Annotated in this window: 38 protein-coding genes (1 of these 38 running past the window's edge); 22 read left to right on the top strand and 16 right to left on the bottom strand. The window is 69.2% G+C overall.

Annotation, left to right across the window (positions count from 1 at the left end; translation table 11 throughout):
• The 4 genes from ABZS80_RS24530 to ABZS80_RS24515 all read left to right on the top strand — a co-directional run.
• Positions 1-67, top strand: the 3' portion of a protein-coding gene (locus ABZS80_RS24530) for a hypothetical protein (RefSeq protein ID WP_355059338.1). The gene continues 320 nt to the left of window position 1, outside the view; the window shows 67 of its 387 coding nt (coding positions 321-387); its start codon lies off the left edge, out of view; the stop codon is at positions 65-67.
• Positions 68-327: 260 nt separating this feature from the next.
• A complete protein-coding gene (locus ABZS80_RS24525; protein ID WP_355059336.1) occupies positions 328-3,567 on the top strand; it encodes a hypothetical protein in 3,240 nt (1,079 codons plus the stop codon).
• Positions 3,564-8,492 carry a DEAD/DEAH box helicase gene (locus ABZS80_RS24520; RefSeq protein WP_355059334.1) on the top strand — a complete coding sequence of 1,643 codons (4,929 nt, stop codon included), beginning with the start codon at positions 3,564-3,566 and terminating at the stop codon, positions 8,490-8,492. The genes ABZS80_RS24525 and ABZS80_RS24520 overlap by 4 nt, the downstream gene beginning before the upstream one ends.
• Positions 8,493-8,617: 125 nt before the next feature.
• The gene (locus ABZS80_RS24515; RefSeq protein ID WP_355059332.1) at positions 8,618-10,438 is read left to right on the top strand and encodes a hypothetical protein; all 1,821 of its coding nucleotides are present in this window, start codon (positions 8,618-8,620) and stop codon (positions 10,436-10,438) included.
• Positions 10,439-10,636: 198 nt separating this feature from the next.
• On the opposite strand, the gene ABZS80_RS24510 is transcribed toward ABZS80_RS24515, so the two are convergent.
• The 4 genes from ABZS80_RS24510 to ABZS80_RS24495 all read right to left on the bottom strand — a co-directional run bounded on the left by ABZS80_RS24510 (position 10,637) and on the right by ABZS80_RS24495 (position 17,825).
• Positions 10,637-13,249, bottom strand: coding sequence for a helicase-related protein (locus ABZS80_RS24510; protein WP_355059330.1), 2,613 nt, complete (start codon positions 13,247-13,249; stop codon positions 10,637-10,639).
• A 107-nt stretch (positions 13,250-13,356) separates the two neighbouring features.
• Entirely contained in the window at positions 13,357-15,348 is a 1,992-nt protein-coding gene (locus ABZS80_RS24505; RefSeq protein ID WP_355059328.1) for a hypothetical protein, read from the bottom strand.
• 8 nt (positions 15,349-15,356) lie between these two features.
• The gene (locus ABZS80_RS24500; RefSeq protein ID WP_355059326.1) at positions 15,357-16,523 is read right to left on the bottom strand and encodes a hypothetical protein; all 1,167 of its coding nucleotides are present in this window, start codon (positions 16,521-16,523) and stop codon (positions 15,357-15,359) included.
• Positions 16,524-16,892: 369 nt separating this feature from the next.
• A complete protein-coding gene (locus ABZS80_RS24495) occupies positions 16,893-17,825 on the bottom strand; it encodes a hypothetical protein (RefSeq protein WP_355059324.1) in 933 nt (310 codons plus the stop codon).
• Positions 17,826-18,164: 339 nt separating this feature from the next.
• Here ABZS80_RS24495 and ABZS80_RS24490 point away from each other — a divergent pair, with 339 nt between their 5' ends.
• Complete coding sequence (locus ABZS80_RS24490) at positions 18,165-20,483, top strand: AAA family ATPase (protein WP_355059322.1); 2,319 nt, start codon at positions 18,165-18,167, stop codon at positions 20,481-20,483.
• Between the two features lie 478 nt (positions 20,484-20,961).
• Positions 20,962-21,585 carry a CBS domain-containing protein gene (locus tag ABZS80_RS24485; protein WP_355059321.1) on the top strand — a complete coding sequence of 208 codons (624 nt, stop codon included), beginning with the start codon at positions 20,962-20,964 and terminating at the stop codon, positions 21,583-21,585.
• Between the two features lie 88 nt (positions 21,586-21,673).
• Here ABZS80_RS24485 and ABZS80_RS24480 read toward each other — a convergent pair whose 3' ends face one another.
• Positions 21,674-22,174: a hypothetical protein gene (locus tag ABZS80_RS24480; RefSeq protein ID WP_355059319.1), complete on the bottom strand. Its 501-nt coding sequence runs from the start codon at positions 22,172-22,174 to the stop codon at positions 21,674-21,676.
• Positions 22,175-22,489: 315 nt separating this feature from the next.
• On the opposite strand from ABZS80_RS24480, the gene ABZS80_RS24475 reads away from it, so the two are divergent.
• From ABZS80_RS24475 to ABZS80_RS24435, 9 genes are all read left to right on the top strand, one after another.
• Positions 22,490-22,723, top strand: coding sequence for a hypothetical protein (locus ABZS80_RS24475; RefSeq protein ID WP_355059317.1), 234 nt, complete (start codon positions 22,490-22,492; stop codon positions 22,721-22,723).
• A gap of 97 nt (positions 22,724-22,820) precedes the next feature.
• Entirely contained in the window at positions 22,821-24,515 is a 1,695-nt protein-coding gene (locus ABZS80_RS24470) for a TIGR02677 family protein (RefSeq protein ID WP_355059315.1), read from the top strand.
• Positions 24,512-25,735 (top strand): TIGR02678 family protein, encoded by a 1,224-nt coding sequence (locus ABZS80_RS24465; RefSeq protein WP_355059313.1) that lies wholly within the window; start codon positions 24,512-24,514, stop codon positions 25,733-25,735. Before ABZS80_RS24470 ends, ABZS80_RS24465 begins: the two co-directional genes overlap by 4 nt.
• On the top strand, positions 25,732-29,772 hold the full coding sequence (locus tag ABZS80_RS24460) for a TIGR02680 family protein (RefSeq protein ID WP_355059311.1): 4,041 nt from the start codon (positions 25,732-25,734) through the stop codon (positions 29,770-29,772). The genes ABZS80_RS24465 and ABZS80_RS24460 overlap by 4 nt, the downstream gene beginning before the upstream one ends.
• Positions 29,769-31,052, top strand: coding sequence for a TIGR02679 family protein (locus tag ABZS80_RS24455; protein WP_355059309.1), 1,284 nt, complete (start codon positions 29,769-29,771; stop codon positions 31,050-31,052). Before ABZS80_RS24460 ends, ABZS80_RS24455 begins: the two co-directional genes overlap by 4 nt.
• A 33-nt stretch (positions 31,053-31,085) precedes the next feature.
• Positions 31,086-32,357, top strand: a complete 1,272-nt coding sequence (locus ABZS80_RS24450; RefSeq protein WP_355059307.1) for a hypothetical protein — start codon at positions 31,086-31,088, stop codon at positions 32,355-32,357.
• Between the two features lie 24 nt (positions 32,358-32,381).
• Complete coding sequence (locus ABZS80_RS24445; protein ID WP_355059305.1) at positions 32,382-33,614, top strand: transposase; 1,233 nt, start codon at positions 32,382-32,384, stop codon at positions 33,612-33,614.
• A 330-nt stretch (positions 33,615-33,944) separates the two neighbouring features.
• Positions 33,945-34,655: a hypothetical protein gene (locus tag ABZS80_RS24440; protein WP_355059303.1), complete on the top strand. Its 711-nt coding sequence runs from the start codon at positions 33,945-33,947 to the stop codon at positions 34,653-34,655.
• 101 nt (positions 34,656-34,756) lie between these two features.
• Complete coding sequence (locus ABZS80_RS24435; protein ID WP_355059301.1) at positions 34,757-35,410, top strand: hypothetical protein; 654 nt, start codon at positions 34,757-34,759, stop codon at positions 35,408-35,410.
• A 117-nt stretch (positions 35,411-35,527) separates the two neighbouring features.
• Here ABZS80_RS24435 and ABZS80_RS24430 read toward each other — a convergent pair whose 3' ends face one another.
• From ABZS80_RS24430 to ABZS80_RS24420, 3 genes are all read right to left on the bottom strand, one after another.
• Entirely contained in the window at positions 35,528-36,094 is a 567-nt protein-coding gene (locus ABZS80_RS24430) for a helix-turn-helix domain-containing protein (protein ID WP_355059299.1), read from the bottom strand.
• Between the two features lie 397 nt (positions 36,095-36,491).
• Positions 36,492-37,013: a topology modulation protein gene (locus ABZS80_RS24425; protein ID WP_355059297.1), complete on the bottom strand. Its 522-nt coding sequence runs from the start codon at positions 37,011-37,013 to the stop codon at positions 36,492-36,494.
• A 391-nt stretch (positions 37,014-37,404) separates the two neighbouring features.
• The gene (locus ABZS80_RS24420; protein ID WP_355059295.1) at positions 37,405-37,743 is read right to left on the bottom strand and encodes a hypothetical protein; all 339 of its coding nucleotides are present in this window, start codon (positions 37,741-37,743) and stop codon (positions 37,405-37,407) included.
• A 572-nt stretch (positions 37,744-38,315) separates the two neighbouring features.
• On the opposite strand from ABZS80_RS24420, the gene ABZS80_RS24415 reads away from it, so the two are divergent.
• Positions 38,316-39,797, top strand: a complete 1,482-nt coding sequence (locus ABZS80_RS24415; RefSeq protein WP_355059293.1) for an ADP-ribosylglycohydrolase family protein — start codon at positions 38,316-38,318, stop codon at positions 39,795-39,797.
• Positions 39,798-40,377: 580 nt separating this feature from the next.
• On the opposite strand, the gene ABZS80_RS24410 is transcribed toward ABZS80_RS24415, so the two are convergent.
• From ABZS80_RS24410 to ABZS80_RS24380, 7 genes are all read right to left on the bottom strand, one after another.
• On the bottom strand, positions 40,378-41,169 hold the full coding sequence (locus tag ABZS80_RS24410) for a phosphotransferase (RefSeq protein ID WP_355059291.1): 792 nt from the start codon (positions 41,167-41,169) through the stop codon (positions 40,378-40,380).
• 15 nt (positions 41,170-41,184) lie between these two features.
• Positions 41,185-41,316 (bottom strand): hypothetical protein, encoded by a 132-nt coding sequence (locus ABZS80_RS24405; protein ID WP_355059290.1) that lies wholly within the window; start codon positions 41,314-41,316, stop codon positions 41,185-41,187.
• 70 nt (positions 41,317-41,386) lie between these two features.
• Positions 41,387-42,517 (bottom strand): hypothetical protein, encoded by a 1,131-nt coding sequence (locus ABZS80_RS24400; RefSeq protein WP_355059288.1) that lies wholly within the window; start codon positions 42,515-42,517, stop codon positions 41,387-41,389.
• Positions 42,514-44,595: a methyltransferase, FxLD system gene (fxlM, locus tag ABZS80_RS24395; protein WP_355059286.1), complete on the bottom strand. Its 2,082-nt coding sequence runs from the start codon at positions 44,593-44,595 to the stop codon at positions 42,514-42,516. The genes ABZS80_RS24400 and fxlM overlap by 4 nt, the downstream gene beginning before the upstream one ends.
• 16 nt (positions 44,596-44,611) lie before the next feature.
• Positions 44,612-45,904 carry a lanthionine synthetase C family protein gene (locus ABZS80_RS24390; protein ID WP_355059284.1) on the bottom strand — a complete coding sequence of 431 codons (1,293 nt, stop codon included), beginning with the start codon at positions 45,902-45,904 and terminating at the stop codon, positions 44,612-44,614.
• A complete protein-coding gene (locus ABZS80_RS24385; RefSeq protein WP_355059282.1) occupies positions 45,901-49,008 on the bottom strand; it encodes a lantibiotic dehydratase in 3,108 nt (1,035 codons plus the stop codon). Before ABZS80_RS24385 ends, ABZS80_RS24390 begins: the two co-directional genes overlap by 4 nt.
• 96 nt (positions 49,009-49,104) lie before the next feature.
• Positions 49,105-49,263, bottom strand: coding sequence for an FxLD family lanthipeptide (locus ABZS80_RS24380; RefSeq protein ID WP_355059280.1), 159 nt, complete (start codon positions 49,261-49,263; stop codon positions 49,105-49,107).
• Positions 49,264-50,027: 764 nt separating this feature from the next.
• On the opposite strand from ABZS80_RS24380, the gene ABZS80_RS24375 reads away from it, so the two are divergent.
• From ABZS80_RS24375 to ABZS80_RS24350, 6 genes are all read left to right on the top strand, one after another.
• Complete coding sequence (locus ABZS80_RS24375) at positions 50,028-51,176, top strand: hypothetical protein (protein WP_355059278.1); 1,149 nt, start codon at positions 50,028-50,030, stop codon at positions 51,174-51,176.
• The gene (locus ABZS80_RS24370; protein ID WP_355059276.1) at positions 51,176-52,051 is read left to right on the top strand and encodes a bifunctional diaminohydroxyphosphoribosylaminopyrimidine deaminase/5-amino-6-(5-phosphoribosylamino)uracil reductase RibD; all 876 of its coding nucleotides are present in this window, start codon (positions 51,176-51,178) and stop codon (positions 52,049-52,051) included. The genes ABZS80_RS24375 and ABZS80_RS24370 overlap by 1 nt, the downstream gene beginning before the upstream one ends.
• 717 nt (positions 52,052-52,768) lie before the next feature.
• Positions 52,769-53,506 carry a GPP34 family phosphoprotein gene (locus ABZS80_RS24365; RefSeq protein ID WP_355059275.1) on the top strand — a complete coding sequence of 246 codons (738 nt, stop codon included), beginning with the start codon at positions 52,769-52,771 and terminating at the stop codon, positions 53,504-53,506.
• A gap of 63 nt (positions 53,507-53,569) precedes the next feature.
• Positions 53,570-55,066, top strand: a complete 1,497-nt coding sequence (locus ABZS80_RS24360) for an APC family permease (protein ID WP_355059273.1) — start codon at positions 53,570-53,572, stop codon at positions 55,064-55,066.
• Between the two features lie 11 nt (positions 55,067-55,077).
• Positions 55,078-55,734: a GNAT family N-acetyltransferase gene (locus ABZS80_RS24355; RefSeq protein WP_355059271.1), complete on the top strand. Its 657-nt coding sequence runs from the start codon at positions 55,078-55,080 to the stop codon at positions 55,732-55,734.
• A complete protein-coding gene (locus ABZS80_RS24350; RefSeq protein ID WP_355059269.1) occupies positions 55,731-56,345 on the top strand; it encodes a hypothetical protein in 615 nt (204 codons plus the stop codon). Before ABZS80_RS24355 ends, ABZS80_RS24350 begins: the two co-directional genes overlap by 4 nt.
• 165 nt (positions 56,346-56,510) lie before the next feature.
• On the opposite strand, the gene ABZS80_RS24345 is transcribed toward ABZS80_RS24350, so the two are convergent.
• On the bottom strand, positions 56,511-57,671 hold a 1,161-nt coding region (locus tag ABZS80_RS24345), incomplete at its 5' end, for a tetratricopeptide repeat protein (protein WP_355059267.1).

Below are 57,671 nucleotides of genomic sequence, written 5' to 3'. Positions count from 1 at the left end.
CGTCACCTGTCTCCTACCGCAACTCCATGCCGTGAGTTCCGCGAATAACACCACCGGCTCTGATTAAGCCGCTGCAGGCAACCCTTGGCACAGCGAAAACGACTTGTCGTTCCCCCGACCGGGGCGACGGCACGAACGATCTTGGTGGCACCGGTGGGCCGATCGGGCAGGGCACGGGCTGTGACCTGCTGCTCGTCTTGTGCTGACCACGGCTCACTTGCATAGTCGCTCTACGGCTGCGGCCGCGTTCTAGAGGGGAAGAACGTGTCACAAGCATCTGAGTTCCTCCGCGACCGGGAACGCGCCTGGGCACCAGCCCTGTCCGCCGTGTCGCTCGTCTCCGAAGTCGGCGCCCTGGAAGAGGATGTCAAAGAGGTCATCCGCCTACTCGGCAGGGTCTGCGGAGACTCCGGCCTGTACGACCGCCGGCTGCTCGCCTATCGGTACCCCGCGTGCCTGGTCACCGGACTCGCCGGCATCGGCGCCGTCGGCTACGAACACGGCAACTACTGGGGCGCCGTACACCAGCTGGCGCCGGGCAGGATCGACCAGAGTCTGTGGGGCGAGCTGTTCCGCGCCAACCTCGACCGCTTCAAGCTGGCCCGATTCCCGGGGCTTCCGCAGGTCAACGTCGGCGAGATTCTCATGCACGCCGGCGTCCCCGCGTACTGCATCGGCGACCTGTTGAACCTCCTGCTGCAGCGGCTGGCCCGCGATCCGGGCATGTCCGCGGAGCACTTCCTGGCCTGGGCACTGACCCCCGGCCGCGAATCCCGCCTGTTCGAGCTCGACAAGCCCGTGCAGCGCTTCATCCAGTACGGCGGCGACTACGCCGAGGATCTCATCGACCGCTGCATCGACCTGCTGGAGCGACTCCGCCAGCCGGTGTTCCACGCCGACGGCCTCGGACTGCCTCCACATCTGATCGCCAAGGCGCAGCACCTTGCCGAGTCGGGCCAGCTCGACTGGACCGGTGCGACCGGCCGGGCCCAGATGGGGACCCGGATCACGCAGGCCCGCCCCCACCTGGAACTTGAGCCCTTCGGTCGGGGACTCCTGCTGTGGCTGCCCTCGGTGCCCGACGCGGCGGACGGCCATGTGGTGTGGCAGGTGCGCATCGACGGTGAGGCGCAGACCGTGGTCAGCCGGTCGATGTGGCCGGGCGTGCGGGAAACCGTACCCGCGACGGCACTGCCCATCGCACGCCCCGCGCGACAACTCACCGTCGAACTCGCCGCCTACGACCAGGAACACGAGATCGAGGTGGTCGACCCGCGGGATCCGCTCCTGGTGTTCACCGACGACGGTCGACGCGTACCGGCCACTGCCAGCCTGCCGCCGGAACCCGCCTGGCTGCTCTACCCCCACGAGAGTGACGCCGGTGAATCGCTCGAGCTTCACATCACCGGCGACCTGCACGATCTCGGCGACGTCCCCGCCCCCTACGGCTGGCTCGGCTGGAGCCTGCGGCGTGTCGACCTTCGCCAAGTGGCCGAGCTGCGTCTCGGCGGCGGCACGCCCCGACGAGTCAAGGGCGCCCGACGGGCTCAGCTGCACCTCGACCCGCCACTCCCCGGCGTGTGCAGCCTCACCGGCGCCCCGGTCGTCACGGCCGCGCCGAAGCTGACCCTGCCCACTGAGCCGGGCGTCACGACCGAGTGGTCCATCCGGATCCGCAAACCCGGATCCGATCAGCTGATCACCGAAGTCATCACCATCATCCGCGATACCACCATCGACCCCTGGCATCGGTTGCCCCGACCCCTTGTCGGCACGTACGAGATAACCGTCCGCGGCCCCCTCGGCCGCGGCCTGTCCCGCACCCTCGAACTCGTCGAGGGCCTGAACGCCCGCTCCAACCCCTCGTGGCGGGAGATCCGCGCCGACGGTCTGGAACCAGCGACCGTGCGGGCCAGCGCCAGCCTGCACGGCCTGACCGTCACACCGACGACGGTGCAGCTGGGTCCGAAGGACACCGCCGCTGAGGTGCAGATCGACAGCACTGCCGGATCAGCGACCGTGCGGGTGACACCAGCGCACATGGCGGTGCAGCGGCTCGGCGGCAACGGCCGCGGTGACTGGTCCTTGCAGCCGCTGCGCCTGGACACCGAGACGGTCGGCGAGGGGGAGCTGCTGGTCCGGCTTCACGAGGTGGCAGACGCCCAACTCGTCGTCAAGGCCGCCGGTCGTGAGCTGCAAACCGTCGCCTCTGGATTCACATATGGGCAGCCCTTGGCGCGGTTCCCTCTGGCCGCCATCGCCGACACCGTCGGCGTCCACGGCATCGCACAGCTCGATGTCCGCGTCGACGGCCAGGACTTCCCGGTGGCCCGCTGCACCCCGAGGCGCCTCGCCAGCTCCGTCCACCTCGACAGAGACCGGCTGGTCCTCGTCGACGGCGTGCATGCAGAGGGCCTGGTTGCCGGTTTCTACCGGATATACGCGCCGTGGCAACCTCCCCACGTGGTGACCTTCAACCAGGACCTGGTCAGTGATCCGCTTCCCGAGGAGGTCACCACCGCCGGGCCTCTGGTGGCGCTGCTGCGCATCGAGGATCCGTGGGTGCCGGCAGAGTGGCCCGATTGGCCCGCGGCCGACAACGTTTTCGACATCGCCGGCCGTGAGTGGAAGCCCAGCGGAGAGGACAGCGCCGACGACGCCGTGTCGGGTTACCTGGCGGGAGCCGGCGACCTGCCCGACCACCCGGACATCGCACCGCTGCTGATCGACCTGTATCACCGGGCGGACGGCCTGCGCGGCAGGGTGACCCGGGACGTCCGCAGCACCTCCGCCATCCTGCGGCGCTATCCCGCGCAAACTCTCATCGCGCTGACAAAGACCAGGACCTCGGCCGACCGGCTGGTCGCCCCACTCGTACACTCCGGTCTGATCGCCGCACCCCCCGACGCGTACGTCGGGGAGCGTGACGCAACCAAGCTGTGGGGGATCAGCCCTCTGGCAGGCATGCTCGCCACGGCCCATCGTCTCGGCGAGCAAGACGGAAATGAGGAGCTACGCGAGCAGGTATCGGCAGTCTGTGGCGAGGTGGCGCTGCATCTGCTCGCCGGTGGCATCGACCCCTACCGGACGGTTGGCCGGTTCGATGAGTCGGCTCTACGCCTGGCCGAGCTTCCGATCGAGGTACGTAACCGGTTGTGGAAGGCGATGCGCGTCGTGCCGGGCGGTCTGCTCGACGCCGACGAGCGTTTGACGGCAGCGCGGCAACTGTTCGATGTGCGGATACAGCCGGGCCTCGGCAGAGTCTCCAGCGCCGCCAGGGAGCTACTCCTCGTTTCGCGCCAACAGATCCATGCCGTCAGCGGGCAGCGCGTAACGGACGCAGTCCAAGCGCGAAAGCCAACCACAGGCTGGTGTGCACTGCCCGCGGTGTCGCTCGTCCTGGCTTTCGTCGCCCGCCTGGCTGCCCGTGGACACAATGGCTGTCAGCGGCTGCTGCCGCGCACCCTGCCGCATCACGCGACCCTCGCTCGCAGTGCACCCCGCCTCGTCACCATCGATCTTCTGCTTGCCGAGTTCACCCTGATCGGATCCGGAGCCGCCCGATGATCCTCGACCCCATTGCCACCAGTGACGCGGTCGTCGCCACCTACCGGCGCTACCTGCGCACGCTGGTGGAACCGAAGGACCCTCGTCTGGCGGCCGCCCTGGAAAGCGCGATCAGCGAAGCGATCAACCAGGACATCACCAAGGGCCCCCTGCTCGAAGCGACGCCGCCCTACGTCACCTCATCCACCCCACGTCAGCTCATCGACACCGGCATTCTGGATCCCGGGATCGCCACCCTCGGCAAGGGGTTCAACCTCGACCGACCGCTGTATCGGCACCAGGAGCGGGCGATCCGCAAAGCCGCCGCCGGCCGGAACCTGGTCGTCGCCACCGGCACCGGTTCCGGCAAGACCGAAAGCTTCCTCCTGCCGATCCTCAACCGCATCATGGCCGAACGCTCGGCAGGAACGCTCGGCGCAGGCGTCCGGGCACTGCTGTTGTACCCGATGAACGCGCTCGCCAATGACCAGATGAAACGGCTACGCGGCATCTTGGCCGAGGCGCCGGACATAACCTTCGGCCGGTACACGGGGGAGACCCGGCAAACCCGCCGCGAGGCCGCCGAGATATTCGAACGGCAGAACCCTGGCGAGCGCCCGCTGCCCAACGAGCTGCTCAGCCGCGAAGACATGCAGCAGCGGCCGCCACACCTCCTGCTGACCAACTACGCCATGCTCGAATACCTGCTGCTACGCCCCCTCGACATGGACCTGTTCGAAGGAGAACACGCCGGGCACTGGCAGTTCATCGTCGTCGACGAGGCACACGTCTACGACGGCGCCCGCGGCGCGGAACTGGCCATGCTGCTACGCCGCCTGGTTGACCGCGTCAACACCGACCAGCCGGTCCAGTGCATCGCCACCAGCGCGACCGTAGGCGGCGACATGAAAGCGGTCGCGGAATTCGCCGCCTCCCTGTTCCCGGCACGGTTCGAGTACGACCCTGCCGACGAAACCCGGCAGGACGTCGTCACCGCCGACCGTGTGGAACTCCCACCCGGACCGGAATGGGGACCCCTGCCCGCCTCGGCGTATGCCGAACTCCTGGACGCCGACGACCCCGCCGCCGCCATCCTGGCCCGCGCCCAGCAGCACGGGTACGCCACCGACGACCCGGCAGACGCCCTCGCCCGCGAGCAGCGCGTCCGCAGGCTCAAGGCACTCCTCACCCACGGGCCAATGCCACTACCGCAAGCAGCACACGCACTATTCGACACCGGTGACCAGACCGCCTGCGCCGCGATGGTCGCCCTGGCCAACAGCATCCACGACACTGACGGCGCCCCCGTGCTCTCCGCCCGCTACCACCTGTTCGCCCGCGCCACCGAAGGCGCCTTCACCTGCCTCGGACCCCACGGCCCGCACGTCAGCCTCACCCGACACGAGCGGTGCGAACGCTGCGGCGACGCCGCATTCGAATTCGGCACCTGCCGCCGCTGCGGCACGGTCTACCTCTCCGGCACCCTCGAACGGGTCGGCGCCCACGCCGTCTTCCGCTCCCGGCGCTCCCGAGATGAACAGCAAGTCTGGATGGCGCTGGTCGACTCCGTCGCCACCGACGAAGACGAAGAAACCATCTCCAGCGGCGCCCAATCCGCCGGCGAACGGGGTGGCATGTGCAGCCGATGCGGAGTCTTCCAGACCGGCCCAGCGACCACCTGTCCCCGCTGCCCGGACATGCCCATGCGCCAGGTGCGATTCCTTCGGCAACGGACCGACGAACTCACCGCATGCCTGTCCTGCGGCGGACGCGGTGGCGGTCTGATCCGTCTCTTCTCCAGCGGAAACGAGGCCTCCGCCTCGGTCCTCGCCACTGCCCTCTACCAGAAGCTGCCCGTAGCGGCCGACCCCATTCAGCAAGGCCTGAAAGGAGGCGGACGCAAGCTTTTGCTGTTCAGCGACAGCCGACAGTCCGCGGCCTACTTCGCGCCCTACCTCGAAGATTCCTACCAGCGCATGCAACGCCGACGGCTGCTGCTCGAAGGCGCCCACGCTGCCGCCGAGACCGGCGACGAGGTCCGGCTGGAGGATGTCATCTACCACACCAGCCGGGCCGCCGACCGGTACGGCATCTTCGAACGCCGCCAGTCACGACAGACACGCGAACGCCAGGTAGCACTCTGGGCGCAGGTCGAAGTCGTCGGCGTCGACGAACGCAACTCCCTCGAAGGCCGCGGACTCCTCGCCTGGGACATGTCCCGCGACCCGGCCTGGACCCCACCCCGGCCGCTGACCGACCTCGGCCTCACCGCCGACGAAGCCTCTGCACTAGTCGGCGAGCTCGTCCGATCAATCCGCCTCCAAGGTGCCGTCGCCGCACTAGACGGCGTCGACCCCCGCGACGAAGCATTCGAGCCGAGGCTGGGACCAATCTACGTACGAGGCACCGGCGCCGACTCCCGCCGCAAGGTCCTCAGCTGGCTGCCCACCAAGGGCGTCAACCGCAGACTCGACTACGTACGCCGACTGCTCAACCGGCTCGGACACACCGCGGAACCCATCAAGATCCTCGAAGGGGTGTGGCACCTCCTGACCAGGGGACCACAGTCGGAGTGGCTGATCGCCAGCACCGAGCGCGGCATCGGCCAGGTCTACCAACTCGACCCCGCCCTGATGGCCTGCACCGTGGTCACCGGTGACAGCGAACTCTGGCAGTGCTCCACCTGCCGCAAACTCACCCCGTTCAACGTCCGCGGCACGTGCCCGACCATGGCCTGCGACGGCGACCTTGAACAGTGGACGCAGCTAGCCGCCAACACAGATACCGATCACTACCGCAACGTCTACCGGGACATGAACCCGGTACCCCTGCGCGTCTTCGAACACACCGCGCAGTGGACCAGCGAGCGAGCTGCCGAAATCCAACAGCAGTTCGTCCGAGGCGAAGTCAACGCCCTGTCCTGCTCCACCACCTTCGAACTCGGCGTCGATGTCGGCGAACTCCAAGCCGTGATGCTCCGCAACATGCCACCCACCACCGCCAACTACGTCCAGCGTGCTGGCCGCGCCGGCCGGCGCACCGACGCCGCCGCCCTCGTCGTCACCTACGCCCAACGACGCTCACACGACCTCTCCCGCTTCGCCGAACCCAACCGAATGATCGCCGGCGAAGTCCGCGCACCCTACGTACCCCTCAACAACGTGCGGATTGATCGACGGCATGCTCACTCCGTGGCCCTAGCCGCCTTCTTCCGCCATCAGTTCCGCACCTACGGCACCGTGTGGCGGACGGCAGGAGAATTCCTTCTGCCCGACGACTACGGAATTGCGCCCGTAACGCTGGTCCGCGACTTCCTGACGCCCGTGCCCGCGGACATCACGAGGTCTCTACGCCAGGTCCTACCCACCGACGTGCAGGTCAGCATCGGCGTCGACTCCGCCGCCTGGGTCGAGCACCTGCTCGACCTCCTGGAGTCCGTCCGAGCCGAACTCCAACAGGACGTCGACACCTACGAACAAAAGCGGCAGGAGGCTTTCGCCGCTCGCAAGGACGACCAGGCTGCCCGCTACAGCCGGGTCATGAAGACCATCACCGCCCGAGAGCTCCTCGGACTGTTGGCCAACCGCAACGTCCTGCCCAAGTACGGCTTCCCCGTCGACACCGTCGAACTACGGCTGGCGTTCGCCGATGCCCAGCAGGCCAAGCAGCTGGAACTTTCCCGGGACCTCTCCTCAGCCATCTATGAGTACGCGCCCGGCGCGGAGGTCATCGCCGGGGGATTGACCTGGCAGTCCGCCGGCGTTTATCGGCTCCCTGGACGGGACTTGGAACGCCGCTACTACGCCATCTGCGACGGCTGCGGCCACTACCGCGACTCCATCGACCGCCTCGACCAAGCCTGCCCGGCATGCGGCGCCGCACCGGTCGGCGCTCCCCGCCAGTACGCCATTCCGGTCTTCGGTTTTGTCGCCGCCCGCAACAGCGCCCGGCGGCCCACCAGCGCCCCGCGACGTGCCTGGCACGGTGCGACCTACGTCGTTTCACCCGGCGCTGAACTGTACGAAGACAAGCTGAACCTGACCGGCGGCACCGTCACTGTCAGGGCCGGCGCCAGAGGCGAACTCATCGCCATCAGCGATGGAGCGCTCGGCCGCGGCTTCTTCATCTGCGCCACCTGCGGCTTCGGGCGCCCCACCATCGACGGACTGGCCAGCCACCAGAGCCCGCTCAGTGGCCGAGACTGCCGAGGCCGCATGGAGAACCTCTCCCTGGCCCACAGGTACCAGACAGACGTCCTCGATCTGAGCCTCGAAGGGACAGCCACGGACGGCCTCGACGACACCGCCTGGCGGTCGATCGCCTACGCTATGGTGGAGGGCGCTGCCCGCGCGCTGGAGATCAGCCGCGACGACATCGACGCAACGATCTATCAGACCGAGACCGGACGCAGCGTCATCATGCTGTACGACACCGTGCCCGGCGGCGCCGGGCACGTGCAGCGCATCGCGCAAAGACTGCGCGACGTACTCGACCAAGCGGTGCGACGGGTCCGCGACTGCGAGTGCGGCCCCGAGACAAGCTGCTACCGATGCCTGCGAGTGTTCCGCAACGAGCGCTACCACGAGCAGCTACGCCGCGGCGTAGCCGCCGACGTACTCGGCCGACTACTCGGCAAGGCAGACCACGCGCCGGCCGGAGTCTTGCGGATCTCCCTGTCCGACGTTCAGCCCGCACTGACGGCGACGCGCCGGTTCCTGGTATCGGAGGCGGCCGGGGAGGTATTCGAACCAGTTGCCTCCGGTCAACTGGACCTCTACGAAGGTCGCGTCGTCCTTGCCGGCCGCGACGGCAAAGCCGCAGTTGGACGGCTCTGGCTGCGCCGCGACGCCCACGGCATCGTCGGCGCAGGGTTGCAGCAGATCGCCGGAGCGCCACTGGATGGCGAAGCAGACGGTCTCACGCTGATCGGCGTTGCGGTGCTGTGACATGCGGGTCGGCGGTGTCCCACCGACCGCCTCCCGCCGAACGCAGCCGTCTCATGATCCGGGGCGACTGCAGAGGTCGGCCGGCTTATCCGAAGTGAATCCCTGCCGGGAGGAAGTCGAGCTTGATGGGACAGTCGGGCGTTGGCGCCGTCGCGCCGCTGGAAGTGCGGCGCATCGCCTCGGAGGCTAAGGCCAGCGAGCTCGCGCACTGGTTGTTGATGCCCGGGCGGCGGTGGCCGGTCGTGGTGCTGACCATTCCGGGGGAGCACGACGAGCCGTTCGGTGATCCGGACGAAATCAAGCAGGCGGTCGGCGACCTGGCCGAGGTCGTACTGATGCCCACGAGCGACATCTCGTGGGCGTTTTCTCGGGTGATGCCGGCCATGACCCAGGTGTACGGCGGCGCGGGCCGGGTGTATCCAGTCGATCATGCCTGGGTTTCCGACCCCGGGCGCAGCAGGTTGCGGTTCGCCTACTCGCCGCACGACCGCAAACGCATCACCGACCAGTTGATCAGCGACGCGCTGCAAGCAGCTATGGCAGCCGGACTGGTCGAACCCCGCACTCGTCCGGGAACGCAGCAGCGCTCTGGGAGGGTGCAGGGCATCATCGGGTCGCGCGCGCTGGTCATGTTCGACGACATGTCCGTGGCGACGGTGTGGGAGGAACTGACCCTTCCCGGCGTTGCCTTGGACAGAGTGCTGGTCCGGGGGCAGTTCGTATCGGGCCGCTACGACCCAGACTCGCGGCGGCTAGACCTGCGTGCCGCGTTGCGTTTCGCCGAAGCCGCCAGCGCCCAGGGCGGCATTCAGGAGGCGTATCAGGCCGGTGACGTCGTTCTGGCCGAGGTGGAGGCGGTGGCCGACGAGAGCGTCACAGTGAGGCTGCTGCCCGGCCTTTCAGTCGGGATCGATCGGGAGGCGGTCACCAGCAATCAGAAGGACACACTGGTTGGCTTGTTCAGTGTCGGGGAAGTCGTCGCCTGCCGCCTCGTGACGGTCGAGCCGCTGCGGTTGCGGTTGGATGACGTCGACGACGAGGAGGTGCCGAGGCCAGCGCCGAGCCTGCTGCCGGGCGGGCCTCCGTGGCTGCGCCTGCCCGAGCCAGACCCGCAATCCCAGGTTGCAGCGCCGTCCCCGCCGCCGACGTCATTTCCCCCGAAGGTGGCGCCACCGTTACCGAACGTTCCCACTGTCGCGCCTCGACAGCCAACGCCCCTGGACCTGGTCCATCGCCTCTCCCCGCCGCAACGGACCGTGATGGCCCGACGTGCCGAAGCGGTACCTGCGGCAGAACAGGCGCAAGTCCTACTACTGAGAAACGAGCTCGCGGCCGAGCGGGCGACCCGGAAGGCCCTCGTCGGCGAACTGGTGGGTCTACGAGCTCGGGCTGCCGAGTTGGAGGCCGAGCTCGCGCAGGCAATCCGCGCCATCGAACAGCTCCAGACCCGCTACCGTGGCGCCGATCTGGCTCGGCAGCGCCTGGGCAAGCGGCTCAGGAGCGCTCAGGGCCGCGTCGACCAGACAGCCGGTGTTCAGGCGCCGCTGTTCCTCGATCCAGAAGAACAGTTCCGTTACGAGGTCACCTGTGAGTGGGCGCAGCGCATTCCGGCTGCCGAGAAGGCCGACAAGCCGCTCGCCAAGTACACGCTGGCCGGCGACTTCCTCGACTCCGTGGAACAACTTGAGGGCATCAGCCGGGCAAAGGTCGTCGCCGTAGTGGTGGAGGTGCTCACGGGTCAGGCGCAGCACCTCCCCGGGCGCGACGCGCACCCCCTACGCACCGGCGAGGCCGGCAGCCCCTACGTCCGCCGCTCCGACGGCGCGATCTGCTGGCGGGTTGCGTTACAGCGAGAATCAGCGGCCGCTCGCCGGCTGCACTACTGGCGTACCCCGAATGGCTACGAGTTCTCCCGCGTCGCGCTTCACGACGACTATCGTCCCTGACCATCGGCGTGCGCCGGGGCCACGACGACGGGTCCCCTCCCGATCCCTGCCCTGATCCGGCCGTGGGCCGAACCGGCATCGGGCCGTGGTGGGACTCCGCCTTCTCGACCCTGGCCCAGTGCCGCCGCGACCAGCGGGGTCAGGTGAAACTCACCGACTCAACATGGGCCAGTTCTGGGCCCGGCTGGGCGGCGATGGTCATGGACCGACTGGGGTGGCCAGGTTCATGGTGAGGGCGCTGGCGAGCGCTGGGGGAAGGGGGATGCGGGCGGCTTGACGTTCGGTGGCCCACTCGGAGCTGTCGGGCGATTCGCCCATTACAATGCCGAACCAGCGTTCGCGGTCCTTGACTACCCGGAACATCTTCTCATCGTGGGTGCCGCCGACGTACGGTTCGTAGACGACGACGGGCCGGCCGACCCGGGCCGCCTGGGAGCCGATGCGGTCGACGCGACCGGTGCGCTGCTCCAGCGTGCTGGGGTTCCAGTCTAGGTCGTGGTGGATGACATGGCGGCAAGCGTGGTGCAGGTCGACGCCCTCGGCCATGACACTGCTGGCGATGAGTACTTCGGGGAAGAATGGGGTGTTGAACGTCTGCATGAGCGTTTCACGGGTGGCAAGCTTCGCCTCCCCGTTGACCAAGCGGACGTTGGGTAGAAGCACCTCGCGGTCGTGGAAGTGCTCGGACGTGTCGAAGTGTTCGCTGGTGACGCGGATGCCACCGGTCTGGATGCTGGCGAGCGCGTTGAGCAGGTCGTCCCGCTCCTTGTCGACCTGTTGGGCAAGGGCGGCTGCGAAGGCACTGATCTGGTCTGCGAAGGTGGCGCCAGGCGCGCCGCGGTCCAGGCCAGCGAGTAGCCCCTCGATGGTCAGGTTGGGGGAGAGGTCAACATAACGGGTCAGGAACGAGGGCGTACGCATGAAGCGGACCCCGACGTCCTGCACCCGTTGCGCCGTCTCGTCATCGAGTCCATCGAGGTAGCTGGCGACTCGTTCCCGGAAGGCGTCGTACCCGCTGACATCGCTGCGTAGCAGACGCTCGGCGACCGCGTCGACCTCAGCTAGCACATCGTCGTCGGCGGGCCTCCCGAGGGCCTGCGCGGCCCGGTCGATGATCTCCCGCCGGATGGCGCGCGAGATGTGATTGCGCAGGGCACGGCCGGTCTCGCGGTAGAAGCAGAAGACCAGGACCTTCTCGCCGCGCCGCCATAGTTCGACCGCGCGGCTGACAGTCGCGGCCACCTTCGGGTGCGCTGCCCAGCCGTCGACCGTGTTGTCCGGCAGGGCCGTCCTGATGCGCTCGACATACCACCGGAGTTGGTCCTCCGCGGCGGTGGCGGGCTTGTCCGGCATGTAGTCGTCGGGGGTTTCGAGGTCGTCGAGCTTGGCGATCCGGTGGGCTCTCGTGTCGGCGTAGGCCTCGAAGGATGAGGCGAGCCCGTAGGCGTAGTAGCCCCGCACCGGGCTGGCCTTGCTCGCGTTGTGGAGGTTTGCGATGGCCTCGGCGCGGGCGGCGAGCAGGAACGGCAGAACTGCTTCGCCTTCGACGGTCAGGCCGGAACCGGTGTCATGTCCGTCCAGGATCGCCCGGCCGGGGTGGTAGTCGCGGCGCTGGGTCCGGCTGGCCCTGGTGTGTCGGATGACCCATGGGCGCAGCAGCTTCTCGGCCGATCGGAGCTCGTCGTGCGCTGCGGCTGCGGCGGTGATCGCCGTACGGACGCGCTCAGATTGCCCTTCCTCAACGTCGAATGTGGCGACGGAGGCAACCTGGGGGGCGTCGGACTCCTCGAGTCGCGACCAGGCCCGTTCCAGCCGCAGTGCAGCAGCACGACTTCGGTTGAGCCCGTTCTGGATTTCTTCCACCTGGTCGTCGAACCGCTCACGCGCCGCCTGCGACGACCAGCGCACGCCATGGAATCTACGCAAGATCCGGATCAGCTCGTCATGGTTGAGCTGGAACGGTGTGGCGGTGAGGAACAGCATCCTCTCGAACATGTTTCCTAGCGCGCCACGCTCGTCAACAGTGTTGGCAAAGAGGCTGCCGAGCTGGGTCCTGTTCTTGACGTGGTGGGCCTCGTCGAGTATCAGCAGCGGCAGCCGGACATCCAGGCGTTGCAGGGCCCCCTTCCAGACCTCGCCAAGTGCGCACTCGAGCTGTGCCCGAGCGACCTTGAGCCGCCCTTCCAGGTTGGCGGTACGGTAGACAGGAACGGCGGCCAACGCCTGCCGTAGGTCCTCGAGATCTAGCCCGGATACGGCGTCGAGCAGTGCTGCAGGCACGGGGTCGTCGTCGAGCGGATCCTCGGGTCGACCCCGGTCCCACACCTGCTTCCACCGGCCCGGTTGTTTCTCGAGCAGCGTCGCCACCAAGGCCTGGCCCCCCGCACCCCGGAACCGGGGTTCCCGCAGCAGTGCGTGGGCATGCTTGGCCAGCACCCGGCGGTGCTTGTCCCCATCGCGGTTGTAGCGGGTGGCCTGGCGCAGCAGGGCGAGCCGGATCAGCGGGTCGGTGAGCCTGCTGGTGAGCGCAGTGTGCGTGGCGAAGATGAGGTGCTGGCGCTCCTCAGGGGGGTCGTCGAGCATCTTGAGCAGGTCACTGCCTCGCTTGACCGGCCGCGACCCGCGCAGCCCGTGGTCGGGCGGGAGGCAGTGCTCGGCGAAGACCTGCCACTCGCGGGGCCACTTCTCGGCGACCGCCGCTGGGACCAGGACGACGACGGGGTTGGCGCGCCCGGTTGCTTCCAGCACGGAGACCGCCACTGCGAGGGCAACGTAGGTCTTGCCCATCCCGACCTCGTCGGCGAGCACCACGCCGGGCTGATCGGCCAGGGAACGCAAGATGGCGTCGGCTGTACGCAGCTGCCGGTCGGCGTCCTGGGTGGATACCCGACCAGCCGTAGCGAGATTGATCCCAGGTTTCAGTGGCCACACTTCGCCAAGGCCTCCTCCACGGCATCGCGGACATATTGGTCAAGGGTGGCGTCCTGCGACGAGGGCAATCGCTGCGTCTGCTCCCGGATCTGCTCCAGCACCGTTGTCACCTCTCGCGTGATTACACATCGCTCGTCGACGTTGCGGACGGCCGACCAGTCGACGGCCGCGATGGTGAGGGCGAGCTCGGCGAGCATGAACTGCTTCTCGCCGTTGACCATCTGCTCGTCGGACGTACGGACCACGCTCTCGGCAAGGGTGAGCGGGCCGAGTGCCCCGTGCAGTCGCCACCGCACCGCATCGAGGTTGCTTGCCGGCCGCGCGAGCCGTTCCTGCAGCCGCATCAGCGCGAGCGAGGACTGCCGGACGCGCTGCATCAGGTGTGCCTTGTCGTAGCGTGTCAGCGGATCCAGCCCGGTGTCCGCGCCAGCTTCTGCGACCCGCTCGAGTTTGCGTAGCTCCTGCTCGACGGCGACGGGCAACGGTCGCGTCGAGGCGAGCGCGGCGAGCAGGGCGTGGACGGGGATCTCTCGTAGCTCGCTGGGCGGTGGCAGAGCGCCGCGGTCGTCGATATTCGCGGTCCAGGTCGACTCGACCTCCTGTCCGTCAACGTGCCAACGGACTAGCAGGTAGGCCGGGAGCGGCGTGCCCGGTGCGAGCGGAACCCGTACTTGGGGCTCGACGGCTGCCGACCAGGCCGCACTGTCGTAGAGGGGGTGACCTGCCGGGTCGAGGATACGCCAGCTGGCGGGCAGCGTTGTCGGATCGAGGGTGAGGGTTGCGGCTGGCTCGGGTCGCAGGTGCAGGAGGCAGTCGACGAAACCGTACGGCAACTGATGCCCGGTCGACTCGTCCTCGTCGGCCGGCGTCTCCCACTCCTGCGCGTCGGACACGATCGGGTCGCCCTTGGCGGCGAGGGCGCGCAGCGCCTTGCCTTCGGCCGAGTTCAGTTCGCAGCCGATCCACATGTTGAGCTCGCGGTGCGCGCCTGGGTGTAGGCCCAGGCCGTACCGTGTCACGTTCGACGAGCCGACCATCGCCGCGACCCACGTGTCACTTTCCAAGAGCACGAGCTTGGCGTGCAGCGTCCGCCGCTCCTTGTCGGGCCTCGCGTAGACGGACACCGCTGCGCCCTGATCAATCAGGGATGGCGGTCCCTGCACCTTGCCGGTGAACGGGCTGATGTCGGCGAGGATGGTCAGCTGGCGCTCCTGCGCTGGCCGCCCGGTGAGCAGACGGCGTACTGCGTCGATGCCGGGCGCGGGCGCCACGTCGTCCCAGAACGGTGAGAGCACGGTTGCCCGCAATGGCTTCCCCCCGCGCCAAACCGCCTCGTAACGGTCAAGCGGGTTGACTTTCGGTCTACCGGGCGCGAGTGCGATGTGAATACCCGCACTTGGCCAGGCGGGCAGGTCGGCGGCCTCGATGCGCTGGCGGAACAGGGCCAGGGTGGCCAGTGCGCGCGCCTTAGGACCGACCTCTGACGATCCAGGAGCGAGGTCGACGAGGTCTAGCAGTTCGTCGTGCAACTCGATGAAGACCGTCCGTGGTATCTGGCAGTGCTCGTCAAGGTCGAGGGCGAGGCCGAACTCGACCTGCTGCCGGTAGCCGGCGGCGGTGAGGTTGGCCGAGCCGAGCAACACCCGGCAGTGACGCTCCCAGAGCAGAACCGCGGCCTTGGCATGCAACAGACCATCGCCTGGTACGGCGACCGGGAGCAGATCCCAGCGCAGGTTGCGCTTCTGCGTGCGCGTGCTGCGGTCGGCGAGCACGGTCACCTGCGTCTCGGCAAGCCGGTCCTCCTCCTCGAGGATCGAGGCGATGGTGGAGATCCGATCGCCGTCTCCGGTGCCTGTCGAGAGCGACAGGAAGCGGGACAGACAGTCCTGCGCGAAGAAGTCGGCGTCGAAGGTGAAGGTGGTGACCAGGCATGCTACGGGCCGACCGGCGTGCTGCGGCGCCGACCAGTGCTCCAGCATCCGTACGGTCATGACGTAGCCCCGATGAAGTTGCGCAGGGTCTGAACGCGTACAGGATGGACGAAGTGGTTGAGGTCCGGTCGTTCAGGACTGCCGTAGGGCGGGCGGACGACCCAGCCATCGCGTAGCGGCTCGAACCAGCTGCGCTTCCCGCCGGGCTTGCCCGCTTGGACCTGCTCGTGATGGTGAAGTACGAACTCGGCAAGGTCCTTCGTCGAGCGGGGGTAAACGAACTCGCCCAGGCGTTGCTCCAGGTCGATGTCATGGGTCACCTCGGCCACGCGGTCGGCGGCGCGCTTGAAGTGCTCGGGGATCTCGCGGGCGCACCGGCCGAGCAATTCGTCCTCGGCGACGTGTGCGGCGGTGAGCGGCTGGCCGCCAAGCGAGTACGACACGCTGCAGAGCAGGCGGAAGGCGGCGTTGACGAGGACCGCCAGCTTCTCGTAGCTGACCACCGCGTCGATGATCCGGCCCAGCTCGTGGGATGCGTGCTTCCGGGCGGCGGCAAGAAGTAGCGGCTCTGTGGTTTTGCGGTCGTCGCCCGCCAGCAGGAGGGCGAGTTCGGTGCGGTGCTCGTGCCTCGGGTCGGTGAGAAGCCGGCGCAGCACCGCTGCCTCGGTCGGTCCGGCCTTGTCGGGCCGCAGCGTGGTGGCGAGCCGCCCGAGTAGCTGCGCGCCGGTAGCGACCGTAAGGGACCCCTTCTGCAGCGCCGCGCGCACCTCCTCGTGGATCCGCCGGCGAATCGCCCCGCCCTCGGTGCCGGGGACCTCGTCGGCGAAGCCGGTCAGGCCGTGGTCGTGCTCCCACGCCCGGACCAGCTCGACGCACCGCTCGGCCGGCGCCAGATCCTGGGTCAACACACCCGCGTCAACCGCGAACGGCTTGTAGACGCCGTAGAAGCCGAAGACCCGCGGACTGTTGAGGTAGGTCTGTCGGGACAGCCGCTCGCCCCGGTTGATCGCGGTGCGCGTCTTCTGGCTGCCAGGGACGTCGGACGGGAGGGCTCGTTCGATCCGGCGCACGAACGCCTCGATGAGCAGCCACTCGAAGCAGATGGCCGGTGTCGAGACGCCGTCGTGGGGCTGCTCATCGGCCAAGGACTCGGTCGCGACCGCCCCGACCGCCATCGCGGTGGTAAACCGTACCCAGCGCATCCGCGCCCGCAACGCCGGCACCAACCGCTCGGCGAGCCGATCGGAGATCGCGCTCAGACCCATCGGGTCCAGGCTCCCCTCACCGGAGGCTGGCGGGTCGTAGGCGGACACCGCCGGAAGTGTGAGTCCCATCAATGGCATTGCGAGAATCACCCCCAGGGGACGGATAGGAACGCGCCGGTACTGCCAGGCGACTCGTACGAATCTATCCGTGAGCTACGACAATCCGCGGATGAGCGCGCCCAAGGCCTCAGCCCGGTCCGCTGGTCGGACGGCTCCAGCGGCGGCAGTGGCTTGTCGCTGCTGCGGGCACGGGACCTTGGATCGAGCCTCGCCGGGTGCCGAATATGCCGGCACTGTCCGAAAGGCCCCAGCGGTCCGGAGTGGGCCCTACGCGTTGCCGCTAAGGTCAGTGCCCTTCCACTTCCCTCGGCCGGCCGGACGCGGGGTCCGCCGCTGATGCAGCCAGATGGCGTGGTCGAGTTCCCACGGTGTGCAGCCGATCTTGCGTGCGGTGGCAACAACATGTGCGCGGGCGTCAGCTGCTGTCGGCAGCGACCGAAGGCCCAAGGCGTCGCCGACCCATCGGCGCACCATGGTGTCGGGCTTGATGCGCTGATCGTCGCCGACGAGCATCCAGAAGTAGTCGAGCCGGATATCGTTCAGGCCGTTGCCGGGCACGCGCCGAAGGTCAGCCTCAACGCTCGCCAGGCGGTCGCCGTCGGTCAGGAGGTCAGCCGCATCCCGCAACGATGTGATCCCGTGCCTGCACAGCACGTCGGCATACGCGATGACCGCGATGCTCTTGTAGGGCGCAAGCCGGTTGCGGTGTGTCCTGTTCCGGCATTGCAGGTCCTCCTCAGCCAGGCGATCGGCGCCGCGCTGGACAGCCCAGTCCCGGAAGCTGCACAGATCTTGTTCGCCCGTCACTTTGGACGACTCACCAACGATGAGATAGCGGTCCCTCAGACCGGCGAGGTCCGCATACCGGTTGCAGATTTCGACGACATGCTCGTACCGCTGGCCGATCGAGTACACCGCGTCGAGGATGCACAGACTCAGGTGTGCCCACCGCCGGGTGCGCGGCTCGACCCGCAGCGCGGCGGCCGCCGCGACGAGCGGGTCCACGGGCGCCGCGACGCGCGAGTCGGCTGGAATCGCGGCCGTGAGCTCGGCGAACAAGTCAGCCGACATCAGTACTGCCTCAGGGCGGCCATGCGCACCGAGGGCAACGGGCACATGGTCGCCGGCTCGGAACCGCTCGAGGATGCTCGGTAACCGCACCCTCGCGTCTCGAACCGACAGCGTTTCAGGGATGATCATGCCGGCTCCACAACTGAGGTGAACACATCAATGGTGTACACCTTAAGTGGTAGGCGTGGGCGGGGTCAATGTGGAGTGGTCGACCGCGAGACCCACGTATCCCACCCCCGATCCTGGCCTCGGCCTGGCCTGACGGTGTCATGTCAATCGGATGGATAGGCCGGCGGTAGTCGTCGCTGGGTGACGTTCCCAGCCTTGGCCTATCTCCCGATGTGCCGGGACCGCATGCTCGGCCAAGCTGATGCAGTCGCTGATCCAGGCCGGATCTGCCACTTCGGTGGCAGGTTGGGCCCGGCATACCGACGGGGCGGGCGACCAGGGGCGAAGGGCGAAGGCAGAGTGAGCGAGTTGGCAAGGTCTGAGTTAGCTCCTGAGCTGCTGGGAGTCCATGTCGACGCCTACAAGAACCTGCGTGATCAGTGGCTCGACTGGGCTGACGGCATGGCTCTGTTCGGCCCTAACGGCGCCGGTAAGACCAATTTCCTCGAGGCTCTAGCGATCCTGCTCGGCACGGACCAGACACTGCTTCTCGCCCACCCGCGGCTGGCGCCCGTCACCACGAATGGCCTCGGGATTGTGGCGAAGGTGTCTGCCGATGAATTGCCGTGGGCGCCGTCAACGCTTCCGCCGGCGGACCTCCCGATTCCATCCGATCTTGCGCGCCGGCTGCCAGTGCTGTCACGAGGGCGACAGGACGCCGCATGGTGGCAGGCGATCGGTGTCGGCGGCGGGGACAGCTTCATGGCGGGCTTGGCCGAACTCGCTCTGCCGGTCGAGGTTCGCAAGTACCTGGAGTCCCAGAGCACAAGGCCCGTGATCCGGTACCGGCTTGTCTCGTTCGCCTTTCAGGTCACGGACAGGCTTGAAAATGGCGATCCGGTCGCCATCCGGGTGGAGCGGAAATTCTCGCGCACGTTGATGGGCTTCTGGCCGCCGGAAGTCGTGAAGCGCCTCGCGGACGGCCTGCCAGACGTGTTCGCGCCGCTGCGCACCGCCCTGGCAGCGCCGCCGACTGGACCAGACGGGTACCTCGACATCCTGGCGTTGCCAGACGCTGCCGAGCCGCCAGCGCAGCTTGAGTGGTTGCCACGCAGCCGGCGCAGCGGGGAGGTGTACGAACACCTACGTTCCCGGATGGAGGCTGCAGAAAATCCGGCCGAGCGGCTCGCGGAGAGTCTGGCGGACCTGCCGGCGGCTGTCGGCGACTTCGACCCCGACGGACGCTGGTGGGCGCACGAGGTGGCGGCGGAGGCCGCGTCCGCCGAACTGGCCGTCACGCTCAACCATGTTCGGGTTCAGCTGACGGGGGACGACGCGGACCTCGAGTTCCTCGACATCCGCGGCCAGGAGCCGATCTGCATTGGCCATACGCGCGCCGCCGACGCCCTGGAGCGGTTCTCGGCGGGCGAGCGCCGCTGGGTGGACGAGGCGCTGGCCACCGCAGCCCGGGCCGTGGACCGGTTCGCTGCCAGGGCAGAGTGGCAGGCCAACCTGCTGGACGAGCTCGATGAAGCCGCGGTGATCGAGTCGCTGATCGGGGTCAGCGAGTCGGTGCAGACCCTGGTAAATCAGGCGGGCTTCTGGACGGCGGAAGCGAAGGAGCGCCTGCTGAGCGTCCTGGAAGGCCAACTGTTGGCCGCCGCTCGCGAAAGGCTGTCGAAGGACGACAGCTCATTCGGTCGACACCTCACCGAGCAGAGCGCCGGGTTGTCCAGCCTTCGTCCCCAGACTGTGGTGCGGGTGTTCGATGAACCGGAAAGCCACCTTCATCCGCAGGCCCAGCGCATGATCGCCGTCGCGCTGGACCGGCTTCGCTTGCGCGGCGACAACATCGTGCTGGCATCGCACAGTCCACACTTCCTGGATCTACCCGCCTGGCGGCTCGTGCACGTCCAACACACGCCGGAGGGGACCACCATGTCTGCGCTGGCCGCGGCCGACCTCGACGCGCGTAAGGCCCTGGCCGGCCAGATGGGACTGAGTCGGGGCGAGCTACTGACCCGGGTGTCACTCCTGCTGATCGTCGAGGGCGAACACGATCGCCTCCTGCTGGAGGAACTGTACGGGGCTCGCCTCCAGGACGCGGGTGTGGCGATCATCCGGATGCATGGCACGAGCAACCTGCCGGCGACCGCGCAGATGGACTTCATCGAACGTCACCTCGACGTGCCGATCGGCGTCCTTCTCGACTTCACTCGCCTCGAGAAGGTGGACGACAACCGCATACCGACGAGTCACCTCCATGCGGAAGAGCAGGCGCTACGACACCTACGCCGTGCCTGTCGGAAAAACCGACGCCCGATGACGTACTTCGGCTTGAGTAGGCCGGACATCGTCGCGTACCTCAACGAGGACGCGATCCGCGTCGACGAGCCGGGATTTCCTGGCTGGTCGACGGTGACGCGCGAGTTTGGTGCGGTCAGCGGACGTTTCCGGCAGGCGCAGCCCCCCGTAGAGCGCCCCAGTTTCAAGCCGTGGCTTGAAAAGAGGTTCGGCGTCGACCTCACACGTACCGACCGGGTGCAGCGGATGGTGGAGCGGATGGTCCAGGAGGGCCTTCCTGCCGGCGCGGAACTCACGAATGTAGTGCGTGAGGTGGAGCGGAAGGCTGCCGCCGGGCGGTGGCCAGAACAGCCCGGGGCCGGGCCCGCTCACTGATCAATGCCCCGGATCAGCCCGGCCGGTGCGGTCCAGCTCGACGCACCGGGTAGCCGGTAGGGTCGCACCCATCCCGGACGCGACCGAACATGCAGGAGACTCTCGCCGTAGCACCCGGCCTCCGTTCTGCCCTGTTGCTGGATCCGCGGGCTCGTACCGGCGAACTCCAGCCGCTCAACCTCGAGGCAGAACCGGCACTTGCCGAACTTCTCGACGCACGCGGGACTCACGGGGAACCGGTAGGAAAACGAGGCTGACTCGATCCGCCCGCACGGCAGATTCCTGCCCGTTCATCCTGATCGAGGGTGTGAGGTATTGAATACGACCTCCGGCTCCCGTCGCGTCGTCCCGGCGCCGTGGCAGTGTCTCCGTCCGTGACCATCACGACGGCGGGTGCGCGATTCCTCGCGGCGTTCAACGACATCGAGAAGCACATCCGAGTGAGCCTGCGCGCGGACGTCAGCGTCGGGTTGCGCAGTTGGCCCGGGAGTACGCCGACAAGAAGCGGCTGCCGAATCACCACAAGAGCGCCCTGGTGGCGTTCGCTTCGCTGCGGAACGCGATCAGCCACGGTACCTACTACGGCGGCCGGCCGATTGCTGAGCCGGTAGAGGCCGTCGTGCTGGAGATCGAGCGGCTCCGACAGCAAATCCTCGAGCCACCGCTGGCACTGACCGTCCTCGGTTCCGGCAAGGTCTGCGTGGTGCAGCCGGACGACCCGATCAGCGTCGCACTGGACCATGTCCGCACCTTCGGGTACTCGCAACTGCCCGTGTATGACGGCGACGGCTATCGCGGCGTCCTGACCACCAACGCCATCGCTCGGTGGCTCGCGGACCAGTTGACCAGGAACACTGGGATCGCGGAGGAAGAGCCGGTCTCGCAGGTGCTCGCGTTCGCCGAGCCGGGGGAGGACGCCCTCCTGGTTCCCCGGACGATCACGGTGGTGGATGCCATTGACAAGCTCAGCCGAGGCAGGCAGGCCGGGCAGTTGAGCGCGGCGCTCATCATCACTCAGAACGGGAACAGCAAGGAGAAGCCGCTGCGTCTGGTCGCTCCGTACGACCTTCCGCTACTGACCGCGGCCCTCGCCATCACCTGATTCTTCTGGTTCCCCCGGAAGGCTGCGCCGCCGCTGGCCCCGGCTCATCGGCCGGAGCCAGCGGTGCGAGCGGCGAGAGAGCCGGGAGTCAGCCGGCGAGCGGGCTGAAGCTGCGGCCGTCGAGCACGTTGATGAGCTCGTCGTCGCGGGTGACGTCGTAGCCGCGTTCGCGCAGCTCCGCCACCAGCTCGCTCTCGTGGTCAATCGGGATCTCGAGGTAATCACCGTTGTGCGCGGTGTACTGGCGCTTGCCGAACCGGTCCTGGAGGTCCTCGGGGAGCAGCTCTAACGCGCGCTCGGTGACCATCCGGGGCCAGTCGCCCTCCATGACCGTGCCCAGCTCGTTGATGTCGAAGGGCTTGCCGTCGGCGTAGTCGTCGTCCTCCGGCTCGTAGCACTCGGGGCCGGCAGGGTTCCACAGGTGGGTCATCTGGACCTGGCGGGCTTCGCCCCACGTGCGGGCGGCGGCCAGCGCCTTGATCTCCTCGGCCTCCTCGGTGGCGGTGTTCGCGTCGGCAAAGGCCAGGCAGTCGTGCAGCTGCGCGTGGCCGTAGTCCAGGCGTCGGGGGTTCGGGTGGTGCGTCTTCATGGCGCACATCTTGCCGAAGGGGTACGACATCCAAGATCAGGTGTTGATGCGGCGATCGAAGCGGGATCGGCCGTAGTAACGGCCGGATGGACCAGCAGATGATCACGAAGGGTGACGCTGACCTGCGATCCGGACAAACGATCTTGTCCGGACGGACCCGCCACCGGCGGCGACTCCGCTCCTAGCCTGTCGACATCGCCGTCGACTTCCTGATCGGGCAGGCGCTGGAGGCCGGCCGCACGTACGCCGTCGAGTCGAGTGGCGCGGTCTTTCCCTGAGACGGGGCCGCCGACGCCACCGGCCAGAACGAGCGGAATGTCGCTGCCGCCCTCGCCCGTACCTTCGGGGTGCGGGCCCTGGGTCGACGACGGCAGCATCCATTCCGACCGGTGGTTGCTGGTCAGCGCGGGCGGAAGCAGCGGTCGCGTCACCATCGAGGAGGATGCGGCGGCCGACGGCGACCTCCGCATCCTGCACGCCCTGGATCCCGTCAGCGGCGAGCCGCAGCTCGCCGTGGTGCCGCCGCCCGACTGGGCGCGGGACTGGTGATCGACCCTGCTGCACCGTACGTCGCCGTGGCGGCGGTCTGTCGGTGCCGACCGGTAGCCTGCGGGAACCGGGCAGTACGACGAGCAGGGGAGGGCACGTGGTGGACGACGCCCGTTCTCGACCGGTGTTTCGCCAGGTTCCGGCGGACATGTTCGCCTTCACGACAACCGACCGGGCGGAGCTGCACACCGCCGTCATGCAGGTCTTCGGTGACGCCCACGAACGGCTGGTCGCCGCACTGACCTTCGACGAGATCCTCGCGGCGTTGCCCGGCGTTGGCTGGTACGAGCCGGTCGCCGACAGCTCGCTCGACTACACCCTTGAGGCCCTGCACAAGTACGGGCTCATCGAGCGCACGCAGAACCACACCGCCCACTACGCCTCGGCCGCAGAGTACGAGCGGCGTAACCTGCACTACTCGCTGAGCCGCAAGGGTGAGGCCGCCTACGAAGGCGTTTTGCACGCGGTGCAGCACCTGTCGTCGACCGGAGCGCTGCAGACGGCGGTGCTCGACGCCATCCTCGATCGCCTCGGCGAGCTGCACGACCTGCTCGCCGCCGACGCCACGCCCGACCGGCGGGTGTACGCCGCCCTGATGGAACTGGAGGGGCACCTCGCCGGTCTGCGGGCCAGTACCAAACAGTTCAACGGCCAGCTGCAGCGGCTGCTGCGCGAGGAGGGCGCCGACCCTGCCACGTTCGCCGAGGTCAAGCACGCCACGATCGCCTACCTATCGGAATTCGTCACCAACCTCGACGGGCGTCGGCAGGCGATCGCCGATGCGGTGGTCCGCATCGAGCAGCGAGGCGTCACCGTCCTGCACCATCGCGCGTTGCGCGGCGCCGACCTGCCGAGCCTGCCCGGTGGCGATGACCCCGCCCCGCGTTGGCTCGAGCAGCGTGCCGCGCGATGGGAGGGGCTGTGCTCGTGGTTCCGGCCTGGCGACGGCGCCCGCCCACGCATCGACCAGCTCGCCGACGTGGCCCGGCGCGCCATCGTCGCCCTGATGCGGGCTCTCGAACGGCTGGCCGACACCCGGCGCCGCGGTTCCAGCACCGCGGCGGACTTCCGTGCGCTGGCCCGTTGGTTCTCCAACTGCGAGTCGGACGAGGCCGCCCACGAGTTGTGGTCCGCCGCCTTCGGGCTGTGGTCCGCCCGGCACACCCACCTCGCGCTCGACGATCCGACGGCCGTGCCGGCCACCACGTCGTGGTGGCACGCGCCTGCGGCGCCCGTGTCGCCATTGCTGCGTACCACCGGGCAGGTGGATAAGGTTGCCCGCACCGCCCGGATTCGGGACACAGCCGACGTACGTCGACTGCGCCGCGAGCGGGTGGTGGCGGAGCGGGCGGAGCTTGAGCGGGCATGGCGGCAGCTGGCCACTGCCGGGCCGGTGCGACTGTCGGCGTTCGGGCGGCTCGACCCGGGCAGCTTCGCGCGGCTGCTGGAGCTGCTCTCGCGGGTGCTGTCCGCCCCCGAACGCCACGGATTGCGTCGTGCGGCGACGGCCGACGGTCGGCTGGTGGTGACGCTCACCGACGCGGACAGCAACGGCCGAGCCCTCCTGCGGACGCCACACGGCGTGCTGTCCGCGCCGGATCTGCTGGTCTCGATCAGCGAGGCGGGCCGAGTGACCGCCGCTCCCCACCCGGCTGCGGCCGCCGTTGACCCCCGCCTTCGGAAGGCGTCCGGGCACAGTGACCATGTGCATGTGAGCGCATACGGCGACGCCAGCCGGCCCGACGAAGGCGGCAACAACCGGATGGCGATGAACGACGGACGGTCGGCATGAGCGACCTGCACAGCGAGCTCGACCGTGAGCGGGCCGCCGAGCGCGCCCAGGCGATCCGGGCCCTGTTGGTCCGTCCCTTGCTCACCCGCGACACCGGGGCCACCGACTTCACCCTGGTCGTGCGGCACCGCTCCGATCTGGTGACCTGGTTCGACACGCACACCGGCTGGCGGTTGATCGTTGAACCCCGTGCCGGCTACGCCCGCCTGATGAAGACGTCACCGCGGCCACCTGTCGATCGCCCGGCCCGGCGCCCTCGTGGCGCGCGGAGCCCGTTCGACCGCCGCCGCTACGCGCTGCTCTGTCTGGTGGCCGCCGAGGTGCTCGCCGGACCGGTGACCACGATCGGCATCGTGGCCGAACGGCTGGCGCAGGCGTCCGCCGTCGAACCGGACATCGCCGGGTTTGACAGCTCCCGGTACGACGACCGCCGGGCATACGTCGACGCGCTGCTCGTCCTGGAAGAGTTGGGCGTGCTCACCGCCGTCGACGGCAGCACCGACGGCTACCTGCAGCACGCCGACGCCAAGGTGCTCTACCGGGTCGACAGCGGCCGGCTGGTCCGGCTGCTCGCCGCGCGGCAGGCGCCGTCGCGGCTGCCCGACGGCGATGTGGCCGCGTTGGTGCACGAGCCACGCTACGGCGGTGCGGACGATCCCGCCGCTGACGTCTCCGATGAGCAGCGCAACCGTTGGCTGCGGCACTCGATCGTGCGCAGGCTCCTCGACGATCCGGTGGTCTACTTCGACGACCTGTCCGACGCGCAACGTGCCTACGCGGCCAGCATTACCGGAAGGCGGATGCTGCGTACGGCGGTGGCCGAGGCTGGGATGCTGCTGGAGGAACGCGCCGAAGGGCTCCTGGCCGTCGACCCGGATGCCCTGGCCACGGACGAGAAGTTCCCGGCGGGAGGCAGCGTCGCCGGGCAGGCGGCGCTGTTGCTGCTCGACACCGTCCTCGCCGCTCGTCCCGGTCCGGTCGTCGAGGAGCAGCTCGTCCGGCAGCTCGCCGACCGGTTCGCGGCGGTGCCGCAGTGGGCGCGTACCTACCGGTCGGACGGCGGACTGCAGCGGCTGGCCGGCGAAGCACTGGCACTGCTCGGTCGGTTCGGCCTGGTCGACCGGGCCGCCGGGGCCGTGCGCGCACTGCCCGCCGCCGCCCGGTACGCCGTCGGCGCGCCCACCGTCGTCAGTCCCACCCCAGCGAGGAGCCGCCGGTGACGGTCCTAACCCTGCCGGGCGGCGACGTCGCCGCCGGGACGCTGCGCACCGACCGCTGGCAGCCCACCCGGGCGGGCGTGCTCAACGTCTGGCGCTACTACGACGAGGTCTTCACCTTCCACCGCGGCCGGTTGCTGCTGCGCGGGCCGAACGGCACCGGCAAGTCCAAAGCCTTGGAACTCCTGCTGCCTTACCTGCTGGACGCCAACCTCCGACCATCGCGGCTGTCCACGTTCGGCGGATCCGAACGCACCATGCACTGGAACCTCATGGGCGACGGCTACCCGCACACGACGCGGGTGGGATACGTGTGGCTGGAGTTCGGGCACGACAGCGATGAGGGAGCGCGGTGGTTCACCTGCGGCGCCCGGTTGGCCGCGTCCACCAACACCCGCACCGTCGATGCCACCTATTTCACCACGCAGCTGCAGGTGGGTGAGGCTGGTGGCCTGTCCCTGGTCAAGGACGGCAACGTCCCGTTGACCCGCCAGGATCTCGCGCAGGCACTCGGCAACTGCGGAGCTGTGCACACTGGCGCTGAGTCATATCGGCGCGCGGTGCGGAAGACGCTGTTCCGCGGGCTCAGCGAGACGCAGTACGAGGCGCTGATCGCGACGCTGCTGCAACTGCGCACCCCGAAGCTGTCCGAGCACCTGAACCCCGATGCTCTGTCGGAAGTCTTGTCCAAGGCGCTACCGCCCCTGGACGCGGCCGACCTTGCCGAGATCGCCGAGGGCTTCGAGCAGCTGGATCGGCGGCGTGAGCGTCTTGCTCGGCTCGACGAGGAGGTGGCTGCGGCGCGCCGGCTGGCTGAGCGCCAGCAGCGGTACGCGCGCCGGGCGTTGCGGCGCGGCGCCGGCGAGTTGATCGCGGCCACCACCAAGCTGGACAACGTCACCCGCGACGCCCGCCAACGCCGGCAGGAGCATTCGGCCGCCGCCGCCGAGCTTGCGCAGGTGAGCACGGCAATCAGCGACAACGAGCGCGAGCAGACCGTCACCGAGGAGACAATCGGCGGGTTGCGCGACAGCGACGCCTACCGCGAGGGGCAGCAGCTCGACCAGCTACGGCGGGAGGCGGCGACCGCTCTGCGTACCGCGAAGGATGCCGCTGCCGCGGCGGAGAGCCGGCGTGCGGAGGCGGCGCGCGCTGGTGAACGGGCCGCGGGCCTCGCCGGCGAGTTGACGATGACCGCCGCGCAGACCGGCAGATCGTGGCGGGACACCACCGCCGCGGCACTGGCCGCCGGCATGGCCGCCCTGGTCGAACCGCTCGCCGCCGAGACCACCGAGCGGGCCCGTCAACTCCTGCACGGGATCATCCGAGGGCGCGAGGACGAGATCGCTGCGGTCACCGCCGCACTGACCGCTCACGAGCGCGCGGTGGCCGCACGCGATCAGGCGCAGGCCCGGCGGGAGCGGCGAAATGCCGAGCACGAGGCCGCCGCCGCCGCGCTGCGGCACGTCCGGCGGGTGTACGACGACGAGGTATCCGGACTGCGGGACGCTATCGCACGATGGGCATCGGGCTGCCTGGTGCTACCGGTCAGCGGCCGGGCGGCGGATCTGGCGGATCTGGCCGGCGACGAGATGGCGCTCAGTGCGGTGCTCGGCGACCTGTCGGCCGCCGTACGTGAGCAACTTGCCGCCGAGCACGCCGACGAGCGGGCTCGCGACGCTGAGCTGGGCCGGCGACGGGAACCGCTGGCGGACAGGCTGGCGGCGCTGTCGCGGGCGGCGACGCGCGAGCCGGTGGCGCCGCAGCAGCGGACGGCGCCCCGCACCGACCGACCCGGCGGCCCACTGTGGCGGCTGGTCGACTGGCGGGCTGACGTGCCGACCCAGGTGCAGGTCGCCGTGGAGGCCGCCCTCGAGGCGTCCGGGCTGCTCGACGCCTGGGTCTGGCCGGACGGATCGGTGACCTCGGACCGCCGTGGCCACGACACGTACCTTGCGGCCGCGACCGCGCTGCCCGCGCCGCACGAGTCCCTGCTCGCGGTACTCGCTCCTGACGAGCGGGCGCCGGTGCCGGCTCCGCTGGTCGCCACCGCGCTCGCCGGCGTGGCCTTCGGGCCGGGTGCCCCTTACCACGTCGCAGCCGTCGGTGCGGACGGCAGTTGGCGCCTCGGCCCGTTGCACGGCAGCTCTGGCAAGCCGGACGTGGAGTTCCTCGGCGCGGCAGCCCGGGAGCGGGCCCGGCAGCGGGAGATGACCGAGCTGACCGATCAGATCGCCGAGATCGACGCCGAGCGGGCCAGGTCGGCCGAGGTTGTGCGCCGGCTGGCCGAGCGGCGTGAGGCGCTCCGATCGGAGCTGACCGGCCGGCCAGATCACCGCCCGGTCGTGTCGGCCGCGGAACACGTCGACCGTGCCGAGCTGAAGCTCGCCGGGGCGCAGGACTTGCTCGACGAGGCAGGCCGCGAGGCCGTCGCCGCTGATGAGATCGTCCGCGGCGCGTTGCGGGACCTGACCCTCGTCGGCTCCCGCCACGGTCTGCCCACCGCGGCAGTGGACCTTGTCCGGCTGACCGACGCGCTGCGGACCGTTCGACAAACGGCGGACGGGTGGTTGACCGACCGCGACCGGGAGCAGCACGCCACCGCCCGACTCGCCGATGCCCGCGAGGCCGCCCACCACGCGATGACGCTGGCCGAGGACGAGGCCACCCGTGCCCAGACGGCCGAGGAGAACGCCGCGGGTCTGGCGGCCCGCCTCGACGCGGTGGAGCGGACTGTCGGTGTCGAGTACCGGGCGGTACTCGACGAGGTGCACCGGCTGCGCACCCACGTGGAGGCACTCAAACAGGAGCTTCGCCGGCTGCGCCCACGCCACGAGGCCCTCATCGGGCAACTGCACGAGCTCAACGCCCGCGCCGAACGCGCCGAGCAGGACCGCGACGAAGCTACCGGCGTCCGCGACAGCGCGATCGCCCGTGTGGCCCGCCTCGTCGACCTGCTCGGCAACGACGCGGGGCTCACCGCCGAGCTGTCCGGCGTCGGTGCTGTGACGGCGACGTTGCAGGCCGCACGGCAGATCGCCGACGAGGTCGGCAATCTCCCGCACGGCCCTCGACACCTCCGCCAGGACGAGGGCGAGCTGGGCAACGTACTGCACGTCATCAGCGCCTCGCTGGCCGGGTACGCGGACCTGGCGATGGTTCCCGACGAGCAGTGCGACGTGCAGGTCGTCAGCGCCACCGTCGACGGCCTGCGGACCACACCGACGGCCCTGGTGCACCGACTCACTATCGAGCGCGACGAGATGCGGGCTCACTTGACGGAGGAGGAGCGGCAGCTCTTCGACCGCACACTCACCGGCGATACCCGGCGGCATGTCGCGCAGCGCATCCGCCAGGCCGCCGATTTGGTCCGCGAGGTCAGCGCGCAACTCGAGCAGGTCCGTACCGTGTCCGGTCTCGGCGTCCGACTGATCTGGGAGGTCGACAGCGACCTTGACGCCCGGTTGCGGCAGGCCCGGGACCTCCTGCTGCAGGACCCGGCGCGACTGACCGAGACCCAGCGCGCCACCTTGCACGACTTCTTCCGCGCCCGCATCGACGACATTCGTAGTGTGGGATCGACCGAAGGGTGGGAGCAGCAGCTGGGCGAGGCCCTCGACTACCGCCGCTGGCACCGTTTCGTCGTGCAGATCCGCTCCGGCACCGGCGACTGGTCGCCGGTCACCCGCCGACAGCACGGCGCCAAGTCGGGTGGTGAGAAGGCCATCGTGTTGCATCTACCGCTGTTCGCAGCGGCTGGGGCGCACTACCGTGGGGCGCCCTCGGCGCCCCGGCTGATCCTCCTCGACGAGGTCTTCGTCGGCGTCGACCAGACCAACCGTGGGCAGTTGATGGCCGTGCTGAAGGCCCTGGACCTCGACCTGCTGCTCACCTCGGACCAGGAGTGGTGCACGTACGCGGAGGTCGACGGCATCGCCATCCACCAGTTGATCGCCGGTAGCGAGGACGGCGACGACGCGATCACCACCGCGCGTTTCGTCTGGACCGGCCACGACGTCGTGGCCGATGACGAGACATGACCGCTGCCCGATTCGATCGCCCGGAGCTCGCACCCTTGTGGGCTGCCGTCCGCCGTCGGTTCGAGGCCACAGCCGGTCCGGTGACCCGGATACGCCTGCACGGACTGGAACCGGCCGAGAGGGCCGCGCTGGCCGACCTCCTCGGACTCGCGTACACCCCCGAATCGGAGATGACCGTCTCCGTCCGGGCGCTCGACAGGATCCTGGCCGCCGCCACCGGCGGACTGGACACCCGAGCTCTGGTGGAGGCGATCGGTGGCCCGCTCTCCAATCGGGTGGAGGACCGCCGGCAACGTGCCGCGGAGCGTGCCGACCTGTGGCAATGGGCGCGTCGACATCCGATGGTTGCCGCCGAACCGGCGCTGCTTACTTGGCTCGACCGCGTACGCGCCGGCGGCCTCGTCGCCGGCGACGCATCCGCCACCCGTGCGCTGCTGGAGCAGGCCTTCGAAATCCTCGGCGCACTGCCCGCAACGGGCGAGCCCCTCGCCGTGCTGGCCGCCCAACTGACCGGTGACTCCCATGCGCTCGACGAGGACAGCCGACTCGGCAAGATTGTGCTCCGGGCCTTGGCCGCACTCCACGGTGTCGATCCACCGACCGACGCGGAGGGCCGTCGACGACTGTGGGAGTGCTCGGGCGTTGCCTGCGACGAGCTGTCGACCGTGGTTCTGGTCGCCGGTATGCGGCCCGAGGGTAATGGCCCGTTGGCCCGTGGGTTGCGAGCCTGGGCCGACGCCGGTCAGGCGTCGGTGGTCACCCTGGCTCAGCTCAACCGTTATCCCGTTGGTCCCCTGCACGGCCCCGTGTTCGTCGTCGAGAATCCTGCGGTGATGGCGGTCGCACTGCGACGTTTCGGCGCCACCTGCCCGCCCCTGGTCTGCGTCGCGGGGTGGCCGAGCACCGCGGCGATCATGATGCTGCGGGGCATCGCCGCGAGCGGTGTGCCGCTGCGGTACCACGGGGACTTCGATGGGGAAGGCCTGCGGATCGCCGCACACGTGATGAGTCGGACGGGGGCGGAACCGTGGCTGCTCCGGGCGGAGGACTACCGGCGCGCCCTGCCCGGTTCGGGCCCACCGGCCGGCCGGGTCGACGACGCGCCGTGGGACCCGCGGCTGGCTGAGGTCGTCCGCGCCCACGGCACAGCTCTGCTTGAGGAAGTGGTGGTGGAGTCGCTGCTCGCCGACATGGTGGCACATGTCGACGGCGATGGTGCCGACGAAGATATTGGCACACGGGCGGGGGAGGATCCGCCGGCCGGACGACCGCTAGGCTGACCATTCCCGGCCTTGCCACCTGGCGAAACGCCCATGTCCGACAGCGTCTTCGCGCAGTTCACCGCCGCCGACGACCAGCTCGCCGTCGCGTTGCTCGTGCAGCCGGCGATCAACGCCGCCCTGGTGCACAACCGGGTACCGCTGGTCCGCCACCTCACCCTGGTCAACCGCGGGGCGGAACCGCTAGCGGACGTGACCCTGACGCTGGAGCTGCTCGGCCCCGACGGCGCGCTCACCGAGCCGTGGACGCGTACCCTCACCGCGCCGCGGCGGCCGGGGGCGAGCACCGGCTGGGACGACATCAGCGACGTCACCCCCGACCGGGCGCTGCTCTACCGCACCGACGAGGCGTTCCCGGTCGACTACCGCCTCACCGTTGAGGCGGACGACGAAGCCTTGACGCTGGTCGCCCCATCACGAGTGCTCGCGCACAACGAGTGGTTCAACAGTCCCGCCCTCTACGACAGCCTGGCGGCCTTCGTGCGGCCGAACACCCGGGCGGTCGAGGCGGTGCTGCGGTCGGCGGCGCAGCTTCTGCTCGCGCGTACCGGCTCCGGGGCGCTGCAGGGCTACCAGGACGGCCCGGAACGGGCGGAGCTCATCGCCGGCGCCGTGTACGAGGCGCTGCGCCAGCTCGAGATCACCTACCAGACCCTGCCGGCGTCGTTCGAGAACACCGACCAGAAGGTGCCGACGACGGCTGCGGTGCTGGATCGGCGCCTCGGCAACTGCCTCGACCTTTCCGTCACCTACGCGGCGTGCCTGGAGGCGGCCGGGCTACACCCATTTATCTTCATCAGCGAGGGGCACGCCTTCGGCGGCTTCCTCCTCGAAGAGGAGCGTCTCGGTGCTGTGGCGGTCACCGAGACCAACCTGCTGATCTCGATGGTCGACTCGGGCCGTGCGGTGCCGGTCGAACTGACCCGCATCCGGCCCGGCGCACAGTCGGCGACCTTCACCGAGGCGGTACGGGTCGGCCTCAGCCACTTCCGTGGCGAGGGCCACCGGCTGCAGGGTGTCGTCGAAGTCCACCTCGCCCACCGCTTCGCCATCCAGCTGCTGCCCTCGGCCGACGAGCTCGTCGCGCCCGCGCCCGTCGACACCGAGACGCCCCCCCGACGCCGAAGCGTCGCTCGACTTCCCGCCCGGTGTCGCCGCCGCGGAGCTGCGCCAGCTCGCCGACGAGGGCGACGAGGTGCTGCAGCCGTGCGACGGCTGGCCTGCCCGCATCCAGCGGTGTTTATCCGGGAACCATGGTGGCCGCCGACGACGCGGGCACGGTTGTCACGTCATGTCCTGCCATAAACCCGAGATGGCACAATGCTTTTCGTGCAGCTCCGTTACAACTTCCGCGTCTATCCGACGCCCGGCCAGCAGATTGAGCTGGCTCGGGCGTTCGGGTGCGCGCGGGTGGTTTTCAACGACGGGCTGCGCGCACGGCAGGAAGCCCGCGAGGCCGGACTGCCGTACGTGTCCGACGGCGAGTTGTCCAAACGGGTCATCACGCAGGCGAAGAAGACGGAGGCCCGCGCCTGGCTGGGCGAGGTTTCCAGTGTGGTGTTGCAACAGGCCCTGGCGGATTTGAACACCGCGTACCGCAACTTCTTCGCCTCGGTCACGGGCAAGCGCAAGGGCCGCAAGCTCGCCCCGCCCCGGTTTCGGTCCCGCAAGGACAACCGACAGACCATCCGGTTCACCAAAAACAGCCAGTTCAAGGTCCTCGACAAGGGCCTGCTGCGACTGCCGAAGATCGGCGACCTCGCGGTCCGCTGGTCCCGGACACTGCCGTCGGACCCTTCGTCGGTGACGATCATCCGGGACGCTGCCGGGCGGTACTTCGCCTCGTTCGTCGTCACGGTCGACGCGGACGAGACGTTGCCATCGATCGATTCCGAGGTGGGCATTGACCTGGGCCTGACGCATTTCGCGGTGCTGTCAGACGGCACGAAGGTGGCCGCGCCGAAGTTTCTGCGCCGCGCCGCCCGCAAGCTCAAGCGGTTGCAGCAGGACCTCTCGCGCAAGCAGAAGGACTCGAACAGGCGCAAGACGGCCGTCGTGAAAGTCGCTCGGGCGCACGCCCGGGTGGCCGACACCCGGCGGGACTGGCAGCACAAGCTCTCGACGCAAATCATCCGCGAGAACCAAGCGGTGTACGTCGAGGATCTGTGCGTCGTCGGTCTCGGCCGGACCCGGCTCGCCAAGTCGGTGCACGACGCCGGTTGGGCGTCGTTCACGGGCATGTTGGAGTACAAGGCCGCCCGGTACGGGCGCACCTTCGCCCGAGTGGACCGGTTCTTCCCGTCCACCCGCATGTGCTCGGTGTGTGGCCGGATCAACGAGAAAATGGCACTTAACGTCCGATCGTGGGACTGCCCGTGCGGAGCAGCCCACGACCGGGACGTGAACGCCGCCAGGAACGTCAGGGCCGCTGGACAGGCGGACCTCAACGCCCGTGGAGCGCACGTAAGACCGGCACTCGTGCCGGCGGCGCGCAGGGAAGCGGGAACCCACCCGGACGCCGCGTGCTCCACACGCAGCGTGGAGGGAGTCTCCGTCCTCTAGGACGGAGAGGATGTCAATACGACAACAAGCTCTCCAGCCTCCCGTCGCCTCGCATGAGCAGCTCCGCCGGATTCACCTGGCGGCGGGTCGCCGGCCGGTGCGATTGGGGCGGCTCGCGGACCAACGAGGTCGAGGCGCGCGCCGTCCTCGCCGACATCACCAGGCGCCTGCACGATCCCGCCACCGCCGGGCAGTCGATCGGTGTGGTCACCTTCAACATCCAGCAGCGGGACCTCATCCTCAACCTGCTGAGGACAGCAACGCCCCGATCATCCGCGAGCAGCTCTCCGGGGCGGTCGCCGAGCCGATCTTCGTCAAGAACCTGGGAACGTGCAGGGCGACGAGCGGGACGTTGTCCTGTTCTCGCTGGCCTTCTCCACCAACCCGGAGACCTGCCAGCTTCCGCTGAACTTCGGTCCTCTGAGCCAGGCCGGCGGTGAGCGGCGGCTCAACGTGGCGATCACCCGGGCCCGCTGGCAGGTGGTGCTCTTCTCGTCCTTCGACCCGTCGGACATCGACCTGTCCCGCACCGCGGCGGTCGGCACGCAGCACCTGCGGGCGTACTGTGAGATGGCCGCCGCCGGCGCCGACCGGCTGGGCGACCTGACCACCGATCGGGCCGAGCGGCGCAGCCGCATCCGCGACGAGGTGGCCGCCGCGCTGCGCGACCGCGGCCACGAGGTCCGCACCTCGCACGGCCTGTCCGACTTCACGGTGGACCTCGCCGTACGGCGGCCGGGCTCGGCCCGCTGGCAGGTGGCCGTCATGCTGGACGGCCCCGACTGGAGCGCCCGCCCGACCGTGGCCGACCGGGACCTGGCGCCCGCCCTGCTCCGGACGATCATGGGCTGGCCGGAGGTGGTGCGGCTCTGGCTGCCGGCGTGGATTCACGACCGGACGGCGCTGCTCGACCGCGTCGACGAGGCCGTCGCAAAGCCGACGCTCCAGAGCCGCCCGCGCCAGCGGAGGCCGTCGCGCCCCACGGCACGGTTGAGCTGCCGTCGCCCCGCGCTGCCGAAGACGCCGAGCAGGTCCACCTGATCGAGATGTCGGGTACACGCCTGGCGGAGGACACCGAGCCCGCCACGGGAGTAGCGCCGGCACCCGTCACGGGCCTCGCCGCCGCATCCGCGCCGGCCTCCGTGACGGACCTCGGCACCGCCTCCGCGCCGGTCCCCGCCGGGAGCGCGCCGCCGGCGACGACCGGCGCCATCGAGGTCAGCCCCTTCGTCCCGTACGTTCCGACGCCGCTCGGCGACCAGAGCGACCTCGACCTGCTCGCCACCGACCGGCGGGTGCGCGGGCTCGTCCGGGAGGCGCTGCGGGAGATTGTCGCGGCCGAGGGACCTGTGGAACAGCACCGGCTCGCCCGCCTGGCCCTGGCCCGGTTCGGCTTCCTGCGGGCCCGGGAGGACCGGCGCCTCGCTGTGCTCGCACTCGTTGACAGCCGCAGGCTGTACGACCACCCCACGGTGGGGCGGTACGCCTGGCCCGAGGGGATGGACCCGCGGACGTACCGCGCGTACCGGGTCACCCAGGCGAGCAACGACCGGGCGTTTGAGGAGGTGCCGCCCGAGGAGGTCGCTAACGCGTTCGTGCACGCTCTGCAGAGCGTGCCGAGCATGGACGAGGAGCGCCTGCTACGCGCGGGGCTGGAGCGCCTCGGCTACCGACGGCGCACCGACAAGATCGACAAGCTGCTCCGGTACGGCTTACACGTCGCGGTGACCAGCGGCCGAATCCGGTTCGACCAAGAGGGACGTCTGACCCTGGGTCGACATGAGTCACCGACGTGACCGTGCCTGGGCGAAGCCCTAGCCGGCTACGCCGGCCGACTCTCGCTTGTCCATGGTGCATCGCCCTCGTCCAGCCGAAGACCGATCAGCATGCCCGCACATGAGTGATGGTCGCGATCATGCCCGGCGCTCGATCGCCTCTGAGCGGCAGGGAATGCACCTGCCAGCAGGTTGGCCGATGTGCCCCGGACGGGAGCAGCGGCGGCCATCGCCGGTCATCGGCGGCGCCGCGCCGCCAGGCTCGGCGCAACCCGGAGCGCGGGTCTGCTTTCGCTGCGGAGTGAACCGGTCGCGATTCGGTGCCCGCCTGTCTTTCATTGATTGGTCTTCAAGACTTCGGGTGACACCCTGGCTGTCACCCCCGCTGGTCGAATTTGTCGCCCTGCCCTGCTGATTTGTCACCCCAGAGGCGGTTCCCGTTCGCCCGTCTCCGGTGACGAGGCGGTAGACGCGGGTGGCGATCCCGGCGGCCTTGGACATGGCCAGGCGGCCGAGTTGCACCAGCTTGGTGAGGCATCGCTGCACGGTCCGCTCGGAGCAGCCGGCGTAGTTGGCGATGGTGGCGACGGAAGGCCAAGCCTTGCCTTCGTGGTTGGCGTGTGCGGCGATGGCGATAGCCACGGCCCGCTCGTTCTTCCCTAGGCCTTTCGTCGCGAGAAGAGCGTCCTTAACGGCAAGACTCATTGGCCTCGGACCTCCTACGTCCGTCGGGGCCACGGGCAGGTGTTCTGCACCGACGCGGCCGAACTTCATCTGGCATCCCGCGCCGTACCAGCGGCGGGTCTAGTGATCCACGCTCACCTATCGCCGAAGGTCAAGTCGCAGAGGAGATGTGGGCATCCCAACCGGCTGTCGACTTCGTTGGAATCAAACTCGGCGAGGAGCAACACGCCCGAATCCCGAGCGTGCTGAGCGTTGGAGATCGGCCAGGCGGCGGGCAGGGAAGGGCTACCCACGGACGTTCCGGGCCGTAGGACGCGCTCAGCTCGCGCAGTGGAGGCGGCTGGGCAGGCGACGATAGGCTTGTGCGAGGCTGAGCGGACTCGCCGTGCAGCTGATACTGAGCGCCGTCCCGTTGCGGTTAGGGCAAGGGCTGGTGTTCGTCCCGTACGCGGTTGATCAACTGGTTGGCCTGCCGGCGGCTGTTGAGGGTGAGAAGCCGGACGTGAGGTCCGTGTTCCCGGACAAGGTTCTGTACCCGGGGTCGCATTCTGCGTCGGTAACTGAGGATGTAGCGGACGAAGTCCCAGGTGATCCGGTCGTAGACGCCATCCTGGTGGTGCTGCCCGCCTCGGTAGCGCCAGCGCCGCTGCGTGATGCCCCACAGGCAGGTGGCGGCGGGTAGGTCGAGGAAGATGACAGTGTCCGCGGCGGCCACCCGGACGGGCAGGGTGCTGGCATAGTTGCCCTCGATGATCCACCGTTCCCCGGCGACGAGTTTCTCCTGCTGGGCGGCGAACTCGTCCTGCGGCAACGGGAGCCACTGCTCGTCGTAGTAGACGGCGTCGAGGTGGGCCAGAGGTACGTCGAGGATCTGGGCAAGCTGCCGGGCGATGGTGGATTTACCGCTGCCACCGCAGCCGATGATGGCGATCCTGTCCATGGCACTCCAGGGTAGGGGGCCAGTGACGTACCGCCGAGACGACATGGTGAGTCATGACGCCACCGGTTCCGGCTGGCGCAGGAGGCGATTGACCACGTCAAGCTGGGTGGAGAGCCGGAACGGATCGAGGTGCTGTAGGCACCGGCGATCATCCGATGGGCTCGCCGGTGCCGGCGAGCCGCGCCAGCCTGAGCGATCGTTGGCGAGGTTCCGGTGGTGGTCCATCGGCGAGGATGAAACCGAGCTCGACCTCCACCACCGGAACCTCAAACACTTAGCGCCTTCGTGGCGCCGTCTCGGCCGGAGTCGGCGACGAGGCTCCACTCGTCGACCATGTCGGTCAGATGGTCCGAGTCGTTGTTGGAGGCCAGGTACTTGCCGCAGCTGACTGCTACCAGGCCTTTCCGCGGATCGGGGACACGTCGAGGTCGCGCTCGCCGCCGCGGTGCTCGGCGAGGAGCTGCCGACGGATCGAACGCAAAGCGACGCGCTCCTGCCGGTGGACGAGCTTGCGGTGCGACTGGAAGGTGCAGAGCTGACAGCCGCAGAGGTTCGGAGCCTGAGCCGACGGCTGCCGGTAGCAGCGAGTGCGGTTCCAGGCGGGCGAGGCGAGGAACTCGTCAAGGTCGCAGGGGCCGGAGCCGTGTCGGTGGATGTCGGTAAACCAGCGACGCAACTGCGGATCCAGCTGCTGCACTCGCTCGGGTCGGTGAACGTCGGTACGGGCCATGGGACGACCGCCTTCCGGCCGCCCGCGCACGGTACGCGGGACTTAACGCCTGGGTGGCATGTCGATCACCTCCAAGGGGTCGGTCGGACGCCTGGTATGCGAGTGGTGGGGGCGTGCCCGGCTCCCAGCTCAGCCGGGGAACACCCGTTACAACATTTTGGGTTGCGCCGTACATGTTAGGCCCGGGCTCCGACGGGATTTGACCACCTAACCGCGGCCGGGCGTTCTCGCCTACCAAGCATGTTCCGAGCTGGCGATTGCCCGAGAGCAGAGGGACACCGGAGCTGTGCGCCGGTAAGGGAGGGCCGGCTGCGCGGCATGGGCGCGCACCACTCGTGGCTAGTGGGACAGCTCGTCCATTTGCTGCTCCCGCTGACCTTGCCGCAGGCGCAGGGGTTCGCTTCTCCTGTTCGACCCGAAGGCGGACGGGCGTCCGTAGGTCGCCTGGTTCAGTGCGTTGATGGAGGCCCGAGCGGCGTACAGACGTCGTACGCGGCTGACATAGTGACCAGCGGCCTTGTGACGGCGGCGACGGCCATGAGGATGTGGGAGTTGCGAGGGTGGGGAAGTTGATGACAGCGACTGTGCCGCTGGATGCGATCCAGAGCGACCGGGCTGCCGGTGTTCTCCTCGCTGCGGCGTGCGGTGACGCGCTGGGCGTGCCGTACGAGTTCGGAGCGCCGCTTCCGGCGAACGAGCAGCCTGAGATGCGCGGTGGGGGACTCGGCCCGTACGCGCCGGGTGAGTACAGCGATGACACCCAGATGGCGATGTGCATCGCGGAGGTGTCCGCCACCGGGGCGGACCTGCGCCGCAGCGACTCCCTCGACCGCATCGCCGGCAACTTTCTCCGGTGGAAACGGGAGGGCGCCAGCGACATCGGGGCACAGACCCGCAAGGTCCTGGACGCGGTCTCGCACGTGAGCGGACCGGGCATTGCCGCAGCGATGCGAGACGCAGCCGCCGATCTGCACCGGCGGACTGGCCGCAGCGCCGGTAACGGGTCGCTGATGCGCACCGCGCCGGTTGCGCTGGCCTATCTCGGCGATCCGGAGGCGCTCGCGGAAGCCGCCCGCGCAGTCAGTGAGTTGACCCATCACGACCCCCTGGCCGCGGACGCGTGTGTGCTGTGGTGCGCCGGGATCCGCCGGGCGGTTCTCGACGGGACCTTCGACGGGGTACGCGAGGGTCTGGACCTGCTGCCCGCGCAACGCCGTGACCGATGGTCGGGCTGGTTGGCCGAGGCGGAGTCCAAGCCGCCGGAGCAGTTCCGGCCCAACGGCTTTGTGGTCCCCGCGTTGCAGGCCGCCTGGTCGGCGATCACACACACCGATATCCCGGACCACAACCCGGGCCACGGCAGCTTCCCCTGCCAGCACCTCGAACGCGCCCTGACGGCAGCGGTCCGCGTCGGCGACGACACCGACACCGTCGCGGCGATCGCCGGAGCACTGCTCGGCGCCCGGTGGGGCTCCTCCGCGGTGCCCCTGGCCTGGCAGCGCGTCGTTCACGGCTGGCCGAGGCGGCGCGCGGCGGACCTGATCCGCCTGAGCGTGCTTACCGCCCAGCGCGGCCAGGCCGGCCAGGGCGGTTGGCCGGGCTGTGCCCGCGCGCCGCGGCAAGCAGTTGCACCGTTGATGCAGGCACACCCGCACGACCCCGGGGTGATCCTCGGCAACCTCCACACCGACGCAGCCGCAGCGCGCGCCACCGCGGTGATCTCCCTGTGTCGCGTTGGCTGCGACGATTTCGACGACGTGCCCGTCGCCAACAGGGTCGGGGCGTGGCTAGTCGACCAGCCCGGCGCCAATGCACACCCGCACTTCGTGGTCGATCAGGCCGCCCGCATGTTGCTCGAGCTGCGCAAGGAGGGCCATGTCGTGCTGCTGCACTGCGCCGCCGGTCAGAGCCGCACGCCGGCGGTCGCCGCCCGCTACACGACCTTGACCACCGGCACACCGGCGCGCGCCGCGCTGGCCGAGCTGCGCGGGCTGCTCGACACGCACGGCTGGACCCTCAACCCGGAACTACGGCAGGTCGTCGAACAGCTGTGACGCGCTACGCCGCGGCTGCTCTAGGCCGCACAGGCACAGGCGAGAAGCCGGCTGCAGGGGAGGCGGACCTATGGCCCGGTCCATGAAGGGAGCGGCCCACACCACCTGCCGTAACAACTTTGGTGCGGCTCAGGGACCGCCTGCCCATGGAGACCGGGATCCCGGGGGGAGCGGGATGGGAGCAGACGGGTGCACGCAACGACAGCCAGCTGCACCCAACGGCACCGAACAGCAGTGAACGGCACTCGGGCCCACCTGCAGTTCTGCGCTTCCGCAGGTCGGCGGCGGTGCGACGTCCTGCTTCACACGAAGAGGTCACTGGTTCGATCCCAGTATCGCTCACCATAGATATACCAGGTAGGAAGCCCGTCACCGGTTCGGCCGGTGACGGGCTTCCGTGCTGTTGCCCCTTAAATTGGGAGCAGATTGGGAGCAGGCGGTTCGGCTTAGGTGTCCCACCGCCGTCGGCCGCCCAGCGGCGGTACTGGTTACCTTCCTGACCGCGCCCGCCGGCTGATCGTGAAGCCGCAGGTACCGCAGGTACCGGCACCCGCCTGACGAAAGGACGGCCCGCTACGGCTCACCGGCGTGACTGATGGCCGTCGGTCCGGTGGGCCGCCCACTCGCCGGTCCACATCGCGAGGTCGTCTACCCAGCCCTCGGTGCTCTGCCGGGACTTCGCCGACCACTTCGATGCGTTCCTTGACGCGAAGTTGTCCAGGACGTCGCGGTCAGTCGCCGTCCATGCGGGAAACTGCGCTAGCCATTCTTCTGCCTGTTCGGCGCTGTGGCCGCTGCCGATCAGCCACTGAACGAGCAACGCGAGTTCGACCCATGGCGCGGCCTTGGTTGCCCACGCCCAATCGACGATCCGTAGGCCCTGTGCGGTCACGATCAGGTTGGCCGGGTTGAGGTCGGAGTGGATGAGTGTCTCGCCGTCCATCGCCGGGTGCGCGAACCCGAGCCGGGCTGTCGGGGTGAACCATGGCTCGCCCGGCGCGGGAGTCTCCTGAAGTGCCTTCAGCGTGACTGCGAGCAGATCGAGGTCTGCGTTGCCGGGTGACAGGTCGGGGTGGGGACCGGCAAGATGCTCGGTCCCCACCACCAGCCAGCCATCGGACTCGAAGTGCCATAGAACTGCGGGTGGGTGCCGGTCGATGGCCCGGGTTGCCGCCAGCTCGTAGCGCAGTGACCGAACGTTCAACTCTCCCACGGCTGCCTTGACGAAGACCGGTCCGGCGGGCCCGCTGACCGTCGACGCGATCTGCGCGTGGTTGCCACTGGGAGCCGGGCTTACCTCGAAGGTTCCGCCGATCCGTTCGGCGATCCCTGTCGTGACACTGTCCGGCAGAGCGGTCCAGTCACTACGCATCGGTTCTCTTCTCTGCTATCTGCCGGGCTGAGGCGGGTTCGGCGGGCAGCAGGACTCGGCCTCACCAACCCAGAATTCCATGTCGACCCGGTAGCCGGTGTCGTGCAGCGCCGCGAGTGTGTAGGTGATGGCGGTGCCGTCCTGCATGGCCTCGGTCAGGATCGGCCGGTGGTGCAGGTAGTGGCCCGCGATCTGCTTGCAGGCGGCGGTGTAGGGCTTACTGATCTGCCTGAGTCGGAGCCATTGCGGCGGCTCCCGCGTCCTGGATTGCCGCTTTGCTGACCGTCAGGGCCTGCAGCAGTCGCTCGTGAGCGGCGTTTGGCATGCCCCGTTGTGCCATACCGGATGTCTGCAGGATTTCGGCCAGCTTGGCTCTCGACGAGGCGTCGACGACGGTGAGGATGTCGCGGTGTTGCAGTAGGTCACGGGCAATGTAGGCGTCATCGGAGGTGAGGGCTTGATTGATCAGATCTGCGGCGAGGCACCGTACGTCGGGATGCTCTACGCCGACAGCGTCAAGGACGGTGAGCCCGAGGCGGTTGTGAAAGACCGCAAGGCTGGGTGTGGACGTTAGCTGCCGGTGACTGCGAAGCAGCGCGCCGAGCTCGGCCCCTTCCGGTTCGCCGGCCTCCTTGCTGCATAAGTAGGCCAGGCATGCGGTGACCGTCTCCTCCCATGGCTCCCCAGCGACGGTTTCGGCGATGAGCGAGTGCGCGCGTTCGATCTGGCCGGTGGTGGCGTGGGCGATGACCGCGACTTGGCGTCCGTCGAGCATCCGGTGCCCGATGCCATTGTTCTGCTGGAGGTGGTCGTAGGCTTCTTTCCACCGGCCGACGATGGTGAGTGCTCGGGTCCCGTCGGCGAGGAGCACGGCCCACAGCCATTGCCGCACTTGGCGATGGTCGTCCTCCGTTCGGGTTAGTCGGCTCGCCGGCAGGGGTTGGCCGTCGATCGGGGTGTCGGTGCGGGATGAGACAGTCTGGTAGAGATCGGTGAGGAGCCCGAGTGCGGCGTCGGCATTGCCGTCTCTGGTGTGCAGGCGGGCCAGGTTGACCAGTGGCTCCAGGGCATGCCGTGCCGCCTGCGCGTCCAAGGGGAGGGTTCGCAGGTACGCGGCGGCATGGTGGTGGCACCACTGTCGGGCCAGCTCGGGTTGGCCGCAGTCCGAGGCGATCAGCGCTGCCTGGTTGTAGACGGCAGACGCCGCGGCCAGATCGCTCTCCCGATCCGCACGGTCGGCGAGGGCGCAGAGGTCGTCGACGCGGATGCTGAGCGCCTTGGCGGCGGGCCGCGGTCGAGCCACGAGGGGGAAGCGCCGAAGGGCCTGGCTGGTCGGGTCCATCGTCATTGCCAGGTGACGGTGATCGGGTGGTGCGGCCGGGGGAGGACGAAGTGTCCAGCCGAGGGATTCGCCTGGGCGGGCGCGTCGGGGATTTCAAAGCGAACGGCCCGGGCGCGGTAGTCCGCGTCCCAGACGCAGACCTCGTCTGCGACGTGCTGGGCGAGGTCCTTGCCGGAGGGGCCGTGGCCGACGACGCCCACCTCGTATAGCTTGCCGCCGTCGGCGGCGGGTGGTGCTGGCCGGATGGTGAGATATGCGAGGTCGGCGCCGCGGGTGGTCGCCATCGCGCCCCACGGAAACATGGGGGAGACGGTGCCGCGCTCGATGGCCTGGGGTTTGACGTTCATCCGCATGATGGCGTTGTCGAGACGGCAGGCGAGCCACAGGTCCAGCCACTCGTAGGGCACCATCGGTGGGAAGAGCACGCCGGTCCACATCTCGTGCCGCTCGGTGTCGAGCACGCCGGCGAGTGCGGCCGCGTCGACGTTCTGGTCCTTGTGCACCTGCAGGGTCACGTCCTGCTCGTCGGTGAGGGTGACGAGGCGTCGGCCGTCGTCGCCGATTCCGCGCAGCGGCATGAAAACGGCCAACTCACTGCCGACGTCGCGCCATCCGCCGTCGTACCGTTCGAAGATGATCGAGCGGGATGCGGCGCCGCGCAGCCGCAGCGGCACGACCAGCCGGCCGTCCGGGGCGAGTTGCTCAAGCCACGCGGTGGGCGTCTCCCAGGCGCCGACGGTGGCGATGATCCGGTCGTACGGTGCGCCGTCGGGGTGTCCGAGCGCGCCGTCGCCGCGAACCACCTGGACGTTGGCGACGCCTGCGGCGGCGAGGTGTTTGCGAGCCCCGTCGACGAGGTCGTCGTCGAGGTCGATGGTGACGACGCGCCCTGTGTCGCCGACGATGGCGGCCAGGAGAGCCGCGTTGTAGCCGGTTCCGGCGCCGGCTTCCATGATGCGGTGGCCTGATCGGGCGTCGAGCTGTTCGAGCATCATGGCCACGATCTGGGGCTGCGAGGCGGCGCTGATCGAGGTGCCGCGGCCGTCGGTCTTGGTGTAGACCGGTCTGTCGGCGTACGCCTGCTCCAGCGGCACCCCGGGCAGGAACAGGTGCCGGCAGGTCTGCCGCATCGCGGCCTCGACCCGCGGCGTCCGGATGATGTCTTCTGCCCGTAGCCGGTCGGTGAGCTCGGTGCGCAGGTCGGCGGGTTCACGAAGCGTGGCCATCTGGTCGACGCTAGCGGCCGGCGGGTTGGGTTCTGCGGTGGACACGGTGCCCCTCCTGATGGGGTCGAAGACGTTTCTCACCGCCAGCGCGGCGAGGGTGGACTGGTCACGTACGGACAGGCCCAGACGGTTGGCGTGGAAGATGACGTGGTGGGCGATGACCGCCCGGAGGCCGCGTCGGAGGCGGCCGTGCCGTGCCAGGTCGGCGAGGGCTTGCCCGGCGGCTTCGAACGCGTCGAGCCATGCGCCGTAGCCCCCAAGCGTGCTGCCCGAGGCGGGATGGCTCAGGCTCCGAATGTCGGCGGTCATGAGTCTGTTCATCGCTCGGCCGAGGGCCGCGGTGGCGTCGCTGTCGGCGGGCAGAGTGGGGGCCGGGCGTAGGTCGGCGAACTTGGCCCAGACGTCGCCCTGCTCGTACCAGTCCAGCCCGGCGTTGCGCATCAGTGCGCTGCACAGTAGGACGGCGAGTTCGCGTCTGCCGAGCGCGGCCGGCTCGGCTAAGCCGGGTCCAAGGAGCAGCTGTCGGCTGTCCTGGTGGAAGAGGTCGTGGGCGACGTGCATGCCGGCCGAGCCGCCAAAGGCCCGCGTCTCCGGCTCGTAGATGCCTCGGGTCCAGTTGACGATTCGGTCGTGGGCGGCGAGGTTCTCCAGCAGGTCCTCGACGAGATGAGAGGTGGGGTCGTCGGCGATGTAACGCCACCGCCACGACGGGTACTTGCGGACGAACCACCAGCCGTGCAGGACGCCGTCGTCCTGAGCGGCGGCCAGTGCTGGGGCGAGCACCGTGGTGGCGATGTGCTCGGCTGCGGTGGGGTTGGGGAATTCGACGGTGTACTGCCGCCAGTCGAATGTCGACATCAGTTCGGACTCCTACTCACGTCAGGGGATAGGTGGGTCGGGCGGTGATCAGACAGGAGTCCCAGGAGCTGGCCGGCGTCGATGCGGTGCTGCAGGTAAGGGCGGCCAGGGCCACTCCGGCGGCGCCTTCGAGCAACCCGGGGCCGGGCGCGGCGGCGATCAGGGCCACAGCCGTACGTCGAGGGCCGGCACCTGTGGGGTCGATCATGCTGAGCATGTCGGGAACTCGGGCGTCGAGGCGGGCGGCTATGCCAGGGGGAGCGTCGGCGGCGACGCGGTGGGCGATGTGGGCGAGGCCTGCATACCCGTGGCACAGTGACGGATCCCTCGTTGCCGCTAACTGGCCCGGGTCGGTCAAGGCGCGGGCGAGCGCGTCCCCGGCAGCTTTGCGGCGGGCCGGGTCACCGGTCGCGAGTGCGGCGAGCTGCTGCGCGTGCGCCAGGCCCGCGGTGCCGTAGCACCAGGACGGCCGTTCCGCGGCTGGCGTCGGTGGGCGGTCCGCGCGCAGCTGCGCTCTGGTGATCCAGTACGGCCAGATGGGGCCGGTGCCGGTATCGCTGCGCCACCGGTCGAGCCAGGAGCAGACGGTTGCGATGGCCGCGAGTTGCCCCGGTATGACGACACCCCGCAGAGCGGCGAGCGCGAGGATGGCCAGGGGTCCGGCGATGCCGTGTGCCAGTCCGTTGTTGCTGTGGCCGCCGGGGAAGCGGGCGTCGGCGCGTCCGTTGGGGCCGCTACCGGTCCACCAGCCTGGTAACACCTCGCCGTCGCGGTGCAGGGGAGCGGTCAGGCGGACCAGATATTCGAGTACGGCGTGAAGTGCCTCGCCCGCGGATGGTCGGCGGAGCAGGTACGCCCCGATCCCGGCGAGGCCTCGGATGACGTCGAACTCGGCGAGGGCCGGTAGCTCGCCGGCGTCGATTCGGGCGTGCGCGGCGGCCACGCGGCGCCGGGCGTCGGCCGAGATTGCCCTGTCGAGGCCGTCAAGCGCACGGGCGTAGACGCCGGGCTGGTAGGTGGCGGCGCAGGCGAGGACGTGGGCGAGCGCAGGTGCGCCGTGGAAGGGATGGCTGTCGGCGCCCGCCGTTATCGGGCCGCTGGTTGCGGTGGTCAGCCAGTGATGGGCGCGTTGCCACGGCCTTAGGCCTGCCGCTGCTAGCTCGACGTGCAGCAGGGCGATCCCGGGTACGCCGAGGGCGAGCGATTGCCGCCACCAGGGCTGCTCGATCGGCAGGCTGGGGTGGTCGGGGTGGGTGAGCAGGTCGGCGACCGCGACGGCGAGTTCGTGGCTCTCGTATGCCGCGCTCATGGCCGGCTCCGGGCGAAGTAGGCCAGGGCGGCGGCTCGGGCGAGGTAGCGGCACTGGTCCTCGTCGTCAAAGTCGATACCGACGGCGCGGATGTAGTGGGCGTGCATGAGTGAGCCGAGGACCTCCTCGCTGTTGATGCCCTCGGTGTGCGGTCCCGGTAGGTGGGTCCGGTAGACGGCGAGGGCGACGTCGCGGTTCTTCCAGGCGTCGGCGATGGCGGCGCCGCCGGCTTCGGCGCGCAGCGCGGCCCAGTCGTCGCCGGGGTGAGTGAGGCGGACGGCTTCGCGGAACAGCGGCCGCTCGACCGGTTGCGGCGCCGCCGCGGGTACGTGGTCGACCAGCCAGCGCATGCCGGCCTCGACGCTGCCGGTATACGCGACGGCGATGGCGGCGATCTGCGCGGCGACGAGCGCCTGCCGGCTCGGGCGGACGGGTTGACGCAGCTGCGTGAGGACGGCGTGCGAGTCGGCGATGAAGACCGCCTCGGCGGCCTGCATGGCGGGCCCGGCTCCCCACCGGCCGGTCTCCGGGTAGGAGGTGGCGTACCCGATCTCCCGCAGCAGCCCGCGGCGCCGCAGGTCGTCAACCCACGCGCTGACGCGCTCGGCGGCCGGCCCGAACGCCGACGCGTCGGGTAGGGCGATGCGTAGCCGGAGGTGCTGGTCGGGGTCGCGGAACCGGAGGAACCACCAGTCGGGCGGGGAGTCCCAGGCGGCGAGCAGGCGAGGCAGGTGCTCGGCGAGGAGCAGGTCTTGTCGGCGGATGTCTCCGTACAGCTTGGCGAGCATGATCCGCGAGGCGCCCGGGCTCAGCCCATGGTCGCGTCCGATGACGCGGGCCGGGGTCGGTGTGGGTAGGGGCGGCCAGGGCGGTGGTTCGGTGGCGTGCAGGGTGACGATGACCTCGTGTGGGCGGCCGCGGCACCAGCCGAGGTCCTGCGGGGTGGGTGCTTCCACGAGAACTGCTCGCGGTGCGGTGAGCAGGTGGGTGCGCAGCAGGACGCGGTGTGCGGACTCATCAAGGTCCAGCGGCAGGCGGCGGTCGGCCTCGACCAGCTGCACCAGGCGCGGCAAGCGGCGGCGGACTCGCCACTGATCGAGGGCGTCGTCCCAGGCGTACCAGGGCTGCCGCCGGTCGGGCAGCTCGGTTGCTTCCAGCCGCCAAGTTGCGGGGGCGAGGATCGCCCGCCCGTAGCGCATCCGGGGCAGGAACGGCAGCTTCGCCCGGGCGGCGGCGCCCCAGTCGAACGCGGTGACCTGGGCGCACTGGGCGCGTCCCAGTTCGATGAGGAACCGGGCCAGCGGCGGGGTGTGGGTGCGCAGGTTGAGCGCGTGCATGCCGACCGCCTCAATGCGGTGCCTGTGTTCGGGTACGGCGAGGTACATGCGCCGGCCGTCGCAGCCCACCGCCAGGTCGTCGACCATGAGCACGGATCGGTTCGGACGCCGGTGCTCGGCCAGGCTGATGACCGTCGGCAGGATCTGCTTGGTGCGGGCGACGTGGGTGGTGGCGGGGTCCAGCGGCGGGAACGACATCTGGACGGGCACAGTTTCGCCGTCTGCGGCGGGCAGGTCGGTCAGGCCGGCGGCCAGCTTTCCCGCGTCGACCGCCCGCAGCACGGTGAGGAACCGGCCGGTGAGTCCGCCGGCGCCCCGGGACACGGAGGTGATCTCGACGGTGAACCTGCCGCGCGTCAGGGCCGTCTCGTCAGCGGCATGTACGCGGACGCTGGCCTCCAGGTGCGCAGGCAGCCGGAGCCGTTGTGGCCCCAGCTCCAGTTGCGCGATCAACGCCTCGTCGAGCAGCACCTCGCCCACACCGTCCACCGCCGCGCCCTGGGCGAGGGCGAGGAGCACCTCGTCGCGGCGGGACAGGGGTGAGCGCGGCTCGGCCGCCGGGGCGCCGGGGTAGCCGTGGGGGAAACCGATGCCGCTGTCCGGGTCGACAACATCGCGCAGCGGCACCAGCGAACCGATCCCGTAGCGCTCGTAGAAGCGCTGGTGGTAGGCCCGCCACGCTGCGGTGCCGTAGGGATGCACGCTCAGCCGGGTCAGCGCCAGCGCCGCGCGTTCCACCTCCCGCGCCACCTGATCGGGCAGCGTCACCGAGGCATCCAGCCGGAGATCCACCGCGAGCGGCTCGTGCGCGGACACGCCGAGGCTGCGCATCTGGGAGGCCACCTGGGCGCGGGCCGCGCGGCCCTCGGCACCCTGGGTGGCGCGGTGGCGTCCCAGCCCAGCGTGGATATCGCGCAAGGCTCGGATGACATCGGCGACCGGCACGATGCCGTCAGCGCCGACGTCGTCGAGCTGGACCAGCAGGTACGCCAGCGCGTCCGGTTCCGTGCTGGGCGCGTGCAGGCTGGTGATCAGAGCGCCGCGGGTGACCAGCTCGGTGAGCATCGCCGTGACGGTCGCCGCTGCCGCCTGCGGAAACGCGGCACGGATCTGCGCAGCTAGTGCTTCTACCCGGATCGGGGTGCGGGCGGCAGCGACCGCGGCGCGGACCGGCGCCGTGTATCGCAGCGACACCTCCACGGCCGTCGTGCCCTGCGGCCGGGCGTGCGGCTGGTAGGGCAGGACGAGCCGGTCATCGCGTACCGTCATCGTGTTGTTCGCGACCACCGGAAGCCGGGCGACCAGCTCCGGGCACCGCTCCAGGTGGCCGATTACATCGGCGAGCCACGCCGCTCCCGCCCGGGACACGGCCTGATGCGCGGCGCCCCACCGGGTCGGCGAGCCTGACCCGAACACGGCGGGTGCCACTCCGGCGAGGAGACCGAACGGTGTCGGCCGGCCGCGCAGACGCTGTGCGTAGCGGGCGATGGCCTGGATCACCCTCCGGGTCTCCCGAACGGTGAGAGCGTCGCCCGCGCAAAGCCTGGCGACCTGCGCTGCCAGCACCGGACTGGCGTGGCTGACCGCATCCATGATCGTCACGTTCGTCCACACCTGCCGCAGCCACCCCACCCACCCGGGGACGAGGTCATCGCGCGATTCGGTCAGGTCCGGCCACGGCGGCAGGTCGATATCCGGGTGGGCGGCCGCGCGGACAAGCGCGGCACCGGTCGACAGATAGGCCGGGGAGCCTGTGGAAGAGCGCACGCTGAACCTCGGTGAATGTCGGTGGGGATGCCGGCCGGCACGAAAAGGGGGGCGTGTCGTCGCGCCGGCCGGCGTTTCCGGGGGAGTGGTATTCGGTCAGGCGACGTTGGTGGTGCAGGCGGTGCAGGTGCTGCCGCAGCCGTCGTCGGTCAGATTGACCAGGCCGGCCACGTCCGCCACCTCCAGCAGCCTGACGTCTAGGTCGAACTCCCCGCCGTCGACGGCCGTGCTCTGCTCCGCGGTGCCACTGGACATGTCTTCCTCCGATCCGAGATCTCCCGGGCCGCGGTGACCCGAGGTGGTGCCGGGTGGCCGCCTACTGGTGCGCGTCACCCCTACCGCCCTGTGTGGGCGGAGCATGAAGGCCGGAGGCCTATCCGACTCCGAGCCGCCCACCGGCGCTCGCAGTGTGGCCGTGTACGAGGATGAGCAAGTACGAGATCAGACTTGGCCGGCGTGGGCCATCAGCCCCTGCGCAGGGGTGAGGCCTGGGCCGGTGGCGGCCGTTCGTGTCGGGGCGGGCCGGCTAGCGAGGGCCGGTGATGCGGCGGAGGCGGGTGTCTGTCCGGCCGGCGTGCTGGCCCGGCAGCCGGCAGCCGGACGTGCCGAGCAGACTCACCCACGCGGCGGACAGGGACAGTCGACGTGGCCATACGATTCGTTCCTCTTCGGCTGGGGCGGAGCCCGGGCACCTGTGCTGCCGCAGCTCATCCAAAGGGCTGTAGCGCGGCTGGCTGCCGTACGAAGCCTCACCGGGTGCGCTTTACACGATCACTCATGGCGAATGGGGGGAGGAATACCGACCTGCGGTCCGACCTTGCCGTCACCGCCGTGTCACTCCCCGGCATGAATGCATGACGGGTGTCTGATCTAGGCAGCCGGTGACATAGTCGGCAGGGACGGCATGTGGGCTGAGGGGAGAGACGGTGCCTCGCCATCCGGACGCGATGATCAGGCCGAACACTGTGCTCAACGAGGCGCGGCGACGCTTGCCCTCGCCCGTGCGCCCCGGTCAGCGAATGTCCCGCAGCGAGCTAGCCGATGCGGTCAACGCGGCGCTCGATGGAATCTACGCAGGCCGTGACGTCACTGCCCACTACGTGGACTTTCGGTGGGTTGGCAAGCTGGAGCGCGGCGAGCATCGGTGGCCGAGCGAGCCGCGCCGGGCGGCATTGCGCTACGTACTGGGTGCCGACATCGATGCGGATCTCGACCTCTACAGCCCTCGGCGTACGGATGGAAAGTACGTCGCCGATGAGGCGGCCGAGCCCCAACCAGGCAGCTGGGACGAGACCGTTCACTTGCTGCGCGAACAGTGGCATCTCCTGGTCCAGAACGACAAGATGTTCGGCCCCGAGTACGCCCTGACGGGTGTCGCCAGGCAACTAACGGCGATTCGTGGCCTCCTCCGCGAGGCACCCCAAGAGCTGAGACCCTCACTCGTCCGCCTCGCCGCCCAGTACGCCGAATCCGCAGCCTGGATAAACCAGTCCCTCAACGACCACTCCGCCGGCCACCACTGGACACAACAAGCACTCACGTGGGCAGCACAGATTGGTGACCCGACCATGACCGCCTGGGCCACCTACCGCAGCAGTCAGCAGTGTTTGACGAGGGGACACTCCGCCCAGGCCGTCGAGCAGGCCGAAGCGGCGTTGCTCTACGACCGAAAGCTCCCCGGGCCGATGCGGGCGGCGCTGCGTGTCCAGCACGCACACGCTCTCGCCGCAATGGGCAAGCACCACGCGGCGATGCGCCTGCTAGATGACGCGCACCGCTGGGCAGCGGACCGCCACCCAGGAAAGCCAGAGGGCGAGCACGGCACCTACTGCACCAGCGGCTACATCGAGGTACACCGCGGAACGTGCCTCCGGCTGGCGCAGCGACCCCAAGAGGCGATCACCGTCCTGGACGACGCCCTGCCCAAGATCCCACCGAGGCATCGCCAGGACTTCGCTTCCGCCCTGCTGAACAAAGCCGCCGCCCACGCGGCGGCGAGCCAACCCGACCTGGCCGCGGCGACAGCACACCAAGCACTGCCGATCGCGCGCCGGTCAGGGTCACGACGTATCCTGCACCAACTCACGCAGCTGGGCGCTGTGGTAAGCGGACACCAGCAATTGTCGGACGTTCGCGCCTTCCTCGACGATCTCAAGGAGGCCTCCTGATGGCATCCGACACCGAATTGACCGCGATGCGACAGGCAATCACGCTGTCATCGTTCGGACTGGGCACTGCGAGCCCGAACCCGCCCGTGGGCTGCGTCATCCTCAATCGCCACGGTGTACCTGTCGGCGCCGGTTACCACCGACGAAAGGGAGAACCACACGCCGAGGTGAACGCTTTGAACGCAGCTGGCGCCGCAGCCCGAGGCGGCACCGCCGTCGTCACACTCGAACCCTGCAATCACATCGGCGTCACCCCGGCCTGCCGCCAAGAACTCATCAACGCCGGCATCGTCCGCGTGGTCATCAGCATCATTGACCCCACATCCCGAGGCGACGGAGGTGCTGCGGTGCTCACGGCCCACGGCATTGATGTCGAAACCAACGTGATTCCCGACGAGACACTCACCGTTCTCGGCCCCTGGCTCGCAGCCACCCGTCGCCGTCGTCCCCACCTGACTTGGGCCTATGCCCTCGGCGACAAGGACAACCATGACGTCGACGAGCGGCTGACTGCTGACCTGCGCACCAGTGCAGACCTCGTGCTCGACGGCAAGGCAATCGAGGAGGGTGTTCCGGGCGGCCATGCCCCTGAACACTTCACACTGCCCGGCGACTCGACCGGCGGCATCCGACAGTGGCTCTCAGCCTGCTATGCGGCAGGCTCGCGGACGATCCTGGTCGTAGGAGCTCACCATTCAGGCGCATTCCGCGACAACCTCGACTGCGTCGACGAGATCGTGGTCGCGGTGGAGAGAACCCCAGCATCAGGCGGACTTGCCGCCATCACTGCGGACGTCACGCCCGCAGGCTTCGAGGTGGCCGATGTTTCCCCCGATATGGCCGGCGCCCGTGTCCGCCTTCGCCGCCTCACTTAGACCCCTGCACCACGCACCACCCAATACGTCTTGTACCCGGTCAAGCGTTACCCGCGACGGTTTGGCGCTCACCCGGCGAGGTGGCTAGATGTTCAGCTTCAAGGTCGGGGTTGCGGGCTTGTCGGTGGCCTATCCTCGCAGATTCTGGTCCCACCAGTAGGTTGCCCAGCCGTCGGCGGCGGTGATGATTGGCTCACCCCGTCAGCTCCTACTCGGGCGTAGTCGCGAGTTGCGCCCCGTACGCAACCCGCGGACCTGCTGTTCGACCTGTCAGGGCCGATCGCACAACTCGAGCCGGTCTAGCAACCTCGCGCACTGTCATGAGCCCATGGGCGAGGCATCGGGCCGACTAGATGCGACGGTCCTGCTCTCCGCGCGGAGAATCACCGTTCCGTCGGTTCAGCTGTCATCGTCGCGGGCTAGGCGATATTCGGACCACAGGTCAGACACGAGGTCGGACCGTAGGTCGGAATTCCCACCCGGCTCGACCGTAGGGATGCTGATTGGCATGAATCACTGCATTGCCCTCCTGCGCGGTTAACGCATCGCCACCTAGGAAACTGCCGACGTTGGCAGTTGCTTCAACTGCACCCCAGCATCGCAAGCAATACGCGTAGACGTTGGACCAGCTTCGCCGGAGCCTGCCGGATTGCTCGTTCTTGCCCAGCTCGACATAGCCACGTCCGTTAACGCCATGACCGAGGAGGGCCAGTAGCGGTGACCACGACCCCCCGTGGCGTAAACGACGACCGCCCGACTGTGCACATGCACCTCGAGCCCACACCCGCGAGACACCGGCAGGCGCGGGAAGCTGGCCGGGACCAGCCGGCGCTGCTTGCTGACGAGTTTTTTCTGATCGCCCACGACGACCAGACCGGCCGGCCCCGCCTGCACCAGAGCGCGATCACTCACGGGTTGGCCGCTGCGCTGCTCGGCGAGTTGGCTGCCGCCGGTCGGATCTCGTTCGACCGGGGGAACATTTACGTGCTGGACCACCGGCCGCCGGCCGATGCGCTGCAACACCTCATCCTGGACCGGCTCGTCGGCGAACCTCAGCACGCCGCCAGCCGCACGTGGCTGTCGTACCTCGCCGCGACTGCCCACGATGAGGTCGCAAGGCGGTTGTGGCAGGGCGGCAAGGTCGAACCGCAGCAGCAGCGCAAGTTCCTCCGCACGGTCACAGTGCACGTGCCGACGGACATGAACGTCGCCGCCTGGTCGTGGGCCCGCCTGTCAACGAAGCTGCGCCAGTACGAGGAACTGGATGCGTTCGACCTCGCCTTGGCCGGCATCTGCGTGTCCTGCCGCCTGGACCAGTTCATCCTCGACGGCGCGCCCTACGCGGTCGGCGCGCACCTGCGGCGCCTGCTGGCAGCCGCCCCGCAGCCGATGCGTGAACTCCTCGCCGACCTGGACACGGCGATCGGTCACACCGTTCTGAGCCACCGCACCTGAGCGCAGCTGCGGCGCACCACCCCACCGTTCACCCTTCAACCCCGTGAGAGGGGCAGGTTCCCCATGCCCAGACATCACCCTGACACCGTGTCCGCGGTGCTGGCACGCGGCCGGCTCGGCATCCCCGCCGTGGTGTTCTTCGTCGTGGCAGCCGCCGCGCCGCTGACAGCCGTCGCCGGCGGCGCGACCACCGGGTACGCCGTCACCGGCGTGCTCGGCATCCCCCTGGCCTACCTGGTGGTCGCCGCGGTGCTCGCCCTGTTCGCCGTCGGCTACGTGGCCATGTCCCGCCGGATCGTCAACGCCGGAGCCTTCTACACCTACGTCACCCGAGGCCTCGGCAGGCCGGCCGGCGTCGCCGCCGCACTCGTCGCCCTGCTCGCCTACAACACCATGCAGATCGGCCTGTACGGCGTCTTCGGCGCGGTCATGTCCGGGTTCCTCAACGACCGGTTCGGCATGGACACCACCTGGTGGCTGTGCGCTGTCATCGCCTGTGCGGTGATCGCCGTGCTCGGCCTGCTGCGCATCGACCTCAACGGCAAGGTCCTCGCCGTCCTACTGGTCGCCGAGTGCGTCATCGCGCTGGTCTATGACGCGGTGATGGTCGCCCGACCCGTCAACGGTGCCGGCGTCAGCTTCGACACCCTCGCCCCGGGCAACCTGATCGGGCCGGGCATCGGCGCCGCCCTCGTCACGGGCATCGCCGGGTTCGTCGGCTTCGAAGGAACTACGGTATTCGCCGAGGAGACCAAGGACCCCAGACGGACGGTGCCCCGCGCCACGTACATCGCCGTCGCGGTCACCGGCCTCCTGTACGGGGTGTCGGCGTGGGCGATGTCGGTGGCCACCGGACCCGACCAGATCGTCGCAGCCGCCCAAACCGAGGGCACCGACCTCATCTTCAACCTCGTGTCCCCGCACCTCACCTCGTCACTGGTGACCCTCGGCCGGTGGCTGTTCATCACCTCCCTGTTCGCCGCCCTGCTGTCCTTCCACCACACGGTGGCCCGGTACGCGTTCGCGCTCGGCCGCGAACGGGTCCTCCCCAGCGTGCTCGGCCGGACCAGCCGGCGCACGGGCGCGCCGAAAGCCGGCTCCATCCTCCAGACCGCCCTCGCCGTGGCCGTGCTCACCGGGTACGTGCTGGCCGACGCCGACCCGGTCGTGCACCTGTTCTTCTGGCTCACCTCCCTCGGCGCGCTCGGCGTGCTGATTCTGATGACGGCCACCTCGGTCGCCGTGCTCTGCTACTTCACCCGCATCGCCCACCGCGACGGCATGTGGCGCACCGCCGTCGCGCCGTTCCTGTCCGCCCTAGCCCTCGGCGCGATCCTCGTCGTCACCGTCGAGCAATTCGACGCCCTGCTCGGGGTCGAGCCGACCTCCCCGCTGCGGTGGATGCTCCCCGCCAGCTACGCGGCCGCCGCAGCGACCGGGCTGGCGTGGGCGTTCACGCTGCGCGCCGCACGGCCCGACGTCTACCAGACGATCGGCCTCGGCGCCGACAGCGCGACAGCGCCCCTGCGCGCCCCCGATCCCGTCCGCCAGCCCGCCTGAGGAGCCCCACCATGGTCACGACCCGCACAGATCTCACCGTCCGGCAGGCCACCGCCGACGACGTACCGGCGCTGCTGCCCGTCCTGGCGCAGGCGTTCTCTGCCGGCACGGTCGCCGAGTGGGCGGTCCCGGAACCCGCCCACCGGCTGGAAGTCTTCACCGGCTACTTCCGGTACATGCTCACCCTCGGCCTGCGCCACGGCAGAGTCGACACCACCCACGATCCGACCGGGGTAGCGATCTGGTACCGCCGCGACGAGACACCCCCACCGCACCCCGACCACCTATACGGGCTGGAGGAAGCCACCGGCCGGTACGCGCCGAAGTTCCTGCTCCTCGACGCGATGTTCGAAGCCCGCCACCCCCGCCTGCCGCACGCCTACCTCGCCTACATCGGCGTCGACCCGGCCCTGCAGAGCCGGGGCGTCGGGTCGACGCTGCTCGCCCACGCGCACGAGGCGCTGGACGCTGAGAACCTGCCGGCCTATCTGGAGGCCAGCAACCCCCGCAACCGCGACCTGTACGCCCAACACGGCTACGAGGCCGGGCCGCCGATGCAGCCCACATCGGCCGGGCCACCCTTCTGGCCGATGTGGCGCGGCCAGCTCAACGGCGGTGTCCGCTCGTCATTCCCGCCGCCTGATCCCTACTACCGGCGGCCGCGGTGAACACCGCCATGACCACCTCCGTACGCCGGGCAGGCCCAGCCGACGTTCCCGCCGTCACCGCACTGCTGGTCGACGCCCTGGCCCGGGACCCGGTCGCCGAGTGGCTGGTGCCGGACGCCGACAACCGGGCGGACGTCCTGCACCGGCTCCTCGCCGTCGACATCGACCGCGCCATCGAGACCGGCCACGTCGACGTGGCGGGGGACTGGTCAGCCATCGTGGTGTGGCGCCGCCACGACCTCGACGCCCAACAATGGGCGCTCGGCGACTACCACCTGACCACGTTCGCCGGCCGGGCGGCTCCCCGCTTCGGCGAGCTGAACGCCGCCATACGCAGCTCTCGGTCCGACGCGCCGCACCACTGGGTGTCCTGGCTCGCCGTGCAACCCGGCTACGCCTGGCCAGTCGCCGACCAACTGCTGCGCCACCACCACCAAATGGTCGACCGGACCGGCCACTCGGTCTACGCCGTCGTCACCACCGAGGGCGCTCGAGACCTGCTCTGCCAACACGGCTACCGCGCGGACCTTCCGCTGCACCTGCCCAATGGGCCCAGGCTCTGGCCGCTGACCCGCGCTGGCCGCCCGCTCCAGAGCAACAGCTCCAGCTGAACGTTCCTCCGGTGAAGCCCGGCCGCCCTACCTCAGCGGCAGGGACACCAAGGTTCTGCACGGGTACAACCTGGGTCCGGCCACGTACACCCCTGGTCGGTTGTCGACCACAGCCTGCCGGTGTCGCTTCTCGACGGCTGCACCACCCCCTCTAGAGAAGGTTAGCTAGTCAGGCTGGGCGAGGAACTTCGCGTACTCATGCCGCGCCTGCCGTATGCCTTCGTTGTCTGTGCCGTGCAGCCGCTCTCGGTGGGCAAGGACCTCCTCGAAGAGTCGCTTCGCTTGAGGTCGATTGCCATTCTGGCGGTGGTACCGCGCGAGGTCCCAGCGTGTGTCCAAGACCTCCAGGTGGTCGGCGCCCAGTGCACGTTCGAGGTCTGGCAGCAAGGCCTGGAGTGCATCGATGGCACTGTTGAAGTCGCCGGTTAGGGCGAAGTACCTGGCCAGGCTGCGGCGGGTCTCGAAGGTGTTCGTGTGGTCCTTGCCAAGGGCCCGTACTTCGTCCGCCAAGATACTCTGCGTCTGGCGTAGGGCTTCAGATGGCTCACCCATTTTGGCGATGATGCCTGCGATCGCGCCTCGAGTGGCCAGGGTATTCATCGCCTCGGGCCCCAGATATCGCTCCCGGTCGGCGAGGATGCGGCGGAAGCAGGCTAGAGCTCCTGGAAGATCGCCCCGGCGCCCCATGCACGAGGCGAGATTGTGCCGAACGACTCGCAGGTACTCGTCGTCGGGGGGCAGTGTGCGTTCCGCTTCTTGGAGCAGTGATTCGAAGATTGTTTCTGCTTCGTCAACGCGTCCGGAAAGCATCAGGTTGACGGCGAGTTGATGCTGTAGCCACCGGTTGTCCGCAGCGCTGTTGTGAGTGGCTGGCTTGTCGAATTCGTCCTTGAGGAGTCGGATCGCCATTGCGTAATCTCCGCGGTCAGCCATCGCGGTCGCGCGTGAGCCCACGTCGTCAACCGTGCCGGATTCGACTGCGGCATAGAACGCCGTTCGCGCCCGCCAATATGCCTCGTATGCGACCTGCCACGCTTGGGAACTATTCGTCCTCGTGAGAAGGATGTTCCACGTTTCCGTTGGGATCGGTTCGTGCTCGGGCCGATCTATGAGGTAGTCGAACGCAACGTAGGTCGAACCCGCGTCGCAGAGGCCCGCGGGAATGAGGAGACTGCTCGCTCCATGTACGGGTCGCAGGGCCCATGCCCATGCTTCGTCTACCGACTCCGGTCTAAGTGCGTGTTTGAGAAGGTCGCGTGTGGACGGTGTGGCGGCGTGACGGTGGCCGCCGGGGCGGGCAGGGTGTCCGGGTGTCGTCGCCTCGTC

Origin of the sequence: Micromonospora sp. NPDC005305 (assembly GCF_040607315.1) — a bacterium.
In the GTDB taxonomy this organism is placed as follows: Bacteria; Actinomycetota; Actinomycetes; order Mycobacteriales; family Micromonosporaceae; genus Micromonospora.
This window is presented reverse-complemented; position numbering and strand designations above follow the sequence as displayed.

Bases quoted from the DNA above. Each gene is read 5' to 3' on its own strand.
- ABZS80_RS24375 (WP_355059278.1), top strand. From the start codon at position 50,028: ATGTCCCGCAGCGAGCTAGCCGATGCGGTCAACGCGGCGCTCGATGGA.
- fxlM (WP_355059286.1), bottom strand. From the start codon at position 44,595: ATGTCGACATTCGACTGGCGGCAGTACACCGTCGAATTCCCCAACCCC.
- ABZS80_RS24380 (WP_355059280.1), bottom strand. From the start codon at position 49,263: ATGTCCAGTGGCACCGCGGAGCAGAGCACGGCCGTCGACGGCGGGGAG.
- ABZS80_RS24450 (WP_355059307.1), top strand. From the start codon at position 31,086: ATGTCCGACAGCGTCTTCGCGCAGTTCACCGCCGCCGACGACCAGCTC.
- ABZS80_RS24455 (WP_355059309.1), top strand. From the start codon at position 29,769: ATGACCGCTGCCCGATTCGATCGCCCGGAGCTCGCACCCTTGTGGGCT.
- ABZS80_RS24480 (WP_355059319.1), bottom strand. From the start codon at position 22,174: ATGAAGACGCACCACCCGAACCCCCGACGCCTGGACTACGGCCACGCG.
- ABZS80_RS24475 (WP_355059317.1), top strand. From the start codon at position 22,490: ATGTCGCTGCCGCCCTCGCCCGTACCTTCGGGGTGCGGGCCCTGGGTC.
- ABZS80_RS24505 (WP_355059328.1), bottom strand. From the start codon at position 15,348: ATGCTGGAGCACTGGTCGGCGCCGCAGCACGCCGGTCGGCCCGTAGCA.
- ABZS80_RS24495 (WP_355059324.1), bottom strand. From the start codon at position 17,825: ATGATCATCCCTGAAACGCTGTCGGTTCGAGACGCGAGGGTGCGGTTA.
- ABZS80_RS24400 (WP_355059288.1), bottom strand. From the start codon at position 42,517: ATGACGATGGACCCGACCAGCCAGGCCCTTCGGCGCTTCCCCCTCGTG.
- ABZS80_RS24520 (WP_355059334.1), top strand. From the start codon at position 3,564: ATGATCCTCGACCCCATTGCCACCAGTGACGCGGTCGTCGCCACCTAC.
- ABZS80_RS24370 (WP_355059276.1), top strand. From the start codon at position 51,176: ATGGCATCCGACACCGAATTGACCGCGATGCGACAGGCAATCACGCTG.
- ABZS80_RS24405 (WP_355059290.1), bottom strand. From the start codon at position 41,316: ATGCAGGACGGCACCGCCATCACCTACACACTCGCGGCGCTGCACGAC.
- ABZS80_RS24415 (WP_355059293.1), top strand. From the start codon at position 38,316: ATGACAGCGACTGTGCCGCTGGATGCGATCCAGAGCGACCGGGCTGCC.
- ABZS80_RS24515 (WP_355059332.1), top strand. From the start codon at position 8,618: ATGGGACAGTCGGGCGTTGGCGCCGTCGCGCCGCTGGAAGTGCGGCGC.
- ABZS80_RS24390 (WP_355059284.1), bottom strand. From the start codon at position 45,904: ATGAGCGCGGCATACGAGAGCCACGAACTCGCCGTCGCGGTCGCCGAC.
- ABZS80_RS24430 (WP_355059299.1), bottom strand. From the start codon at position 36,094: ATGAGTCTTGCCGTTAAGGACGCTCTTCTCGCGACGAAAGGCCTAGGG.
- ABZS80_RS24360 (WP_355059273.1), top strand. From the start codon at position 53,570: ATGCCCAGACATCACCCTGACACCGTGTCCGCGGTGCTGGCACGCGGC.
- ABZS80_RS24465 (WP_355059313.1), top strand. From the start codon at position 24,512: ATGAGCGACCTGCACAGCGAGCTCGACCGTGAGCGGGCCGCCGAGCGC.
- ABZS80_RS24355 (WP_355059271.1), top strand. From the start codon at position 55,078: ATGGTCACGACCCGCACAGATCTCACCGTCCGGCAGGCCACCGCCGAC.
- ABZS80_RS24410 (WP_355059291.1), bottom strand. From the start codon at position 41,169: ATGCGTAGTGACTGGACCGCTCTGCCGGACAGTGTCACGACAGGGATC.
- ABZS80_RS24420 (WP_355059295.1), bottom strand. From the start codon at position 37,743: ATGGCCCGTACCGACGTTCACCGACCCGAGCGAGTGCAGCAGCTGGAT.
- ABZS80_RS24425 (WP_355059297.1), bottom strand. From the start codon at position 37,013: ATGGACAGGATCGCCATCATCGGCTGCGGTGGCAGCGGTAAATCCACC.